The following is a 43,185-nucleotide window of genomic DNA, read 5'->3' as shown; positions in this document are numbered from 1 at the left end:
CTCTCAACGAGCCGTTATCTTTTTAAATAAACATCAATTTATTGGTTCTGAATGCATTGGCTACAGGTACAGCAGCTATCATCGACTTACCACGTAAATAAATCTTTCACCCAACCACCAGCACCCGGTTCACAACGGGCTTTAAGTTGCCCCTTATTATCCCAGACAGGCAGTGATTGCTCGCCTTGGCAATCAAAACCCAAAGTTCCATTAGGTTGACGGTGGAACTTAGCTGTCGAGATTTTACTCGGCCATGATAAGCGCAATGGCTCTGGTTGACGCGACTTAAGGTAATGACTATACATTCGAAGTGCACCCGATGAACCCGTTAGGTTCACTGGTTTATTATCGTCTCGTCCAACCCATATAGTTACCACTTCACGACCATCGGCACCAACATACCAGCTATCACGGTTTTTATCAGTTGTCCCCGTTTTACCAGCCAAGGCCGCCCAACCAAACTGTGGCTGGAGAAAACGAGCGGTGCCCTGACTAACCACATTCTTCATTCCATAGGTGGTTAACCATGCCGCTTGCTGCGGAACAGCCTGCCTCGCTTTAGGGTAATTTTGGTAAAGTAAAATACCTTGCTGATCCACCACTGAGCGTAATGCGGTTAATTCAGCTTTACGACCACCACTGGTAATACTTTGGAACATCTGAGTGACTTCAAATGGCGTTAGCGTAAACGAACCCAATAAGATCGACGGTAATTTCGGAATTTCATTACGATCTACGCCCAGTTGCTCCATGGTCTTGATCACATCGTTCAAACCAACAGCCATACCAAGGTTCACTGTTGGTACGTTTAACGACTTAGCGAGCGCGTAGTACAGCGGGACTTGCCCACGGAATTTACGATCATAGTTACGCGGCTTCCAATTGTTACCCTTGCTGCCTTTAAGCATGATCGGTTTGTCATCGATGGTGCTGGCTAAGGTATAACGTTCGGGCTGGCGCAGCGCCGCTAAATATACCGCGGGCTTCACTAATGAACCAATTTGACGACTGGCATCTAATGCGCGGTTAAACCCGGCATACCCTGGACGACTACCGCCAATCATGGCACGAACTTCACCGCTGACACGATCCACTGCCACCATCGCAGTTTCTACCTCTACCCCCGCCTTTTTGTTCAGTTGTGGCACCATAGTGCTCACCATTTTTTCCGCTTCTTGTTGCGATAATGGATCTAAAGTACTGAAAACGCGCAAGCCCACACCTGGCGTAAACTTATCGCCAACTTTATCTTTCAGTTCTCGCTGCAGCTGCTGGAAGTATGCAGGCTGACGCGTGGAGATCCGAGCCTTAGACTGCAAGTCTAATGGGCGCGATGCTGCTAGCTCATATTGCTTGCCGTTTAAAATGCCGTTATCCATCATCAAACGCAGCACCAAATCACGGCGTTGACGCGCACGTTCCGGATTACGCCATGGATTGTAATAAGACGGGCCTTTCACTAAACCGACTAACAAGGCTTGCTGATCAATTCTGAGCTCTTGCAACGGTCGGCCAAAATACAAACGCGCACCAAGGGCAAAACCATGGACTTCTTTGCCACCATTCTGACCGAGGTAAATTTCATTCAAGTACGCCTCTAAGATCCGATCTTTGTTGTAACGATAATCTAAGATCAAAGCGATATAGGCTTCGCGCAGCTTACGCCACAAGGTTTTCTCTTGAGATAGAAAGAGGTTCTTCGCTAACTGCTGGGTTAGCGTACTGCCACCTTGTACGGTGCGTCCTGCTTTTATATTGGCAAATAATGCTCGTACAATTGCCAACGGTGAAACACCGTCATGTTGATAAAAATCACGATCTTCGGTCACCAACAAGGCATCTACTAACACTTCAGGGAATTGCTCTCGTGGCAAAAACATCCGCTGCTCACGCCCTGTCGCACCAATCATACCCAGCATTTTAGGTTCAATGCGCACATAGCCCAATTGGCGCTTTGAACCCACTTCATGGATGCTTTGCAATTGGTTTCCATCAAACGTCAGCATCACATGACGCTTGCCTTCAAGCCCATTATCAAACTCAAACGGACGACGGATCACCTCGATACGAGTGGACGATGATGAGTATTCACCAACCCGTTGCGGCGAGCGCACTTTGTGATACTGCAATAAATCCAGCTCACGGCGTACTTCGTCAATTGTGACGGTTTGACCGGGTTCAAGGTTAAGTACCCTGCCATACACGACCGCTGGTAAATTCCATAGCTGACCATCAAATTTATTTTTCACCACGGTATCGAGATAGATCCCGACCATCAGCACCACGGCAAACACCACAATCGTCAGCTTAACGCCAAAGCCAAGCAGCTTGCGCCACCAACTTGATGAAGCTTTTGTTTTTTTACGCGAGTTTTTTTTTCTAGGGCTGCGCTTACCCGTGGCAGTTTTTTTAGCCGGTGCTTTTTTAGGTGCTTTACCGTCAGATTTAGCTGGCGCTTTTCGCTTAGGGCCACTTCGTGGAGCTTGTGCTGCCTCACGAATAGATAACTTCATCATGTTCTTTCAACTTTGGTTTATGCCACGGGTTTAAATTCAGACGCGATTAATCATGATGCTCAAAAGAGCATTAACAGCACGCAGACCTTGTTGTGCGAGTGTTGTTCTCTATAGGTGTCGCTTTATTTTTTTTGTCGGCTCATGATTCGCGGGATCATCTGGCCAAGGATGTTTAGGGTATCGCCCTTTCATTTCTTTTTTCACTTCGTTATACGAACCTTGCCAGAAAGCCGCTAGATCTTGGGTGATCTGTAGCGGACGCTGGGCTGGTGATAACAGTTCAAGCACCACCGAAACCTTGCCATTAGCTAGCTGTGGTGAATGTTTCTCGCCAAACATTTCTTGCAGCTTAACGGCTAATACGGGCTGTTGCCCCACCAAGTAACGGATGGGGTAACGCGAGCCCGTCGGAACTTGATAATGCGTCGGTAGCGCCACGTCTAATGCTTGGGCTTTATCCCAACCTAATCGTGCCGTTAACGCTTGTGCGACATCCAGTTTCGCGAGTGCTTTTAACGTTTTCATTCCATTCATGTACGGCAGCAGCCACATTTCCGCGTCTGCTAATAAACTTTTTTCATCCATGGCTGGTAATGCTAATTCAGGTAACCATTGTGTTGCACAGCGAGCACGTACTAACAAACTGTCAGCCTTTGCGTTCCAATTTAAAACACTCAGCCCTTTTCGCATTACAGCATTCAGTAACGCTTCGCTGGCTTTAGCCGCGTCCGGTTCACCTTGCAGCTGACGCTTCAGTATCAACTTACCGCAGCACCAATGGGTTTCTGCGGTTAGACGCCCTTTTTTATCATCCCAATCAAGCCACTCGCGCTCATAGAATAGATGAGGCAGTAACGAATGTAAGTGATCACTGTCAGCGGATACGGCTGAAAATATACGGCTATCACCTTGACGGGTTTTGATAACATCAACAACCACCAACACATCACTATCTGCCAATGGTTCATCAGGTGACAGCATTGCCCCTTGCCCATTCGATAATTGATAGCGACCATCCCCATTGCGAGATAAAGCAATACGGTCAGGAAACCCAGCCGCCAGTAAAGGCGCCAGCCAATCACGTTCAAGCTGCCACCGAGCCACTTTTTTATTATCTAATTTACTGTAATGCTGTTGGGCACGTTGCAAATACTGAGCGGTACGCGCCAACTTACCACTTTCCAGCAAACTTAATTGAAAGTGTAAATCGGGGTTTTGATTACCACGTGGTGGCTCTTCTAACACCGCCACTAACATTGCAGCGGTTATCATCGCGGCTGGACCATGCTGTTTAGCAAATGCCAAGATTGCCGCATGGCGAGGGTCAGCGCCGAGTTGCTGGATCTGCACGCCTCGCTCTGTGACTTGTAAACGCTCATCAAACGCGCCTAATTGCTGTAACAACCGCTGAGATTGGTGCAAGTTAATCGAGGGAGGAACATCGAGCCAATGTAAATCAGCGGCGTCTTGGCATCCCCATTGCGCTAACTCCATCGCTAATGCGGTTAAATCTGCACGTAATATTTCAGGCTGCGGGGTCGCAGGTTGACGAGATAGCAACTCTTCGCTGTATAAACGCAAGCACACACCCGGCTCTAATCGCCCCGCTCGTCCCGAGCGCTGCTCTGCGGATGATTGCGCGATGCGAACTTTCTCTAATCGGCTGATCCCTGTTTTGGGATCCCAATGAGCTATGCGCTCTAAGCCGGTATCCACCACCAAGCGTACGCCTTCAATGGTTAAACTGGTTTCGGCAATATTGGTGGCAAGTACAACTTTACGCTGTCCTGTTAGGGCAGGCTGAATGGCTTGTTGCTGCTGTTTAGGATTCAGTTGACCAAAGAGTGGGCAGATAACAGTATCCGCCGCCACAGCGGGTATGAGGCGCTCTGCTAAGCGTTTAATTTCACCTGCACCAGGTAAAAACACCAACATTGAACCCGTTTCTTGGTTCAGCAAGCGATGAATTTCACGCTCAACCCCTGCGAGCCAGTCACGATCATCGGCAATTGCATGGTAGCGATATTCAACCGGGAAACAGCGCCCTAGCGATTCGGTATAACTGGCTTGTGGCAATAATTGAGTCAGTGCCTGTTCATCCAGCGTGGCCGACATGACTAACAACTGTAAATCGTCACGTAACGCTTCTTGTACTTCCAGCGCTAATGCTAACGCCGTATCAGCATGAATACTGCGCTCATGAAACTCATCAAAGATCAGTAAACTAATACCAGCTAACTCAGGGTCTTGTTGCAACATACGGGTCATTACCCCTTCGGTTACAATTTCTAACCGTGTTGCTGCACTCACTTTGGTTTCGCCACGTACACGTAAACCAATTGTCTGCCCGACTTTTTCACCCAGCTGCTCCGCGAGGTAAGTCGCAATATTACGGGCCGCCAGCCGACGCGGCTCTAACATGACAATTTTGCCTGTGACTGCCGATGCTTGTAATAGTCTTAATGGCAAACGAGTCGACTTACCTGCACCCGGTGGCGCTTTGAGGATCAATTGTGAGTGCGTGGTCAACTGGCGAAGAAGATCGGGGATAACGGCATCAATAGGCAGCTGTGACAATGTAAAAACCTTGTGTCATGGTTGAATTACGGGGCATGAGCCATCATTGTATGGCACCTACTACAGAGATCAAATGCACGAATAAACCAAATACTGCTTTTTACGCTAGATTTTGATCACACTGAGATAATCAGGATTAAGCTGGCTAGCAAGCTAGAGGTAACCTTGGTGCCTTGACCTATAAAAATAAAAAACAGGAAGCTCAATGAAATTTGCTCAGCCATTACAATCTGCACTGCTCATCAAACGCTACAAACGCTTTTTAGCTGATATAAAGTTGCCTGATGGTGAAATTCGTACTATCCATTGTGCCAACACTGGCGCGATGACAGGTTGTGCAGAACCAGGCAGCACCGTCTGGTTTTCAACATCTGACAATCCGAAACGAAAATACCCCAATAGCTGGGAGCTCACCCAAACATTGGCTGGAGACTGGATCTGTGTAAACACCATTCAAGCGAATAAGTTAGCTGTTGAGGCAATAAACAAGGGCGCTATCACAGAATTACTTGGTTATTCATCACTCAAAACTGAAGTTAAGTATGGTAGCGAAAACAGCAGGATAGATATCCTCTTAGAGGATGACTCTAAACCAGCCTGCTATATTGAAGTAAAGAGCGTGACATTACTGGAAAATGGACAGGGTTATTTCCCAGATGCGGTGACTACTCGTGGGCAAAAGCACCTAAGAGAATTAATGGAAGTCGCACAGAGTGGGCAACGTGCCGTACTTTTTTTCGCTATTTTGCACTCGGGGATTGAAAATGTGGCTGCGGCACACCATATAGACCCGAACTATCACCAATTGATAAAAGAAGCAGAAAAGGCAGGCGTCGAAATTATCAGCTATAAGGCTAACTTGAGCCAGCATGATATCGAATTGCATACTTGTATAGAATTTAGTCATCCGTCGTGAAAAATGATGCTTTCTTCACAATGGTATAAAATTGAATATATGCAGCAATTGCCACCAATACACCTTTCTGCTATAGATACCGCCCAAAATTAACCAGTGACGGTTATTAGGTATATTAGGAGACGCTATATGCCAGAGAGCAACGTTAAAAAATCGCTAGGCATCCTGGCTATTGCTGGGGTTGAGCCATACCAGGAAAAAGCTGGTGAAGAATACATGGGTGAAGCGCAACTAAAGCACTTCACAGTCATTCTTGAGTCGTGGCGTAACCAGCTTCGTGAAGAAGTTGATCGTACTGTGAATCACATGCAGGACGAAGCAGCAAACTTCCCGGATCCTGTTGACCGTGCAGCTCAAGAAGAAGAGTTCAGTCTTGAGCTTCGTAACCGTGACCGCGAACGTAAACTGATCAAAAAGATCGAGAAAACGCTTCAACGTATCGAAGATGATGATTTTGGTTTCTGTGATTCTTGCGGCATCGAGATTGGCATCCGCCGTCTTGAAGCTCGCCCAACAGCTGATCTTTGTATCGACTGTAAGACATTGGCAGAAATCAAAGAAAAACAGATGGCTGGCTAATACTTACGTATTTCAACCACTGTGAAGAGGGAGCGTTAGCTCCCTCTTTCATTTATAACCATTCGAACATTCAATACCGCCCATATCGATCTGAATAAGTATGTGATTGATTTTCTTTGCTTATCCCTATGTGAGTAGGTGATTTTTAAGAAAATGATCAGATAGTTGTTCATTTAGGTATAACGACTTTGGTAACCCCAAGTAACGCATGATAAGTACAACACAAGGCTATGTAGGACGTTTTGCGCCCTCCCCGTCAGGACCTTTGCACTTTGGCTCTCTAATCGCAGCCCTTGGTAGCTATTTACAAGCAAAATCTCAACAAGGGAAATGGTTAGTTCGCATGGAGGATCTTGATCCCCCACGCGAAATGCCCGGTGCTGCTGATGATATCCTCCGTACTCTTGAAGCCTATGGCTTACATTGGGATGGCGATGTGATGTATCAAAGCCAACGCCATGATGCTTATCAAGCCCAGATTGATCAGTGGTTAAGCGAACAACACGCTTATTACTGCCAATGTACGCGTAAGCAAATCAAAGAAGCGGGTGGTTTTTATCCTGGCACATGCCGTGACTTGCACTTGTCAGCTCAAGGATGCGCAGTTCGCTTAAAAGTGAATGCGCCAATCACTGAGTTTGATGACTTATTACATGGTCGTATCGAGATCCCACTCTCGCTGGCGCAAGAAGACTTCATTATCCACCGTCGCGACGGGTTATTTGCTTATAACCTCGCGGTCGTGCTTGATGATATCGAACAAGGCGTTACCGAAGTGGTTCGAGGTGCCGATTTAATTGAACCGACAGGCCGACAAATTGGTCTTTATCGTCAATTAAATCAGCCGGAAGTACGCTACTTGCACTTACCATTGGCAGTCACCGAGAATGGCAATAAGCTATCGAAACAAAATCATGCGCCCGCCATTGATAAACAACAGCCCAAGCCAGCCTTATTGGCTGCAATGCGCTTCTTGGCGATGACACCACCCGAGGCACTCGGCCAAGCAAGCTTAGCTGAAATCCTCAATTGGGGTGTCCAGAACTGGCAACATAATACATTGCCAAAGTCGACCGCTATCACACTAGCATTCAAAAATGGCGTGCTGTGATATATGATATGCGGCTGTTTGTTGAATCCGATGCACGAAAATGGGGTGTATTATCTTTAATCGAGTCGCCAGCTTTTGCCGTAAGGTATTGAATATTGAGAACAGTACTCGCACTACCGAGGACCTAACCTTGCAAATTATTCCACGCCAAGAGCACGGTATTTCACGTCGAGACATCAGCGAAAATGCGCTGAAAGTACTATATCGCTTAAATAAGGCAGGCTTTGATGCTTATCTTGTTGGCGGTGGTGTACGTGATATTTTACTTGGCAAACAACCCAAAGATTTCGATATCGCGACCAATGCAACGCCTGAAGAGATCAAAGATCTGTTCCGTAACTGCCGCCTAATTGGCCGCCGTTTCCGTTTGGCGCATATTTTATTTGGCCGTGATGTTATCGAAGTCGCTACCTTCCGTGGTCACCACGAAGATGCAAAACCCGCCCCACAAGCAGGTAATAATAAGAAGCAACAACCCGTTTCTGCGCAAAATCAGGAAGGGATGTTACTACGCGATAATGTGTACGGTTCAATTGATGAAGATGCCGAGCGCCGTGACTTCACGGTCAATGCGCTTTACTACAACATTGATGATTACTCGATCAGCGATTACACCAACGGTGTACAAGATCTTGAAGACCGCATCATTCGCTTAATTGGCGATCCAGAAACGCGTTACCGTGAAGACCCAGTACGTATGTTACGTGCGGCACGCTTCGCTGCGAAATTGGATATGACCATTGAAGAGCGTACTGCGGCTCCGATTAAAGAGTTGTCGACACTATTACGTGATATTCCCGCGGCACGTCTGTTTGAAGAAAGCTTAAAGCTACTGCAATCAGGCCAAGGTTTTGCAACTTACGAGTTGCTGCGTGAATACAATCTATTCCAGCAGCTGTTTCCTATCCAAAGTGAACACTTCACTGAAGATAAAAACAGCGACACTGAAAAGATGATTGCATACATTTTGAAGGCAACTGACAAACGTATCGCTAAAGATATGCGCGTTAATCCAGCCTTCATGTACGCAGCTATGCTGTGGTACCCAATGACCACACGCGCAGAAGAGATTTCGATCACTAGCGGGTTATCGTACTACGATGCCTTCATGGTTGCTGCGAATGACATTCTGGATGAGCAGGTGAAAACCATCGCAATTCCACGTCGTCATACCACAACTGTGCGTGATATTTGGCAGCAACAACTGCGCTTTACCCGTCGCACGGGCAAGCGTGCATTCAAGGCAATGGAACATCCAAAATTCCGTGCTGCTTACGATTTCCTAGAAATGCGTAGCAACTTTGAAGGCGATGACGTTCGTGAATTGGCGCAGTGGTGGAATGACTTCCAACACGGTGACAACACCAACCGTAATAAGATGGTGCAACAAATTAACGATGGCAGCGGCAGCCGCCGTCCACGCCGTCGTAAACCGCAGCAACGTCGTCGTAAGCCACAAGCCAAACCGTCATGATTCGCGCGTATATTGCTGTTGGCAGCAATCTCAGTGAACCTGTTGCCCAAGCAAAAAGCGCGATTGAAATCTTAAAGCAGCAGCCTGATATTCAGGTTGTTGCTGCTTCATCGCTTTACAGCAGCACACCAATGGGGCCACAAAATCAGCCCGATTACATCAATGCTGTTGTTGCAATTGATACCACATTATCACCATTGTCCTTACTCGATCGCACGCAAGCTATCGAGTTAGAACATGGCCGAGTGCGTAAAGATGAACGTTGGGGTCCGCGAACACTGGATCTCGATATCATCTTGTACGGTGATCTAGAACATCACTGTGAACGGTTAACCGTTCCACACTATGGAATGAAAGTACGTGAATTCGTGCTTTATCCACTAGCTGAAATAGCCCCTGATTTGGTACTACCTGATCAATCAGCGTTGCAAACACTGCTGGCTGACGTAGACCGTAATGGTTTGTCCATCTGGACTGACTAACCCGCAGGGGAAGAGGGAGAGACAATGAAAAAGGTAACAATTAATGACCTGATGAAATGGAAGCAAGAAGGTCGTAAGTTTGCATCTGTCACCGCATACGATGCGAGTTTTGCTCAACTATTTGAGCAACAAGAAATGCCAGTCATGCTTGTCGGTGACTCGTTAGGCATGGTTTTACAAGGTAAACCCGATACGCTACCTGTCAGCGTTGCTGATATTGCTTACCACACGCGCTGTGTACGCGCTGGTAGCCCAAATGCTCTACTAATGGCTGATATGCCATTTATGAGTTATAGCACCCCAGAGCAAGCTTGCGAGAGCGCTGCTGAGTTGATGCGTGCTGGTGCGAACATGGTAAAATTAGAAGGCGGTGCTTGGCTTGCTGAAACCGTAACTAAATTGACCGAGCGCGCAGTTCCTGTTTGTGCCCACCTTGGCCTGACACCACAGTCGGTCAATATTTTTGGTGGTTATAAAGTACAAGGACGTGACTCCGACCACGCTGAGCAGATGGTAAAAGATGCTATTCTGCTGAAAAATGCAGGTGCTCAGATCATCTTACTTGAGTGTGTGCCAGCAAGTCTTGCCGAGCGCATCACGAAAGCAGTTGAAGTACCCGTTATTGGTATTGGTGCTGGCAACGCAACTGATGGTCAAATCTTGGTAATGCACGACATGTTCGGCATTTCCGCTAATTACATTCCGCGTTTTTCTAAGAACTATCTGACAGAAACCGGTGAAATGCGTGCAGCTGTAACTCGCTACATTGAAGAGGTTGCAGCAGGGACTTTCCCTGGTCCTGAGCATACTTTTGAGTAAGGAATAACAATGCAGACATTCGATGAGATTAGTCCAATTAGAGAACAAGTACGTACATGGCGTCGTGAAGGTCGTCGTATTGCGTTTGTTCCCACCATGGGCAATCTGCATGAAGGCCACCTGACTCTAGTTCGCAAAGCACGTGAACATGCTGATGTGGTTGTGGTAAGCATTTTTGTTAACCCTATGCAGTTTGATAAAGCAGACGACCTTAACAACTACCCACGCACCTTAGATGAGGATCTCGCTAAGCTGAATGGTGAAGGGGTTGATCTGGTTTTCACACCAACACCGGATGTTATTTACCCACAAGGCCTGGATCGCCAAACGTCTGTGGATGTACCTGGATTATCACAAATGCTCGAGGGCGCACTACGCCCAGGTCACTTCCGTGGCGTATCAACCGTAGTGACCAAGCTCTTTAACATAGTACAGCCTGACGTTGCCTGTTTTGGTGAAAAAGATTACCAACAACTAGCACTTATCCGTCAAATGGCAGAAGACATGGCAATGGACATCGAAGTCATTGGCGTACCAACCGTACGTGAAATGGATGGCCTTGCATTAAGTTCTCGTAATGGGTACTTAACCGTTGATGAACGTCAACGCGCTCCTGTACTGGCTCGTACCATGCGTTGGATCAGCAGCCAAATGCGTGGTGGCCGTACTGATTACTCTGAGTTAGTGGTTGATGCGAACGATCAACTTCGTGCCGCAGGCCTACAGCCAGATGAAAGCTACATCCGTGATGCAGCGACATTACAGCCCGTTGGCGACGAGACTAAGCAAGCTGTTATCCTGATGTCTGCACATCTGGGTAAAGCACGCTTGATCGACAACCAAGTGGTTGAGCTAACACCAGTTGCACCTGTTGCGGCACCAGAAGTAGCTGAGTAACACCTATCCTGAGTTTCGAGTTCTACTTATGTAAAACTCAAGCCAATAAAAAGCCCGCTTATCCTCCCCTTAACAAAAGGTGGATAAGCGGGCTTTTTTATTCAACTCTCGATAAATACAAGCTAGCCGTTAAGAACGTAAACCAATACCGCGAGAAATCAGATAGTAAGCAAAAGCGTATAAGCCTAAGATAAACGCCGCTAATACCGCAAATGATGTGCCTATCCCAACATCTGAAACCCCCAAGAAACCGTAACGGAAGGCGTTAACCATATAAACAATAGGGTTAAGTTTTGACACTCCTTGCCAGAACTCAGGCAACAAACTGATCGAGTAAAACACACCGCCTAAATACGTTAATGGCGTCAGAATAAACGTAGGAATAATACTGATATCATCGAAGGTGCGTGCATACACGGCATTGATCAAACCACCGAGCGAAAAAACAATCGAGGTCAGAAGCACAGTGGCGATGATCACCCAAAGGTGAGCAATTTGCAGATCAACAAAAAACAGTGAAACAATCGTCACGATAAAGCCAACACCGATCCCACGTAGTACACCACCGCCAACATACCCTGCAATGATGATGTAGTTAGGTACAGGAGCAACCAATAACTCTTCAATGTTATGCTGGAATTTAGCACTAAAGAACGATGAGGCAACATTAGAATACGAGTTAGTGATCACCGACATCATGATCAAACCCGGCACTATATATTCCATGTAACTAAAGCCATTCATTTCACCGATACGGCTGCCTATCAGACTACCAAAAATGATGAAATATAATGTCATTGTAATTGCGGGCGGTACCAAGGTTTGCACCCAAATACGGGCAAAGCGACTCACTTCTTTGCTAATCAAACTTTTAAAAGCGATCCAGTATTGGTGTCTCATGATTGCTTCCCTTGTTTTTCACTTTGTGCGACTAAGGTGACAAACAACTCTTCTAAACGGTTGGCCTTATTACGCATTGATAGAACATCAATACCTTGGGTTGTGAGTTGAGTAAAGATACTGTTGAGCCCCATTCCCTTTTGAATATCAATCTCTAAAGTATGGTTATCCGGCATACGCCACTTCACATCACCGAGTTCGGGCTTATTTCCATTCAAATTAACATCTAAAATGAAGGTCTCCACTTCGAGCTTACTCAGTAAGTCTTTCATACTGGTATTTTCGACTAACTCACCATGATTAATGATGCCGATATTACGACACAGCATTTCTGCTTCTTCGAGATAGTGAGTCGTGAGGATGATCGTTACCCCTTCTTCGTTGATCTTACGAAGAAATGCCCACATCGAGCGACGAAGTTCAATATCAACACCAGCTGTCGGCTCATCAAGAATCAACAGTTTAGGCTCGTGCACCAAAGCTCGGGCAATCATTAAGCGACGTTTCATACCACCAGAAAGGTTACGCGCACGCTCATGACGTTTTTCCCACAAATCGAGTTGAGTCAGGTACTTCTTAGTACGCTCTTTCGCTAAATCACGCTCAACACCGTAGTAACCCGCCTGATTTATGATGATCTGCTCAACCGTTTCAAACTGGTTAAAGTTGAACTCTTGCGGCACTAAACCGAGGTGATTTTTAGCTTCCACCACTTCACGATCTAAATCATAGCCAAAGACCTTTACGTCACCTGAAGTCTTATTCACCAATGAACTAATGATGCCTATCGTTGTCGATTTACCAGCACCATTGGGACCAAGCAAAGCAAAAAAATCGCCAGCTTCGACATTAAGGCTCATATTTTTCAATGCCTTAACGCCACCTTTGTAAGTTTTGTTTACATTTTTTATTTCTAAAGCGTTCATCTAATGCGCTCTTTGTGTTAAAAAATTACAACATTTGCTCGTCGCAGCAGCTGATAGAATTATAAATAAAAACTAACGGCTTTAGCTAACTACTCCGATTTGCTAACAGTCAAGTACGTGTATAGTAGGGAATGTATCAAAGAAGGCACAATCATGGCAGATATTAAGCAATTATTCGCAAACAACCTCTCTTGGTCTGAAAATATCAAGGATGAAACTCCCGAGTTCTTTACCCACTTAGCAAAATCACAACATCCAGAATACCTTTGGATTGGCTGCTCTGACAGCCGTGTTCCTGCCGAGCGACTTACTGGCCTCGATTCAGGTGAGTTATTCGTTCACCGTAATGTTGCCAACCAAGTGATTCATACTGACTTAAATTGTCTTTCTGTAGTGCAATACGCAGTCGACGTACTGAAAGTCCGCCATATCATTATATGTGGTCACTACGGTTGTGGTGGTGTTACAGCTGCGATTGAAAACCCACAATTAGGTTTAATCAACAACTGGCTACTGCATATTCGCGATCTGTATTTAAAGCACCGTTCTGATATTGGTGCGTTACCACGTGAAGAGCGTGACAACAAACTGTGCGAGATCAATGTGGCATCACAGGTGTATAACCTGGGTAACTCCACCATCATGCAACAAGCTTGGGAACGTGGTCAAAAAGTGAAAATTCACGGCTGGATCTACGGTATTAACAATGGTGTTTTACGTGATTTAGGCATGACATCCACTAGCCGCGAATCATTGGAAGTCAATTACCAAGCAGCAATGTCATCTATCCTTCCAAGTAGTGAAGTGTAAGATAATGACGATTCAAAGCCATTAAATACGGCTTTGAATAAAACAAGACAAACAAAAAAAGCGACCTATGGTCGCTTTTTTTCACTAGATATCAGGATTAACCTTCTAGTGGAACCACTTTACCAATGAAGGGTAAGTGGCGGTATTTTTGCGCGTAGTCGATGCCTACGCCAACAACAAACTCATCTGGAATCGTAAAACCAAACCAGTCAACGTTCACGTGTACTTCACGGCGCTCTGGCTTATCAAGCAAGGTACAAATACGGATTGAGTTTGGTTCACGAATAGATAGGATTTCGCAAACTTTACTTAGGGTATTACCTGTATCGATAATATCTTCAACCAGCAAAACATCTTTGCCTTTAATATCATCGTCTAAGTCTTTCAGGATGCGTACATCACGCGTACTTTCCATCGTATTGCCGTAACTAGAAGCAGTCATGAAATCAACTTCGTGCGGTAGATCGATAGCACGCGCTAAGTCAGCCATGAAAACAAATGAGCCACGTAGTAAACCGACCATGACTAAATCTTCTGACCCTTTATAGTGCTCGGTAATTTGCTTTCCTAGCTCTTTAACACGTGCCTGAACATCCTGCTCAGAAATCATTACTTCAACTGTATGCTTCATCTTTCTCTCCATCAGTACGACTGCAAGCTAAGCCGCCTGTAGGTAACCATCACAAAGGAATGCATTGTACCACTCCTTCGACGCAAACGTTATTTTATCAATAGTGTCAATTATACGACACACTTAGGCTAAAACTCGTTTGAACCCCTTAAGTTGCTCCTGTACAGTTATTGAACAAAAGAAATAAATAATCTTTATAAATACTTAGGCTAGGGATTTAAGCGAATATGGATACCATCACTAAAAAAACGCGTACACGTTTATCACCAGAAAAGCGCAAACAACAACTTCTTGACTATGCGCTAGACGTTTTCGCTCGACGTGGTATTGGCCGTGCGGGTCATGCCGATATCGCAGAAATGGCCAATGTTTCTGTCGCGACTGTTTTCAATTACTTTCCAACTCGCGAAGCACTGGTTGAAGAAGTCCTGTCGCAAGTCGAAAATCATTTTAACCTGCTGCTAAACCAGTGTCTCGGTGAGCCAGATAAAACCTTATCTGCACGTTTAACCTGTATCAGTCATAACTTAATCGATGCTGTGATCGACCAAAAAGATTGGATCAAAGTATGGTTTGAGTGGAGTACTTCCGTACGTGACGACATCTGGCCACATTTCATCACAGGTAATAAAAACAGCCTGAAACAAATCACTGAAATGTTTGCTGAAGCCATTGAGAGTGGTGAAATCACCGCAGATCGCGATCCTAAACAGCTTGGTGGCCTGCTTCATGGCATTTGTTACGTACTTTACCTTCATACCAACCTGCACCCAGATCAGGCGCAGATGCGTGAGCAAGCTGAGCAATATCTCGCTAATATTTACCACAAAGCATAAGCTGCTGAGTGACTTAGCTAAAATGCAAAAAGCCGATACTTAATCGTATCGGCTTTTCTTTACCGCATTATTGGCGCATCAACAGCCTGCGCAATATGATTCGCTGATCTCGCTATGCCGTCGCGGCAAACAAGACAGGCTCATGAGGCTCAACTCTTAACGATACCTTCTCACCCACTTGCAGTAATAAATTAGAATTCACCACCAAGCGATGACCTTGCAGATCAACGGTGTAGCGACAGCTGTCACCCATGAATTGCTGCTCGATGATCACACACTCTCCACTCTCATCAGGTTTAACCTTCAGGTTTTGCGGACGCAGTAACCATTCAACATTACTTTCATTGCAATAAGGGTGGCTGGCGGCTAAGGCAACTTCACCTAATGGCGTTGCCAGATGATCTTGTTGCACCTTGGCCGGTAAATATGAGCTGCTACCCAAGAATTCAGCGACAAAACGGCTACTTGGACGGTAATACAGCTCAGTCGATGTACCAAATTGCTCAATAACACCGTTGTTCATCACTGCCATACGATCTGCAAATGCAAAAGCTTCTTCTCGACTATGGGTAACAAAGATCGCAGTTACACCCTGCTTTTTGAAAATACGGCGAATGTCCTTGATCAGCCCATGGCGAACTTGGGTATCAATATTCGAAAACGGTTCATCCAATAAAATTAAATCCGGCTCACAGGCCAAAGCACGTGCAATTGCCACACGCTGTTGCTGACCACCCGATAACTGATGAGGGTAACGAGCATCAAGTCCAGTAAGGTGTACCAGCTCCAGCATGTCGTTGATTTTATTAACAACGCGGGTTTTATCCCAATCACGTAAACCAAAGGCTATATTTTCGGCTACCGTCAGGTGGGGAAATAAGGCGTAATCTTGGAAGATCATACCGATATTGCGCTTTTCTGGCGGTAGCCAAGTGGTCGTATCCGCTACGGTTCTACCTTGGATATGCATAGTGCCAGAGTCTAATGGTAATAGACCTGCAATGGCTTTAAGCAAGGTTGTTTTACCACAGCCACTCGCACCTAATAGACAAACAATCTCGTTCTGCTCTACCGGTAGAGAAAGGTTCTTCAATACCGCTTGGCCGTTATAACGGCATGTCAGGTCTTGGACAGATAATGCATAACTCATCAGTGCTTTTGCTCCAAAGAACGGTTAACCATCACCAGAGGGATCAAGCCAACAACAACCAATAAAATTGCAGGTAAAGCGGCTAATTCAAGCTGCTCATCAGAAGCAAAGTTAAATACATAAGTTGCTAAGGTTTCAAAATTAAACGGGCGTAATAGCAAGGCAGCGTTCAGTTCTTTCATTGACTCAATGAACACCAGCAAACCTGCAATCAAACAACCACGACGGATCAACGGCAAGTGTACTCGGCGTAGCATGGCTGTCGAGGCATAGCCCATGGTTTTCGATGCCATGTCCAACGACGGTGGGATCTTCGATAGACTACTTTCAATACTGCCGATTGCCACAGCGGCAAATCGCACCACAAAAGCAAATATAATCGCCACCATAGTGCCAGAGAAAATTAACCCCGGACGACCAAGCCCCCAATCACGAGCGAAATCATTCACCAAATGATCCGCAGACGTTAGCGGGATCATCACTCCAATAGCTAAAACTGTCCCTGGAACCGCATAGCCCAATGACGATAATCGCATTGGAATCGCCGTCTTTGAGCGACCGTCTAAGCGACAATAAAAGTTCACAACTAGTGCTAAACCCACCGCGATCACTGCAGCAACAATGGAAACAAACAAACTATTGATGCTGTATTGCTGAAACTCTGTGGTCCAACTTTCTGCAAAATAATGGAATGCATAATAGCCAAGTTGAAGGATCGGGAAGATAAACGCTAAGCTGACCAAGCCCCAACACCAGATCACAGCAAACCACTTTTTAGCACCGCTTAAGGTATAACGAACATCATCACCATGTTCAAATTGCTGCTGAAATAACTTTTGTTTTCGACGGCTAAAGCGCTCCGCACTGATCAATAAAAAGATCACCACCAGCATAATGGCTGAAATCTTAGCTGCCGCATTCAAGTTGGAATACCCCAGCCAAGTGTCATACACCGCCGTAGTTAAGGTATTCACCGCAAAATAACTCACGGTGCCAAAGTCACCCAAGGTTTCCATCGCGACCAACGACATACCGACCGCTATAGAAGGGCGCGCCAACGGCAGTGAAATACGACGAAAGCTTTCCCATGGCGAACAACGTAATAGGCGAGCTGACTGCAATAAGCTGACACTTTGCTCCATAAAAGCAGCACGTGCTAATAAGTAGATATAAGGGTAAAGCACAAGCGCAAGTACTAAACAGGCGCCGCCTAAACTGCGAATATCAGGAAACCAATAATCATGAACAGACTGCCAGCCAAAGGTATCACGGAGGAAAATTTGAATAGGACCCGCATAGTCAAACCAGTCGGTATAGATATAACCAACAATATAACCGGGCATGGCCAATGGCAGCACGAGCGACCACTGCAGTACTTTTTCACCTGGTATACGGCACATCGCCATGATCCAAGCCGAAGGAAGACCAAACAACAAAGCAAGCAATAACGTACCTACCACCAACCAGAAAGTATTGGCCGTATAAGTACCCATTACGGTATTCATCAGGTGAGCGAACACGTCATCGCTTTCACCCATAGCGGTCACGAAGATCGCCAAAATAGGCAAAACCAGCAGCAGGGAAAGCCCCCAACTACTGGTTCGCCAGAATATATATTTATCTTTCATTGCCAACTACTTAGCACATCTCAATCAGACAGTTTAATTAACTCACTTGGTTTAACGTATGATCCCTCATTCGTCTATGTAGCACGCTACCATAGCTGATTAGAAATAAACTTGGCGCAAAACAAAAAACGGGGCCTTACGCCCCATTTATTGAATTGCAATTACAGATCAAACTTCACTTCATCCAGTAGTTTAATCGCTGCATTGTGGTATTCAGCCACTTTCTCTAATGAAAGTGTATCCGCATCGAAGTCACCCCACGATGCCACTAGCTCAGAGCGCTTAACGCCCTCTTTTACTGGGTATTCGTAGTTTACTTCTGCGTACATTTGCTGCGCTTTGTCATCCGTTAGGAATTCCATCAGCTTCTGTGCGCTTTCTTTGTTTGGTGCGTACTTAGCCATTGCCATGCCACTCACGTTAACGTGGGTGCCACTCGCTTTTTGACCTGGGAAGTTGATGTATACCGCTTCAGCCCACGACTTTTGCTTTTCGTCGTTAACCATTTTACCTAAGTAGTAGCTGTTACCAATCGCGATATCACATAAGCCTTCTTTAACGGCTTTAACTTGCGCTCGGTCATTACCTTGTGGCTTACGCGCAAGGTTTGCTTTTAGGCCTTCTAGCCACTCTTTTGCTTCAGCTTCACCGTGATGAGCAATCATCGAAGACACCAAAGAAACGTTGTAAGGGTGCTTACCAGAACGGGTACAAATTTTTCCTTTCCACTCAGGATCAGCAAGATCTGCATAATCGAAATCAGCCGGTAAACGACCAACACGATCGCGTGATGAATACACATTACGAGCGCGCAGGGTTAAAGCAAACCACTCATCATCGTTATCACGGTATTGAGCAGGTACGTTACTTTCAATTACTTTGCTATCAACAGGTTGAACAAGATCTTTATTTACCAATTCAACAAGACGGCTAATATCTGTTGTTAAGATTACGTCTGCAGGGCTGTATTCACCTTCTTGCTGCAGCTTTTCTGATAAGCCTTTCTTTGCAAACTTAACGTTTACTTTAATGCCTGTTTCTTTAGTAAATTCGTTGAACATAGGCTCAACGAGGAAAGGTTGACGGTAAGAGTATACGTTTACTTCTTCAGCAGCAGTCGCTACCTGAGGTGCTGCCAAAGCACAGAAAATTGCCGAAGCTAACAGCTTTTTCATCTATTCATCCCTTTAACGCAAAGTAAAATGATAACAGTTATCAATGCGATTAATTATACTGCAACACTTAAGTAACACAACTCAGCAGAAACAATTAAACACAAAAAAAGCACCGCCAAGTTGGCAGTGCTTTTAAAAGGTGTGAACTGAATATATGTTATTAGTTTCTTAACTTACTTCACGCTAACAAACTCAGGGTATGCATCAACACCACAGTCATGAGTATCCATCCCTTCAAGCTCTTCTTCTTCGGTCACACGAATCCCCATGGTCGCTTTTAGCACAGCCCATACCGCTAAGCTCGCACCAAAGACCCAGCCAAAGATAACGACAGCACCTAATAGCTGCGCACCAAACGAGGCATCGGCATTACTAAATGGCACAACCATCAGGCCAAAGAAGCCACAGACACCGTGGACTGAAATAGCACCAACTGGATCATCAATCTTCACTTTGTCTAGGCCAATAATACTAAAGACAACCAATGCACCAGCCGCAACACCAATCGCTACCGCTGCAAGCGGTGATGGTGACAATGGATCTGCAGTAATCGCAACCAAGCCCGCTAATGCACCATTCAACACCATAGTTAAATCCGCTTTACCCCACGTTGTTTTACACACTGCTAGTGCTGCAATGGCACCAGCGGCGGCGGCGGCATTGGTATTTAAGAAGATTTGTCCCACTGCAGTTGCGTTTTCAAAATCAGAAACCATTAGTTGTGAGCCGCCATTAAAGCCAAACCAACCAAACCACAGAATAAAAGTCCCTAATGTTGCCAACGGCATATTTGAACCCGGAATCGGATAAATTTCACCATTTTTACCGTATTTACCTTTACGAGCTCCCAGCAAAAGCACTCCAGCTAAGGCCGCTGATGCGCCAGCCATATGCACAATACCTGAGCCTGCGAAGTCACTAAAACCGGCTTCTGATAAGAAACCTCCACCCCATGTCCAGTATCCTTCCATTGGATAAATAAAGGCCGTCAAAATGATTGAGAAAATGAGGAACGACCATAATTTCATACGCTCTGCTACTGCACCAGAAACAACTGACATCGCTGTTGCAACAAACACAACCTGGAAGAAGAAGTCGGATTCTAATGAGTGATCAGCACCTTCTGCTTGGCTACCAATCAGCATCCCGATAGAAGGTAACCAGCCTCCTTCACCGTTGTCGACATACATAATGTTGTAACCAACAACCAAGTAAGTCGTACAGGCGATGGCATATAAACAAATATTTTTGGTTAAAATTTCAGTGGTATTTTTAGAGCGCACCAAACCCGCTTCTAACATGGCAAACCCTGCTGCCATCCACATGACTAATGCCCCTGACATTAGAAAGAAAAAAGTATCGAGCGCATAACGCAACTCAGTTACTGTGGTTGATAATTCCATGGTTTATATCCCCTAATCACCGTTAACCTAACTATTTAAAGCGCTTCAGTGTCTGTTTCACCGGTACGAATACGCACCGCATGATTTAAGTCGTATACGAAAATTTTACCGTCACCGATTTTTCCGGTTTGCGCAGCATTCGCTATCGCCTCAACAATCGCATCTAAGTTTTCAGCCTGTGTGGCAATTTCAAGCTTAACCTTGGGTAAAAAATCCACTTGATACTCTGCGCCCCGGTATAATTCGGTGTGACCTTTCTGGCGCCCAAAACCTTTCACCTCAGAAACCGTCATCCCCTCAACACCTACATCGGCTAGCGCTTCACGGACATCGTCAAGTTTAAATGGCTTGATAATCGCATTAATTAGTTTCATTGCTTACTCCTTAAACATTGAATGCTGCTGCGTACAACGTTAGATAAACAATCAACGTGCCAACTTTTTTTACAGTTAACTTTCAAACACTTAACAAACCACCAGCCACAGACATAAAAAAAGCCGCACCAAAAAGGTGCGGCTTTTTCACTAAAACTATGCAGGTATCTCGATCTTACCTTAGTTGATCAAAAACGGGTCACAAACGCTCGCCATGCCTCTAATACCAGCGTGAAATCTTCAAATCCGCATAACGACATACTTTCCTCATCGTATAAGTGAAGATCTTCTTCGTATTCGTCATCATCTTCTGAAAACAAAAAGTTAGCCTGAATCAACGCTTCATGATCTTGCAGACTCAACGTTAGCTCATCGCCAATCAACCGCCATTCTTGGGTACTATTTTTCAATGCACCAATTTGCGCCAATACCGAATCCATTTTGGTAAAGTCTTTACCTACTTCTTCAATTAACCAGCGGCCAAGGGCTTCATGACCCATAGAAAATACCGCATGATAGCTACCATCTAAGGTATTTTTTTTAAATTCGTAATCCATAGCTATCCTCATCTTGAACCATGCGTACAATGTGGCTTCTGTATCGCCAATCAACGCCACTATTAGATTGGTACTGTCGTGAGCACATTTTCAGGAAATCAGACAAGAATGCAACTCAATGCCACCATTGCTCGTCAAATTGTTGAGCGCACCATGAAGATTATTCATTACTCAGTGAATGTCATGGACGAACAAGGCCGCATTATTGGTTCTGGCGATCGATCTCGCATCAATCAGCGTCATGAAGGGGCGATTCTGGCGATCAACGATAACCGTGTTGTAGAAATCAACCAAGCTACAGCAAACCAACTTAAAGGCGTAAAACCGGGGATCAACCTTCCTATCTTATTCCATGATCGGGTCATTGGCGTTATCGGTATTTCAGCGAAGCCTGAAGAGGTAAGAAATTACGGTGAGTTAGTCAAAATGACCGCTGAGCTTATTGTTGAACAAGCTGCGCTCATGGCACAAATTCAATGGGATAAACGTCATCGTGAAGAGTTAGTGTTGCAGTTGGTCAATGGCAGTAAACTCAATGAAAGTCAATTAACCGCCATGGCTGAACGTCTTAATTTGGACTTATCCCAACCGCGCATTGCCGCCATCGTTAAAGTCTTCCCTTCAAAAGGCCAGCAACTATCGCTTGAACATTTACAAAGAGTTGTTCATTTATTAGAGCACCCTGAACGCGATAACCTGGTCGGTATTGTCTCGGTGTCACTCAATGAGGTAGTGGTACTCAAACCCATCACTATCGATGGTGATGATTGGTCGAAAGAAGCCGAACTCCTGCGCGCCAAGAAATTAATGAGACGGGTCGCGCAAGACAACAGCTTTACCATCAAAATTGCACTAGGCGGCTACTTCCCCTCTCTGCAAGGGCTGGCAAAATCTTACCTCACCGCACAAGCAACACTCGATGCCGACATTGCTGATAATAATATCTTGTTTTACCAAGACTACATGCTGCCAGTGTTGCTCTCAGGATTGAAAAAAGATCCTTGGCGACACGAGCAATTGTGCGCTCCGTTGCAAAAATTAAAAAACTGTGACCCACGTGGTGTACTGCTAAAAACCTTAAAGACATTTTTTATCCAAAATTGTGATTTAGCTCAAACCTGCCAACAACTCCATATTCATCGCAATACGCTCAGATACCGAATGGAAAAAATAGAACAATTAACTTCATTAAATATCAATAACATACAAGACAAAACCCACCTTTACCTTGCAGTACTAAACAACCGCTAAAAAACCGTATTTTGTGCAGCTGCACAAGATACGAGGTTTTTACTGCTAGATAATTTGGTCACCTGCCCAAAGCTAATTACGATCAGACTGATTAGAGTAGCCGCCTACAAACCTCCCTCTATTTATTAAAATTTGCGATGGGTATGCACCCAATCGCCTCTGTACGGACGCATCGTTATGGTAGAAGTATCCACCCTTGGCGCACTCTCAGCACTGATTGTCGCGATCACACTTATTTTACGTAAAGTTCCGCCAGCTTACGGCATGATCATTGGTGCTCTTGTTGGTGGTATCGTCGGTGGTGTTTCCCTTACCGACACCGTTGGATTAATGATTGGTGGTGCTCAAGGCATCGTGACTGCTGTACTACGTATTTTAGCGGCGGGTGTGCTAGCGGGTGTGCTGATTGAGTCTGGCGCAGCTACCTCTATCGCTGAAACCATAGTTAAAAAAGTCGGTGAAACCCGTGCACTACTGGCATTGGCAGTCGCAACAATGATCCTAACCGCTGTTGGGGTCTTCGTAGATGTCGCCGTTATTACCGTCGCTCCTATTGCATTGGCCATTGCCCGTCGTGCTGATTTATCAAAAATGGCGATTCTACTGGCGATGGTCGGTGGTGGTAAAGCGGGTAACGTGATGTCACCGAATCCCAATGCTATTGCAGCTGCTGATGCTTTCAATGTGCCCCTAACATCTGTAATGGCTGCAGGTGTTATTCCTGGCCTGTGCGGCATGATCTTCGCTTACTTCATCGCGAAAAAACTGGTCAATAAAGGCAGCAAGGTACAAGAGCATGAAGTGGTCGCTGTTGACCATAGCCGCCTTCCTAAATTCGGTGCAGCAATTGTGGCACCACTGGTTGCGATTGCGCTACTGGCACTGCGTCCATTAGCTGGCATTAATGTCGACCCACTGATTGCCCTACCTCTTGGTGGCCTGATTGGCGCAGTAGTTATGGGACGCCTTCGTGATACTAACCACTTTGCAGTGTCAGGTTTAAACCGCATGGCACCTGTTGCTGTCATGCTACTGGGTACCGGTACTCTGGCAGGCATCATTGCGAACTCGGGCTTAAAATCTGGGTTAATCGATGTCTTAACGGCTTCAGGTCTTCCCTCTTACTTACTTGCACCTATCTCTGGTGCCATGATGTCACTCGCGACAGCCTCTACCACAGCAGGTACTGCCGTGGCAGCCAGTGTCTTTAGTCACACAATTTTAGAACTTGGTGTACCCGCACTTGCTGGGGCTGCAATGATCCATGCCGGTGCAACCGTTATGGACCACATGCCACATGGTAGTTTCTTCCATGCGACAGGCGGTGCAGTACACATGGATATTAAAGAACGTTTAAAACTGATTCCTTATGAATCAGCAGTGGGCTTGATGATAGCTGTTGTTTCAACACTCATCTTTGGTGTATTTGGTTTCTTCGTTTAAAGGCTTATAGATTATGAAAATTGTTATCGCACCCGACTCATACAAAGAAAGCCTATCGGCAATGGAAGTAGCAATCGCTGTTGAAGCTGGCTTCCGTCAAGTGTTACCTAACGCTGAGTACCATAAACTGCCAATGGCTGACGGTGGTGAAGGCACAGTGCAATCACTGGTTGATGCAACCCAGGGTTCAATTATTGAGTGCCGTGTAACTGGGCCTTTAGGCGAACAGGTCGATGCGTTTTACGGCCTAATGGGCGATGGCAAAACAGCAATAATCGAAATGGCAGCAGCATCAGGTTTGCACCTTGTACCCAATGAGCAACGCAACCCATTGCAAACAACCACTTACGGTACCGGTGAATTAATCATCGCGGCATTAGATCAAGGGGTTGAGCATATCATCGTGGGAATTGGTGGCAGCGCTACCAATGATGGCGGTATTGGTATGGCCCAAGCTCTGGGTGTTCAACTACTAGATGCTTCAGGCAAAGAAATTGGCTACGGCGGTGGTGCACTTGCTCGTCTCGCAACCATCAAGATGGATAACGTCGATCCTCGGTTAGCGAAGATCAACCTAGAAGTGGCTTGCGATGTGGATAACCCACTGTGTGGTCCTAAAGGTGCGTCACATATTTTTGGTCCACAAAAAGGGGCTAGCCCATCAATGGTTGAGCAATTAGATGCCAACCTTGCGCACTATGCCGAGCTCATCAAAACACAGCTGGGTAATGATGTAAAAGATACCGCGGGAGCAGGCGCTGCAGGCGGCCTTGGCGCTGCGTTAATTGGTTTATTCTCTGCAAGCCTTCGCCCTGGCATTGAAATTGTGATGGATGCGGTTGATCTAAAAGCACAACTCGCCGGTGCCGATTTAGTTATTACAGGTGAAGGTCGCATCGATAGCCAAACTGTTCATGGCAAGACACCGATTGGTGTTGCACGCTGCGCGAAAGCCTTCGGTATTCCAGTAGTGGGGATTGCGGGCTGCCTATCTAACGATTGTCATGTGGTGCATGAACACGGTATTGATGCCGTATTTAGCGTTGTACCTCGTTCTGTTTCACTAGAAGAGGCTTTACGCGATGCCGCTGTCAACGTGGAACTAACATCAGCGAACGTGGCGCGCGTATTAAAACTAGGGCTACTGAACAAATAATTGAAGTAAATTGTATAACGTAAAAAAGTAAACCAACACTGACGTGTGAAAGAGAGACAGAGAAGACAAAGATCTTCCAATGTAAAAAAGCCCTCAGTATGAGGGCTTTGCTTTATCTAGTAACGCTTAACTGGCTAACTACACCGCCGTCTGTACGATAACGTCATCGGCTTTCTTGGTGTAATGATCCATACGATGGAAGTTAAGGTAGCGGTATGTATCGGCTGCTGTCGCATCGATTTGCTTCGCATACGCTAAGTATTCTTCCATGGTTGGTATACGGCCAATAATCGCACCTACCGCCGCCAGTTCAGCTGATGACAAGTAAACATTCGCCCCAGTACCTAAACGGTTAGGGAAGTTACGCGTCGATGTTGAGATAACAGTCGCTTTGTCAGCAACACGCGCTTGGTTACCCATACACAATGAACAACCAGGGGTTTCAATACGCACCCCTGCACGGCCAAAGATACCGTAGTAACCTTCTTCGGTAAGCTGATCTTTATCCATCTTGGTTGGCGGAGCAATCCACAAACGCGTATCTAGTTGACCACCAAACTTCTCAAGTAACTTACCGGCTGCACGGAAGTGACCAATGTTAGTCATACACGAACCAATGAAGACTTCATCAATTTCGGTACCTTGCACATCAGACAGTAGACGCGCATCATCAGGATCGTTTGGCGCACAAAGGATCGGTTGAGTGATCTCGGCTAAATCGATTTCAATGACATGTGCGTACTCTGCATCTTTATCGGCTTCCATCAGCTCAGGGTTTGCAATCCAAGCTTCCATTGCTGAAACTCGACGCTCGATAGTACGGCGATCACCATAACCTTCGGCGATCATCCACTTAAGCATGACAACGTTAGAACTTAAATATTCCGTGATCGATTCAGGTGACAGCTTAACAGTACAACCCGCAGCACTTCGCTCTGCTGAGGCGTCAGACAATTCGAAAGCTTGCTCAACAGTTAAGTGCTCAACACCTTCGATTTCTAATACGCGGCCAGAGAATTCATTGATCTTGCCGGCTTTCTCTACCGTTAATAGGCCTTCCTGGATTGCATAATAAGGAATGGCATGAACCAGATCACGCAGAGTGATCCCTTCTTGCATCTCGCCTTTAAATCGCACCAAGATGGACTCTGGCATATCCAACGGCATAACACCCGTTGCAGCAGCAAATGCCACCAAACCGGACCCAGCAGGGAACGAAATACCTAATGGGAAACGTGTATGCGAGTCACCGCCAGTACCGACAGTATCAGGCAGTAACATACGGTTAAGCCATGAGTGGATAACGCCATCACCCGGACGTAGCGATACCCCACCACGATTCATAATAAAATCAGGCAAAGTGTGGTGAGTATTCACATCAATCGGTTTCGGGTATGCCGAGGTATGACAGAAAGATTGCATTGTCAGCTCAGCAGAGAAGCCTAGACAGGCCAAATCTTTCAGTTCATCACGCGTCATAGGGCCAGTGGTATCTTGCGATCCCACCGTGGTCATTTTTGGTTCACAGTAAGTGCCAGGGCGAACGCCTTCAACACCGCATGCTTTACCCACCATTTTTTGAGCAAGGCTATAGCCTTTGCCGGTATCAGCCACAGCGACAGGGCGGCGGAAAACGTCAGACGATGGTAGGCCCAGCGCTTGGCGAGCACGATCCGTTAAGCCGCGACCAATGATCAATGGGATTCGACCACCAGCACGGACTTCATCAACCAAGACATCAGTTTTCAGAGTAAATGTAGAAATAATGTCTTCGCTGCCATGTAAACGCACTTCACCTTTGAATGGGTAAACATCAATGACATCACCCATGTTCAGTGCAGTAACATCGACTTCAATAGGCAGTGCACCTGCATCTTCCATGGTATTGAAGAAGATAGGGGCAATTTTGCCACCGAGTACATAGCCACCGGCACGTTTGTTTGGCACATTCGGGATATCATCACCCATGAACCAAAGTACCGAGTTAGTGGCTGATTTACGCGATGATCCTGTTCCTACAACATCACCAACGTAAACCAGTTGGTGACCTTTTTGTTGGAGTGCTTCAATTTGCTTGATCGGGCCAATTGCGCCGTGCTGATCAGGTTCAATTCCTTCGCGCTCATTTTTAAGCATCGCAAGGGCGTGAAGTGGAATATCTGGACGAGACCACGCATCTGGAGCTGGAGAAAGATCATCAGTGTTGGTTTCACCCGTCACTTTAAAGACGGTCAATGTGATTTTTTCTGCCAATTCTGGCTTAGATAAAAACCACTCGGCATCGGCCCAAGACTGAAGAACTTGCTGTGCGATGACGTTACCCGCTTTTGCCTTTTCTTCCACATCGTAAAATGCATCGAACATCAGTAAGGTATGCGAAAGTGCTTTAGCTGCTATGGGTGCGAGTGCAGCATCGTCAAGCAATGCAATCAGGGGTTCAATATTATAACCACCTTGCATTGTGCCAAGCAGCTCAGCGGCTTTTTCAGCAGAAACAATAGGTGACGATGCTTCGCCTTGCGTTAAAGCAGCCAAAAAGCCCGCTTTGACATAAGCAGCTTCATCTACACCTGGGGGAATACGGTTTTCAAGTAGATCTAACAGAAAAGCTTCTTCACTCGCTGGTGGGCTTTTTAGTAACTCAACCAGAGCGGCAACTTGTTCAGCATCGAGAGGCTTAGGAACAACTCCTTCTGCAGCACGTTCTTCGACGTGTTTACGGTAGGCTTCAAGCACGACATATTCCTCTTATTTCGGTTCAACCTTCGCGGTTAAACATCCTTGGAAGTGATTGGCCCCCCTGTCAGAACATCGCATATAGATAAATCTTATCAGATTCAAATGCATCAAGAAGAGGCCAAAACCGTTTATTTACCATACCACTTTTAACGTAAATTTAAAATCAACCAATCTTTTACAACATTCACACTTCTATATATTAATAACAACGCATAACTTTAGAAGGAACCGCCAAATTGCACATAAAATGAAGAGTAATTACGCTCTGTTTTACCATAAGCGAAAATTAACGGCCCTGCAGGCGTACTAATTCCCGTAAAAATACTGCCAGCAAAATAGGTCGGTATTTCCGATAACGATAATTTCGTGCTGTTGTACACCCCACCCCATTCTGCCGAGCCACCGATGTAGACAGGCGATTTAAATAAACCAAAGTCATTATCCATAATGCGATAACGATAGATGGCAGCTGTAAATATTTTGTTCTTTGCCGCAATAATGCCTTTCGGTGCCCCTGATAAATTCAAAAAACCCCCTAATTCTTTCGGGTCTAAAGGGAATTGCGAGTCAGAGTCAATTCTTCCATATTCACCTTTGCCCACAAAAGTATGGCGATCAATGGTATAAGCACCTTTCCAGACTAAATCAATACTGGTCGATACATCTTTAGAAGATCCGTTACCGTCAAATTCCAAATCATCACGAGACACTGCGAGTTCTAACATTAGCAAGTTACCCTGTGTTGGCATCGCGATATCATCAAGGGTGTCATAATTAAATCGTGTATAGCCCTGTAAGCTTTGGCGCTTTTGTCGGCCTGATTCTGGGAAGTTTACAAATTCTGTTGTACCTGAAATATAACGATAACCTAAGTTCAACTCCTGCCATAACTGCGGTTGCCAGCCAACCGATGCATCTAAGGTCAACCTGTTATAGTTTACGGGATCAATAAAGCGCTCATCGGGTAACTCAGGACTAATAAAGCTCAGTGGCACATTACGGCGCTCTACACTGTACTCAGCCCCCAATAAGCCAAACCACTCTTGTTCATCGACGAAAGGGAGATACAGCTCGGTACTCGCTCGCTTATCCGAGCCAAATTCAAGCTCCGTTCGCCACTCAGCACCCGATTCACTCAGCCCTGTGACATTGAACCCAATCCCTAATGAATACTTAGTGACGTTATCAAAATCATCTTCGAGGGCGAATCGTAAATCGATATAGTTAGGGCCCCAGCTTTTTTCCCGTACATCGACTTGCACAACATTCTGTCCCCCTTCTTGGACCAAGTGATAATCAATACGCTCAAACCGATCCAGCGCATAGAGGCTGCTGATACCGGCTTCCAACTGTTCGGTATTAAGCTCTTGCCCTTCTTGCAAATTAAGGCGATTAAGAAGCACTTGATCGGAATAGTAGCTGTCATTAACGAGTTCAATTCTATCGACATGCACATCATCCACTCGTTCTAACTGACGGCGAAGACGTTGTTTTTTATCAATATACGTTTGAAAATCCCGGCTATTACCTAAAGATGCCAATTGTGGTGCTAACGCCATTGTTGCGTCATAACCATGCTGACTAGCCTCAGGCATTTTAGTGACATCTGTCGTTGAAATCCCGAGGACATCGGGCTTAATCAACACATCGCTGTCAGTCAGTAAACTCAACTGATGCTCAGTGTTTTTCCGGATCATAAAGTCAGTTAGCTGATCCATTACCGCAAAATAACTCTTTAATTCATCTCGTCCTTTAAAGTCGTTACTAATATCCACCACAATAACAATGTCGGCTCCCATGGCTTTCACCACAGAAACGGGCAGGTTATTGGTGATACCACCATCAACCAATAACTGCTCACCTAACTCTAATGGCGGCAAAATCGCGGGGATCGACATACTCGCCTGCATAGCCCTGACTAAATCGCCACTTTTCAGTTCGACCGATGTTAAATTTTCAATATCGGTTGCCATCGCTCGAAAAGGGATTGGCAGCAAATCGAAGCTTTCTTTAGCGGCAATATTCCCTGATGTTTCACGCAGTATCTTTGCCATATTTTGGCCTTGAACAAAGCCTTTCGGCACTTTCAGCTGCCAAAAATCAAACCCAACATCTGTGCCAATTTGAAAACGGTCTTCTTTCTGCTTATCACGTACTCGTCGATCACTTCGCTCGACTCGATCTTTGTAGCCATTGTTCCAGTCAACGGTCTCAAGGAAAGATTCAATTTCATTCGCGCTCATACCTGTCGCATATAGCCCACCGACATAGGCTCCCATGCTGGTACCTGCAATATAATCAACAGGAATATGCATCTCTTCAAGCGCGCGCAAAACACCGATATGAGCAGCACCTTTAGCCCCGCCGCCACCAAGAACAACACCTATTTTTAGACGTTCTTGCGCCAATACAGCGGGGGAATGAATAAAACTGCAAAATAACGCAAATAAAACTAAAGAAATCCTCTTTAGCGGCAGATAACAACTGGGCTGTAGAGCCTGAATAGCAGCGGGGAAAAGTCTCGTTATCATCTTCGTGTTCTACTCTTCTACTAATTCCTATAAAAGAAACAGCTAAGCCTTATGAAATTCAATAGTTTAACCATAAAACAAAAGCTAATCTTTGCGATGGTACTCGCCGTACTGGCTTCTACTGCCTTAGTGGGGTTTATTAGTCAAAATCAAGCTCGCACTGTTGTTGAAAACCGATTACTCAACTCCGAGTTACCAGCAACCTTAATGCAAATTCGTAATGCCATTGATAAAGAAGTCTCGCAGCTTCAATCAGCGGCTGAGCAAATAGCAACAAATCGCTTTATTCTTGAGTTTTATAATTCAGACCAAAGCAATGCTCAAGAACAAAATTTAATTCAGTTGCTCAATGACACCAAAAATCAGTATCAACTTTTCGATGCATCTGTAGCCAATCGTTCTACAGGCGATTACTGGAACCAAGATGGCTTTTTACGCCGCTTGAATCACCAGCAAGATGGCTGGTTCTATGGCTTTACATCTGGCAACCAAGCTCGCATGCTCAATGTCTTCCGTGAAGAGAATGGTGATGTCAAACTATTCATCAATTACCAGCAACTGAATGGTAAAGGAATGGCTGGCCTATCAAAGTCACTTGATGACATGGTTAGCCTTATCAACCGCTTCCAGCTAGAGCAAACAGGTTTTGTATACCTTGCTGATGTACAAGGTCAGGTTCGCCTGCATAAAGATACCAGCAAAATGGGTAAAACCAGTTTAGACCAGCTCTATGGTGCCAATGTATCGCGCAAAATCCTAAGCAAACACGATATTAATATCACTGAAACCGAGATTAATGGCACTGCCACTTTAGTCGCGACAAGCTACATTCCATCAATGGATTGGTATGTGGTTGCTGAACTGCCAAAACATGAAGCTTTCTCGGAGTTAGACAAAGCAACAACACAAATCATGCTTTGGACATTAGGTATCGCTGCTTTGTTCATTTTTGTTGCTATCGTTTTAGCCAGTTCAGTAACTCGCCCTATCGCCAACCTTGCCGCTGTATTTAAAGATCTTGGCGAAGGTGAAGGTGATTTACGTCACCGTATCGACATTGAAGGTAAAGACGAGATCGCGCAGCTATCTGCTGGCTTTAACAGTTTCATCAGCAAAATCCATAATTCGGTGCGTGAAGTAGCAGAAACGGGTAATTCATTGCGCAGTGCCGCTGAAGCTGTTGCTTCACAAGCTCAACTAACACTTGATAATAGCCACAGCCAACGCGACCGAACCATTCAAGTTGTTACCGCGATTAACGAAATGGGCGCAACGGTAAACGAGATTGCAGGTAATGCCGCACAAGCCGCAGATGCAGCTCAGAATGCTGAAAGCGAAACACAAAACGGCCAAGACGTCGTTGGTCAAGCCCGCAACAGCATTAACCAATTGTCGAATGATGTCGCACAAGTAAGTGATGTGATTGGTTCTCTGGCTAACAATACTCAAGCGATTGGCAGCATCCTAGATACCATTCGCGGCATTTCAGAGCAGACCAACTTGCTAGCACTTAATGCTGCAATTGAAGCGGCTCGAGCAGGAGAGCAAGGCCGTGGCTTTGCAGTCGTAGCCGATGAGGTTCGTAGCTTAGCAAGTCGCACCTCTGATTCTACCGACGAAATTCAGTCAATGATTAACCGTCTACAAGAAGAAGCCAGCAACGCTGTAAATGCCATGCAGCAAAGCCGTCAGCTAACGTCAGACGGTGTATCAGCTGCAGACGAAGCATCTGGTGCGCTCGTCTCTATTGCTGAACGTATTACACTGATTTCAGATATGAACACCCAAGTTGCTACCGCAACTGAAGAACAATCAACTGTGGTTAACGACATTAACTGCAACATTGAAGAAATTAATGAAACAACCCAACGTACAGCAGATACCGCAGCTGAACTGGCAGATTCAAGCCAAGAACTACGTGCACTATCTCAGCGCCTAGATTCTATGGTTGGAACCTTTAAATTGTAAGCGATAACGCGGTAACACAATACGTAAAGGGAAAGCTTCGGCTTTCCCTTTTTAGCCTCTGGCAAACCAAAAAAGCAATAAATTGCAACTAGACCAGTTCTATTAATTAACTCAGCAGAATATAACTCAGTCACGCAGGAAGCATCTCGTTCAACAAGGGTAAACGTCGGTACATGATGTATGGCAATTGCTCACTATCCTAATAACATACCAAATGAATATTAAGCAGTTAACCATCAAGCAAAAGTTAGCGTTTAGCTTTATTTTTGCTATTTTAATCTCGACCTCATTAGTGGGTTTTGTTAGCCAACGCCAAGCACATCAGGTGATTGAACAGCGATTGCTAAAATCCGAGCTTCCTGCAACCTTGATGCAATTTAATCGCAGCATAGATAAAGAAATCTCGATCTTATTAGCAGCAATACCAGCTGATTGATGCCTCTATCGCTAACCGCCATACCGGTACTTACTGGATGGATAGCTTCACTGAGTCTCGTCAACACCGTGAAAATGGTTGGTTTACTAAACTGGTTGCGAGTGGTCAGGAAAAATCATTGAGTGTGTACCGTGAAGTAAAACTGTTCCTCAACTACCAGCGCCCACACGGACGTAGCCTAGCGGGTTTATCAAAGTCGATGAACGGCATGGTGAGCTTCATCAACCAATTTACCCTTGAGCAAACAGGGTTTATCTACCTTGTTGATAATCAAGGTACGTTCCGCCTACATAAAAACACCCAAAAATTAGGCAAAGCCACACTTCAATCTGAATATTCTGCCAGCGCGAGTCAGCTGCTCCTCAATAAGACTGATTTTAACTTTGCGACTGTCGACCACGACGGAAAAGAAATTCTTATCGCCACCAGCTACATTCCCTCAATGGATTGGTTTGTGGTTGCTGAAGTACCACACCAAGAGATTTTCTCCGAACTCGATAAAGCCACCCAGCAGATCATGATATGGACATTAGTGATCGCAGCACTGTTTGCCCTTGTCGCACTTTGGCTGGCTAACTCAATTACTCGACCAATATCTAACCTTGCAGCCACCTTTAAAGACTTAGGAGAAGGTGAAGGCGATTTACGCCATCGAATTGACGTTGAAGGTAAAGACGAGATTGCTCAACTATCACAAGGCTTTAATGGCTTTATCAGTAAGATTCACCTTTCCGTACGCGAAGTCGCAGAAACAGGTAACGCATTGCGTAGTGCAGCAGAAGCTGTCGCTTCACAAGCACAACTGACACTCGACAATAGCCACAGCCAGCGTGACCGCACTATCCAAGTGGTGACTGCCATTAATCAAATGGGAGCAACCGTCAACGAAATTGCAGGCAATGCCGCACAAGCAGCTGATGCCGCTCAAAATGCCGAAAATGAAACTCAGAACGGTCAAACTGTGGTGGGTCAGGCGCGCAATACCATCAATCAATTATCTAATGACGTTGCACAAGTGAGCGATGTCATTGGTTCATTGGCTAACAACACCCAAGCCATCGGCAGCATCCTCGATACAATCCGTGGCATCTCTGAGCAAACCAACCTACTGGCGCTTAATGCGGCCATTGAAGCGGCACGTGCTGGCGAGCAAGGCCGTGGTTTTGCTGTAGTTGCCGATGAAGTGCGAAACTTAGCCAGCCGCACCTCAGATTCAACCAATGAAATTCAGTCGATGATTAATCGCCTACAAGAAGAAGCAAGCGATGCCGTTAGCGCGATGCAACAAAGTCGCCAGCTGACCTCTGACGGTGTGTCGGCTGCTGATGAGGCATCGGCAGCACTAGTATCCATTGCTGATCGCATTACACTGATTTCAGATATGAACACCCAAGTTGCAACCGCAACGGAAGAGCAATCAACCGTAGTTAACGACATTAACTGCAATATTGAAGAGATCAACGAAACCACCCAACGTACCGCCGATACTGCCGCGCAATTGGCAGATTCAAGCCAAGAGCTACGTGCTCTATCACAGCGCCTAGACAGCATGGTGGGCACCTTCAAGCTGTAGTATTAGCCTGAATACGACAATGCAAATAACAGGAGAGCTTCGGCTCTCCTTTTTATCATCTCGATTAATGGGCAACAACTCACTACGTATCACACCTTTGTAAGTAACAAAGACTGTCAATAGGCGAAAACGGTAAAATAACATTATGCTACGCGGTTAGTATTTTGTGACTCTCGCTAGATTTTAATGTGTCACAGAGGGGTAGTTTTACATCTCAATTTGATCAATAACTAAAAAACAAAACAATGAAACTCACTACAATTGCCGTCTCTTCCCTACTCGCCTGTGCTTTCGCATCAGGTTCAGCGTTTGCCGACCCTAAATTACCGGGTACCGAAGCAGGCTTTAGCTCAGTTCAAATCATGCAGCAGGGTGAACCTGCACAGCTTCATTGGGTATCAGTTGAAGATATCGCCAAAAGCCTTGAAGGCAAGCCGCCTATGGCCGTCGGCTTTGATATTGATGATACGGTTCTTTTTAGCTCACCAGGCTTTTACCGTGGTCAGCAACAATTCTCGCCGAATGGTTACAGCTACCTAAAATCTCAGCAATTTTGGGATAAAATGAACTGTGAATGGGAAAAATTCAGTCTACCTAAAGATGTGGGCCAGAAGCTGATCACCATGCACCAAAAACGCGGTGATAGCATTTTCTTCATCACTGGCCGTACGGGCTCTAAGTGTGAAATTTCAACTCAATACCTAAAAGATACCTTTGGCATTGAGAAAATGAATAAGGTGATCTTTGCAGGTTCAAGCAAAACCGAATACACCAAGACCAAGTACATTAAAGCCAACAACATTAAGATGTACTACGGCGATTCAGACGGTGATGTGATTTCAGCACGTAATGCAGGCGCTGAAGGGATCCGTATCATGCGTAACTCGGCTTCTAGCTACAAACCAGTACCGCAAAACGGCATCTATGGTGAGAAGATCGTTAAAGACTCACAGTACTAATATCTATCTAAGTAACTGAATATTTTTGCTGGTTAAAGCATATTTAGGACTAAGCATCAGATACAAAAAAAGCGCCCTCTTCATTAAAGGGGCGCTTTTTTCTTATTCAATAAACAGCGAGGTAATTACTTACGCTTTACTGCTTTTGCATTTGGAAGGTCAGTGATTGAGCCTTCAAATACTTCAGCCGCTAGACCGATTGATTCGTGTAGCGTTGGGTGCGCGTGGATTGTTAGTGCGATATCTTCTGCATCACAACCCATCTCGATCGCTAGACCGATTTCACCTAGTAGCTCACCACCGTTAGTACCAACGATAGCACCACCGATAACACGGTGCGTGTCTTTGTCGAAGATCATCTTCGTCATACCGTCAGCACAATCAGATGCGATTGCACGACCAGAAGCAGCCCAAGGGAAAGTCGCCACTTCGTAGTTTAGACCTTCAGCTTTCGCTTCTTTCTCAGTCTTACCAACCCACGCAACTTCTGGCTCAGTGTAGGCAATTGAAGGAATTACTTTAGGATCGAAGTAGTGCTTCTTACCAGAAATAACTTCAGCCGCTACGTGACCTTCATGCACACCTTTGTGAGCAAGCATTGGTTGACCAACGATATCACCGATAGCATGAATGTGCGGTACGTTAGTACGCATTTGCTTATCAACGTTGATGAAGCCACGCTCGTCAACTTCAAGGCCCGCTTTTTCAGCGTCAAGAAGTTTACCGTTTGGCACACGACCGATAGCAACAAGCACTGCATCGTAACGTACAGGCTCAGCAGGTGCTTTTTTGCCTTCCATTGAAACGTAGATACCATCTTCTTTCGCTTCAACAGCGGTTACTTTAGTCTCTAGCATCAGGTTGAATTTCTTCTTGATGCGTTTAGTGAAGACTTTGATGATGTCTTTATCTGCAGCAGGGATCACTTGATCAAACATTTCAACAACGTCGATCTGAGAACCCAGCGAGTGGTAAACCGTACCCATTTCTAGGCCGATGATACCGCCACCCATAACAAGTAGCTTCTCTGGTACTTCTTTCAGTTCAAGCGCGTCAGTTGAATCCCAGATACGTGGGTCTTCATGCGGAATGAACGGAAGCTCGATAGGACGAGAACCAGCAGCGATGATTGCGTTGTCGAAGTTTACAGTCGTTTGACCTTCTGCGCCTTCCACAACAATCGTATTAGGACCAGTAAATTTACCGTAACCGTTAACGATGTTAACTTTACGCATCTTAGCCATACCGCCAAGACCGCCAGTTAGTTGGGTAATTACTTTGTCTTTCCAAAGGCGGATTTTGTTGATATCAGTCTGAGGCTCACCGAAAACAACACCGTGTTCAGCCATTGCTTTAGCTTCTTCGATAACTTTCGCTACGTGAAGTAGAGCTTTAGATGGGATACAACCCACGTTCAGACATACACCACCTAGGGTGTTGAATTTTTCGATTAGGACTGTGTCCAGACCTAAATCTGCGCAGCGAAACGCAGCAGAGTAACCAGCAGGGCCTGAACCCAATACCACTACTTGAGCTTTAATTTCTTTACTCATCATGACCTCGTTGTAAGTCTTATATCCCTAACAGGCGATGTTCTTTTATGTTCTACTTTTACTTTCAGTTAGCCAACAAGTTTACAGAGGTGTTAACAAACTGAAAAGTAAATTGCCATAGCCTGTGAGCTGCACAACAATTCCATGCCTGTCATTTCAGGCATGGACGTTGCGATTGAAACCTTAAAGCACTAAACGGCGGATATCTGATAGACAGCCATTTAGGTAAGTAATGAAACGTGCACCTTCAGCACCATCGATCACACGGTGATCGTAAGATAGTGATAGAGGAAGCATTAGGCGAGGTTCGAAATCCTTGCCATTCCATACTGGTTTCATTTCAGACTTAGATACACCTAAGATACCCACTTCTGGTGCATTCACGATTGGCGTGAACGCAGTACCACCTAAGCCACCAAGGCTAGAGATAGTGAAACAGCCACCTTGCATATCAGATGCAGTTAGCTTGCCAGAACGTGCTTTCTTAGAAATAGCCATTAGCTCTTCAGAAAGCTCGTAAATACCTTTTTTGTTCACGTCTTTAAAGACAGGAACAACTAGGCCGTTTGGCGTATCAACAGCGATACCTACGTTCACGTATTTCTTAAGAATTAGGTTTTCACCGTCATCAGAAAGAGAAGAGTTAAACGCTGGGAATGCTTCTAGTGCTTTAGCAACCGCTTTCATGATGAACACAAGTGGTGTGATCTTCATGCCAGTATCTTTCTTCGCTTCGATTGCATTCTGCTCTTTACGGAATGCTTCTAACGCTGTGATATCTGCATTATCCCACTGTGTAACGTGCGGGATCATTACCCAGTTACGGTGCAGGTTAGCGCCAGAGATCTTCTTGATACGAGACAGTTTCTGAAGTTCAGTTTCACCAAACTTGCTGAAATCAACTTTTGGCCATGGTAGTAGACCAAGTGCAGAACCGTCGCCATTGCCTGCTGCAGCTGCACCAGACTCAAGACGCTTAAGTGCATCTTTAACGAAGTTTTGAACATCTTCTTTTTGGATGCGGTTCTTACGGCCAGTACCTTTAACTTTCGCAAGGTTTACACCGAATTCACGTGCAAGACGACGAACAACTGGAGACGCGTGTGTGTACTCGTTGTTTGCTTCGAACTCGCCCGTTGCTGCTGGTGCTGCCGCTGCTTTCGCAGGTGCCGCCGCAGGAGCTGGAGCTGCTGCCGGAGCAGATGCTGCTGCAACAGGAGCAGGTGCTGCGCCCGCAACTTCAAAGACCATGATTAGTGAGCCAGTAGACACTTTGTCGCCAGCTGCAATCTTGATTTCTTTAATTGTACCTGCGAACGGTGCTGGAACTTCCATAGAAGCTTTGTCACCTTCAACAGTGATAAGAGATTGCTCTTCTTCCACTGTATCGCCAACAGCAACCATGATTTCAGTAACTTCTACTTCATCACCGCCGATGTCTGGTACGTTAACTTCTTTTGCTGCAGATGCTGCTGGAGCTGCCGCGACTGGCGCTTCAACTGCTGCTGGAGCAACAGGTGCACCAGAGCCAGCAACTTCAAAGATCATTACTAGAGAACCAGTAGATACTTTGTCGCCCGCTGCAATTTTAATTTCTTTTAGAACACCAGCGAAAGGTGCCGGTACTTCCATTGATGCTTTATCGCCTTCAACCGTAAGAAGAGATTGCTCTTCTTCGATGCTGTCGCCGATAGCTACCATGATTTCAGTAACTTCTACTTCGTCGCCACCGATATCCGGTACGTGAACTTCTTTCAGTTCAGCTGCTGCCGCTACTGGAACTGCAACAGGTGCCGCCGCTTCAGCTACAGGAGCTGGTGCTGCTGCGCCTTCAGCTTCAAAGATCATGATAAGAGAGCCAGTAGAAACCGAGTCGCCTTCTGCGATTTTGATTTCTTTAACGATACCCGCCTGAGAGGCTGGTACTTCCATAGAAGCCTTGTCGCCTTCTACAGTGATCAGAGATTGCTCTTCTTCAACCTTGTCGCCAACGCTAACAAGAATCTCAGTTACTTCAACCTCATCCGCACCAATGTCAGGTACATTAATTTCGATTGCCATGTTTTATTGCCTCTTACGCGTATAGCGGGTTGATCTTGTCAGCGTCGATGTTGAATTTAGCAATTGCTTGTGCAACAACTGATTTTTCAATATCACCACGGTTAGCCAGTTCAGTCAGTGCAGCAACTACTACGTAGCCTGCGTTAACTTCGAAGTGACGACGTAGGTTCTCACGGCTGTCAGAACGACCGAAACCATCAGTACCAAGAACTTTGAAAGATTCAGACGGCATGAATGCACGTACTTGCTCTGCGTAGTTCTTCATGTAATCCGTCGCAGCGATTGCTGGCTCAGTACCCATCGCTGTTGTGATGTAAGGTACTTTCTTATCAGCTTCTGGGTGCAGCATGTTGTAACGCTCAGCATCTTGGCCGTCACGAGTAAGTTCATTGAATGAAGTTACAGAGTAAACGTCAGATGCAACACCGTAGTCGTCGCTTAGGATTTGAGCTGCTTTACGTACTTCATTCATGATAGTACCAGAGCTCATTAGCTGAACTTTGCGCTCTTTTACAGACTCAGTGCCTGCGTAAGATTCTAGCTTGTAGATACCCTTACGGATGCCTTCTTCAGCGCCTTCTGGCATTGCTGGCATTGCGTAGTTTTCGTTCATTACTGTTAGGTAGTAGTAAACGTTCTCTTGGTTCTCACCGTACATGCGACGGATACCGTCTTGCATGATAACCGCTAGCTCGTAAGCAAACGTTGGGTCGTAAGAGATACAGTTAGGCACTGTGTTCGCCATGATGTGTGAGTGGCCATCTTCGTGCTGAAGACCTTCACCATTTAGCGTAGTACGACCAGCAGTAGCACCCAATAGGAAGCCACGTGCTTGTTGGTCACCTGCTAGCCATGCCATGTCACCAACACGTTGGAAACCGAACATTGAGTAGTAGATGTAGAATGGGATCATTGGTAGATCGTTGGTGCTGTAAGATGTTGCAGCAGCAACCCAAGATGCCATTGAACCAAGTTCGTTGATACCTTCTTGCAGTACCTGACCTGAAGTCGCTTCTTTGTAGTAAGACACTACACCGCGATCTTCTGGCGTGTATTCTTGACCGTGTGGGTTATAAATACCAACCTGACGGAATAGACCTTCCATACCGAATGTACGTGCTTCATCACAAATGATAGGAACAATGTTCTTACCAATATTCTTATCTTTAAGAAGGATGTTTAGCGTACGAACGTAAGCCATAGTGGTAGAGATATCACGCTTCTGCTCGCCCAGTAGCGGAGCAAAGTCTTCTAGCTCAGGTACTTTGAATTCTTGCGTGAAGTTAGGTAAACGCTTAGGCGTGTAACCGTGTAGTGCGTTACGACGAGCGTGCAGGTAGTTGTACTCTGCAGAACCTTCTTCCAGTTTCAGGTATGGTAGCTCAGCTACTTTTTCATCTGAAAGGATGTCTTGTAGGCCTAGGCGATCGCGTAGATGAAGAACATGAGTCATGTCCATTTTCTTCACGCCGTGAGCGATGTTCTTACCTTCAGCGGCTTCACCCATACCGTAACCTTTAACCGTTTTAGCTAGGATTACAGTTGGCTTGCCGTCTGTTTCTTTTGCATTGTTGAACGCAGCAAACAGTTTAGAAGACTCGTGACCACCACGCTTAAGTGCGAAGATTTCGTCATCAGTCATGTCTGCAACTAGTGCAGCTGTTTCTGGGTACTTACCAAAGAAGTTCTCACGTACGTAAGCGCCATCTTTAGATTTGAATGTCTGGTAGTCACCATCGATAGTTTCATTCATTAGCTGAAGAAGCTTACCGGTAGTGTCTTTCGCTAGTAGCGCATCCCAGTTGTTACCCCAAACTACTTTAACCACATTCCAGCCAGCACCTTTAAATAGGCCTTCTAGCTCTTGAATGATCTTGCCGTTACCCATTACAGGGCCATCAAGACGTTGTAGGTTACAGTTGATTAGGAAACATAGGTTGTCTAGTTTCTCACGCGCAGCGAAAGAAATAGCACCACGTGATTCTGGTTCATCCATCTCACCATCGCCCAAGAACGCGTAAACACGTTGCGCAGAGGTATCTTTCAAGCCACGACCGTTAAGGTACTTAAGGAAACGTGCTTGGTAGATAGCAGAGATAGGGCCTAGACCCATAGATACCGTTGGGAACTGCCAGAATTCAGGCATTAGTTTAGGGTGCGGGTATGAAGGGATACCTTTACCATCAACTTCTTGGCGGAAGTTATCAAGCTGCTCTTCAGTTAGGCGGCCTTCAACAAATGCGCGAGAATAGATACCTGGAGAGATGTGGCCCTGGTAGTAAACTAAATCGCCACCATCTACTTCGTTTGGCGCACGGAAGAAGTGGTTGAAACATACTTCGTAGAATGCAGATGCAGACTGGTAAGAAGCCATGTGGCCACCTAGGTCTAAATCTTTCTTAGAAGCACGTAGTACGATCATGATTGCGTTCCAACGGATGATGGAACGAATACGACGCTCAAGTGTTGTGTCACCTGGGTAAGCAGGTTCTTGTGCTGCTGGGATCGTATTGATGTAGTTAGTAGTAATGCCCGTAGCCATATCTACACCGTCTAAACGTGCTTTATCTAGTACTTGCTCTAGCAGGTACTGTGCACGTTCTACACCTTCTTCACGAACGACTGATTCAAGAGCTTCTAGCCACTCTTGAGTTTCAAGTGCGTCAACGTCATTCTTCATGACTTCAGACATGCGATCTATCCTTTCGTTGATAATCTACAAAACTTAATACCAATCATCATAACTATCGACTCTAGTGAGATCAGATAGTTATGACGACTGATATATTGTCGCGACTGGTCAATACCCTTCGTTATAGTTATGAAGGCATTAATCCAGCCCATCCTTGCGTTGTTGAATCCGACGAAGAGAGCGTTCACGTCTGCTATCTTCACGCGATAAATCCAACAATGTTTCCTCGATGTAAGCCAAATGTGCGTGCGATGCTTCACGAGCCTTAATCGGCTCACCAGAAACAATCGCCTGCACAATATCAGCTCGATGTTTGCTCACCTTCATGACCACCTCTGGGCGGCGATTTAGGAGTTCAAAGTTTTGTAATACGTTTTGCTCTAGCATAGGGGCAAGGCTGCGGATGATATGAAGCAATACCACGTTATGTGCCGATTCAGTAACGGCAATCAGGTATTGCATAACCGCGGCAGCTTCTGCTGGTAAATCACCTTGCTGCTGAGCTTCTTGGATCCGTGTATGGCAGTCACGGATACGAGTAAAATCTTGTTCATTACCACGCAATGCGGCGTAGTAAGCAGCCAGTCCTTCCAGCGCATGGCGCGCTTCCAGTAAATCTAGCTGAGTTTCAGGGTGCGCCGCCAACAAATCTAACAGGGGTTCAGAAAAGCTCTGCCATAGTTTTTCTGTAACAAATGTGCCGCCACCTTGGCGGCGAGTCAGTAGATTTTTCGCTTCTAAGCGCTGGATTGCTTCGCGAACAGACGGGCGTGATACATCAAACTGCTTAGCTAATTCACGTTCAGGTGGCAATTGCTGCCCTGGGGATAAGGTACCCTCAAGGATCAATCGCTCTATTTCCTGCTCGATAGCATCAGAGAGCTTAGGTTGACGAATGCGTTTATAAGTCATTTTATCTTTATCGTTCTTATACTTAACCGCGTTTCAGGCCAGTCCGCTATGCGGGTAATTGGTATTACCAATTTACGAATTAGTTGAAAGTTTACAGAATTTTTTTTGGATGTCCACCAGCGACTTGACTGAAATCATAGAACAAAGGGG

The 43,185-nt window shown here is 45.6% G+C and carries 31 protein-coding genes and 1 pseudogene; 15 read left to right on the top strand and 17 right to left on the bottom strand.

The window, feature by feature from the left end; genetic code table 11:
• Positions 1-86 precede the first annotated feature (86 nt).
• Positions 87-2,516, bottom strand: coding sequence for a penicillin-binding protein 1B (mrcB, locus tag ASV53_RS05415; RefSeq protein WP_094956349.1), 2,430 nt, complete (start codon positions 2,514-2,516; stop codon positions 87-89).
• A gap of 108 nt (positions 2,517-2,624) precedes the next feature.
• A complete protein-coding gene (gene hrpB, locus ASV53_RS05410) occupies positions 2,625-5,093 on the bottom strand; it encodes an ATP-dependent helicase HrpB (RefSeq protein ID WP_094956348.1) in 2,469 nt (822 codons plus the stop codon).
• A 205-nt stretch (positions 5,094-5,298) separates the two neighbouring features.
• Between hrpB and sfsA the strand changes: the two genes are divergently transcribed.
• The 7 genes from sfsA (at position 5,299) to panC (ending at position 11,371) form a co-directional block, all read left to right on the top strand.
• Entirely contained in the window at positions 5,299-6,009 is a 711-nt protein-coding gene (gene sfsA, locus ASV53_RS05405; protein ID WP_062689717.1) for a DNA/RNA nuclease SfsA, read from the top strand.
• Positions 6,010-6,138: 129 nt separating this feature from the next.
• Entirely contained in the window at positions 6,139-6,588 is a 450-nt protein-coding gene (dksA, locus tag ASV53_RS05400) for an RNA polymerase-binding protein DksA (RefSeq protein ID WP_094956347.1), read from the top strand.
• Positions 6,589-6,796: 208 nt separating this feature from the next.
• Positions 6,797-7,699, top strand: coding sequence for a tRNA glutamyl-Q(34) synthetase GluQRS (gene gluQRS / locus ASV53_RS05395; protein ID WP_062689713.1), 903 nt, complete (start codon positions 6,797-6,799; stop codon positions 7,697-7,699).
• A gap of 40 nt (positions 7,700-7,739) precedes the next feature.
• On the top strand, positions 7,740-9,173 hold the full coding sequence (gene pcnB, locus ASV53_RS05390; protein ID WP_083540875.1) for a polynucleotide adenylyltransferase PcnB: 1,434 nt from the start codon (positions 7,740-7,742) through the stop codon (positions 9,171-9,173).
• The gene (folK, locus tag ASV53_RS05385; protein WP_062689711.1) at positions 9,170-9,655 is read left to right on the top strand and encodes a 2-amino-4-hydroxy-6-hydroxymethyldihydropteridine diphosphokinase; all 486 of its coding nucleotides are present in this window, start codon (positions 9,170-9,172) and stop codon (positions 9,653-9,655) included. The genes pcnB and folK overlap by 4 nt, the downstream gene beginning before the upstream one ends.
• Before the next feature lie 24 nt (positions 9,656-9,679).
• Entirely contained in the window at positions 9,680-10,474 is a 795-nt protein-coding gene (gene panB, locus ASV53_RS05380; protein ID WP_062689709.1) for a 3-methyl-2-oxobutanoate hydroxymethyltransferase, read from the top strand.
• A 9-nt stretch (positions 10,475-10,483) separates the two neighbouring features.
• Positions 10,484-11,371 carry a pantoate--beta-alanine ligase gene (panC, locus tag ASV53_RS05375; protein ID WP_094956346.1) on the top strand — a complete coding sequence of 296 codons (888 nt, stop codon included), beginning with the start codon at positions 10,484-10,486 and terminating at the stop codon, positions 11,369-11,371.
• A 129-nt stretch (positions 11,372-11,500) separates the two neighbouring features.
• Here the strand turns inward: panC and ASV53_RS05370 are convergent, their stop codons facing one another.
• Together ASV53_RS05370 and ASV53_RS05365 are read right to left on the bottom strand one after the other, a co-directional pair.
• Positions 11,501-12,271: an ABC transporter permease gene (locus tag ASV53_RS05370; protein WP_062689705.1), complete on the bottom strand. Its 771-nt coding sequence runs from the start codon at positions 12,269-12,271 to the stop codon at positions 11,501-11,503.
• The gene (locus ASV53_RS05365) at positions 12,268-13,197 is read right to left on the bottom strand and encodes an ABC transporter ATP-binding protein (RefSeq protein ID WP_094956345.1); all 930 of its coding nucleotides are present in this window, start codon (positions 13,195-13,197) and stop codon (positions 12,268-12,270) included. Before ASV53_RS05365 ends, ASV53_RS05370 begins: the two co-directional genes overlap by 4 nt.
• A 153-nt stretch (positions 13,198-13,350) precedes the next feature.
• Here ASV53_RS05365 and can point away from each other — a divergent pair, with 153 nt between their 5' ends.
• Positions 13,351-14,007: a carbonate dehydratase gene (gene can / locus ASV53_RS05360; protein ID WP_062689703.1), complete on the top strand. Its 657-nt coding sequence runs from the start codon at positions 13,351-13,353 to the stop codon at positions 14,005-14,007.
• A gap of 97 nt (positions 14,008-14,104) precedes the next feature.
• Here the strand turns inward: can and hpt are convergent, their stop codons facing one another.
• A complete protein-coding gene (gene hpt / locus ASV53_RS05355) occupies positions 14,105-14,638 on the bottom strand; it encodes a hypoxanthine phosphoribosyltransferase (RefSeq protein WP_062689701.1) in 534 nt (177 codons plus the stop codon).
• A 227-nt stretch (positions 14,639-14,865) separates the two neighbouring features.
• On the opposite strand from hpt, the gene ASV53_RS05350 reads away from it, so the two are divergent.
• Entirely contained in the window at positions 14,866-15,474 is a 609-nt protein-coding gene (locus tag ASV53_RS05350; protein ID WP_062689699.1) for a TetR/AcrR family transcriptional regulator, read from the top strand.
• 112 nt (positions 15,475-15,586) lie between these two features.
• On the opposite strand, the gene ASV53_RS05345 is transcribed toward ASV53_RS05350, so the two are convergent.
• The 6 genes from ASV53_RS05345 to ASV53_RS05320 form a co-directional block, all read right to left on the bottom strand.
• On the bottom strand, positions 15,587-16,624 hold the full coding sequence (locus tag ASV53_RS05345) for an ABC transporter ATP-binding protein (RefSeq protein ID WP_062689698.1): 1,038 nt from the start codon (positions 16,622-16,624) through the stop codon (positions 15,587-15,589).
• Complete coding sequence (locus ASV53_RS05340; protein WP_094956344.1) at positions 16,624-18,252, bottom strand: ABC transporter permease; 1,629 nt, start codon at positions 18,250-18,252, stop codon at positions 16,624-16,626. The genes ASV53_RS05345 and ASV53_RS05340 overlap by 1 nt, the downstream gene beginning before the upstream one ends.
• Positions 18,253-18,413: 161 nt before the next feature.
• Entirely contained in the window at positions 18,414-19,427 is a 1,014-nt protein-coding gene (locus tag ASV53_RS05335; protein ID WP_062689696.1) for a Fe(3+) ABC transporter substrate-binding protein, read from the bottom strand.
• 173 nt (positions 19,428-19,600) lie between these two features.
• A complete protein-coding gene (locus tag ASV53_RS05330; RefSeq protein ID WP_094956343.1) occupies positions 19,601-20,830 on the bottom strand; it encodes an ammonium transporter in 1,230 nt (409 codons plus the stop codon).
• A gap of 35 nt (positions 20,831-20,865) precedes the next feature.
• Positions 20,866-21,204 (bottom strand): P-II family nitrogen regulator, encoded by a 339-nt coding sequence (locus ASV53_RS05325; protein WP_062689692.1) that lies wholly within the window; start codon positions 21,202-21,204, stop codon positions 20,866-20,868.
• 188 nt (positions 21,205-21,392) lie between these two features.
• Positions 21,393-21,761, bottom strand: coding sequence for a YacL family protein (locus tag ASV53_RS05320; RefSeq protein ID WP_062689690.1), 369 nt, complete (start codon positions 21,759-21,761; stop codon positions 21,393-21,395).
• 108 nt (positions 21,762-21,869) lie between these two features.
• Between ASV53_RS05320 and ASV53_RS05315 the strand changes: the two genes are divergently transcribed.
• The 3 genes from ASV53_RS05315 to ASV53_RS05305 all read left to right on the top strand — a co-directional run bounded on the left by ASV53_RS05315 (position 21,870) and on the right by ASV53_RS05305 (position 25,611).
• Positions 21,870-23,012 (top strand): sugar diacid recognition domain-containing protein, encoded by a 1,143-nt coding sequence (locus ASV53_RS05315; protein ID WP_094956342.1) that lies wholly within the window; start codon positions 21,870-21,872, stop codon positions 23,010-23,012.
• Positions 23,013-23,189: 177 nt separating this feature from the next.
• Positions 23,190-24,455 (top strand): GntP family permease, encoded by a 1,266-nt coding sequence (locus ASV53_RS05310; RefSeq protein ID WP_062689689.1) that lies wholly within the window; start codon positions 23,190-23,192, stop codon positions 24,453-24,455.
• Positions 24,456-24,468: 13 nt separating this feature from the next.
• Entirely contained in the window at positions 24,469-25,611 is a 1,143-nt protein-coding gene (locus ASV53_RS05305; protein ID WP_094956341.1) for a glycerate kinase, read from the top strand.
• Between the two features lie 138 nt (positions 25,612-25,749).
• Here ASV53_RS05305 and acnB read toward each other — a convergent pair whose 3' ends face one another.
• Both acnB and ASV53_RS05295 read right to left on the bottom strand, forming a co-directional pair.
• Positions 25,750-28,347, bottom strand: a complete 2,598-nt coding sequence (gene acnB / locus ASV53_RS05300; RefSeq protein ID WP_094956340.1) for a bifunctional aconitate hydratase 2/2-methylisocitrate dehydratase — start codon at positions 28,345-28,347, stop codon at positions 25,750-25,752.
• Between the two features lie 221 nt (positions 28,348-28,568).
• On the bottom strand, positions 28,569-30,881 hold the full coding sequence (locus tag ASV53_RS05295; protein WP_094956339.1) for a patatin-like phospholipase family protein: 2,313 nt from the start codon (positions 30,879-30,881) through the stop codon (positions 28,569-28,571).
• A gap of 51 nt (positions 30,882-30,932) precedes the next feature.
• On the opposite strand from ASV53_RS05295, the gene ASV53_RS05290 reads away from it, so the two are divergent.
• The 3 genes and pseudogenes from ASV53_RS05290 to aphA all read left to right on the top strand — a co-directional run bounded on the left by ASV53_RS05290 (position 30,933) and on the right by aphA (position 35,817).
• Positions 30,933-32,849 carry a methyl-accepting chemotaxis protein gene (locus tag ASV53_RS05290; RefSeq protein ID WP_094956338.1) on the top strand — a complete coding sequence of 639 codons (1,917 nt, stop codon included), beginning with the start codon at positions 30,933-30,935 and terminating at the stop codon, positions 32,847-32,849.
• A 214-nt stretch (positions 32,850-33,063) separates the two neighbouring features.
• Positions 33,064-34,858 (top strand): annotated as a pseudogene (locus tag ASV53_RS05285) (methyl-accepting chemotaxis protein).
• 245 nt (positions 34,859-35,103) lie between these two features.
• Positions 35,104-35,817 (top strand): acid phosphatase AphA, encoded by a 714-nt coding sequence (gene aphA, locus ASV53_RS05280; protein ID WP_094956337.1) that lies wholly within the window; start codon positions 35,104-35,106, stop codon positions 35,815-35,817.
• A 125-nt stretch (positions 35,818-35,942) separates the two neighbouring features.
• On the opposite strand, the gene lpdA is transcribed toward aphA, so the two are convergent.
• The 4 genes from lpdA to pdhR all read right to left on the bottom strand — a co-directional run bounded on the left by lpdA (position 35,943) and on the right by pdhR (position 43,035).
• A complete protein-coding gene (lpdA, locus tag ASV53_RS05275; RefSeq protein WP_094956336.1) occupies positions 35,943-37,370 on the bottom strand; it encodes a dihydrolipoyl dehydrogenase in 1,428 nt (475 codons plus the stop codon).
• Positions 37,371-37,553: 183 nt separating this feature from the next.
• Positions 37,554-39,431: a pyruvate dehydrogenase complex dihydrolipoyllysine-residue acetyltransferase gene (gene aceF, locus ASV53_RS05270; RefSeq protein ID WP_094956335.1), complete on the bottom strand. Its 1,878-nt coding sequence runs from the start codon at positions 39,429-39,431 to the stop codon at positions 37,554-37,556.
• Positions 39,432-39,444: 13 nt separating this feature from the next.
• Positions 39,445-42,123, bottom strand: a complete 2,679-nt coding sequence (aceE, locus tag ASV53_RS05265; RefSeq protein ID WP_094956334.1) for a pyruvate dehydrogenase (acetyl-transferring), homodimeric type — start codon at positions 42,121-42,123, stop codon at positions 39,445-39,447.
• Positions 42,124-42,261: 138 nt separating this feature from the next.
• Positions 42,262-43,035, bottom strand: coding sequence for a pyruvate dehydrogenase complex transcriptional repressor PdhR (pdhR, locus tag ASV53_RS05260; RefSeq protein ID WP_094956333.1), 774 nt, complete (start codon positions 43,033-43,035; stop codon positions 42,262-42,264).
• Positions 43,036-43,185: the final 150 nt, after the last annotated feature.

It is taken from the genome of Photobacterium sanguinicancri, from assembly GCF_002265265.1.
Taxonomy (GTDB): Bacteria; Pseudomonadota; Gammaproteobacteria; order Enterobacterales; family Vibrionaceae; genus Photobacterium; species Photobacterium sanguinicancri.
The sequence above is the reverse complement of the archived record's forward strand: the minus strand, read 5'-3'. Positions and strand labels throughout refer to the sequence as shown.

Coding starts and splice junctions, on each gene's coding strand:
- mrcB (WP_094956349.1), bottom strand. CDS start 2,516: ATGATGAAGTTATCTATTCGTGAGGCAGCACAAGCTCCACGAAGTGGC.
- sfsA (WP_062689717.1), top strand. CDS start 5,299: ATGAAATTTGCTCAGCCATTACAATCTGCACTGCTCATCAAACGCTAC.
- dksA (WP_094956347.1), top strand. CDS start 6,139: ATGCCAGAGAGCAACGTTAAAAAATCGCTAGGCATCCTGGCTATTGCT.
- gluQRS (WP_062689713.1), top strand. CDS start 6,797: ATGATAAGTACAACACAAGGCTATGTAGGACGTTTTGCGCCCTCCCCG.
- pcnB (WP_083540875.1), top strand. CDS start 7,740: ATGGGGTGTATTATCTTTAATCGAGTCGCCAGCTTTTGCCGTAAGGTA.
- folK (WP_062689711.1), top strand. CDS start 9,170: ATGATTCGCGCGTATATTGCTGTTGGCAGCAATCTCAGTGAACCTGTT.
- panB (WP_062689709.1), top strand. CDS start 9,680: ATGAAAAAGGTAACAATTAATGACCTGATGAAATGGAAGCAAGAAGGT.
- panC (WP_094956346.1), top strand. CDS start 10,484: ATGCAGACATTCGATGAGATTAGTCCAATTAGAGAACAAGTACGTACA.
- ASV53_RS05370 (WP_062689705.1), bottom strand. CDS start 12,271: ATGAGACACCAATACTGGATCGCTTTTAAAAGTTTGATTAGCAAAGAA.
- ASV53_RS05365 (WP_094956345.1), bottom strand. CDS start 13,197: ATGAACGCTTTAGAAATAAAAAATGTAAACAAAACTTACAAAGGTGGC.
- can (WP_062689703.1), top strand. CDS start 13,351: ATGGCAGATATTAAGCAATTATTCGCAAACAACCTCTCTTGGTCTGAA.
- hpt (WP_062689701.1), bottom strand. CDS start 14,638: ATGAAGCATACAGTTGAAGTAATGATTTCTGAGCAGGATGTTCAGGCA.
- ASV53_RS05350 (WP_062689699.1), top strand. CDS start 14,866: ATGGATACCATCACTAAAAAAACGCGTACACGTTTATCACCAGAAAAG.
- ASV53_RS05345 (WP_062689698.1), bottom strand. CDS start 16,624: ATGAGTTATGCATTATCTGTCCAAGACCTGACATGCCGTTATAACGGC.
- ASV53_RS05340 (WP_094956344.1), bottom strand. CDS start 18,252: ATGAAAGATAAATATATATTCTGGCGAACCAGTAGTTGGGGGCTTTCC.
- ASV53_RS05335 (WP_062689696.1), bottom strand. CDS start 19,427: ATGAAAAAGCTGTTAGCTTCGGCAATTTTCTGTGCTTTGGCAGCACCT.
- ASV53_RS05330 (WP_094956343.1), bottom strand. CDS start 20,830: ATGGAATTATCAACCACAGTAACTGAGTTGCGTTATGCGCTCGATACT.
- ASV53_RS05325 (WP_062689692.1), bottom strand. CDS start 21,204: ATGAAACTAATTAATGCGATTATCAAGCCATTTAAACTTGACGATGTC.
- ASV53_RS05320 (WP_062689690.1), bottom strand. CDS start 21,761: ATGGATTACGAATTTAAAAAAAATACCTTAGATGGTAGCTATCATGCG.
- ASV53_RS05315 (WP_094956342.1), top strand. CDS start 21,870: ATGCAACTCAATGCCACCATTGCTCGTCAAATTGTTGAGCGCACCATG.
- ASV53_RS05310 (WP_062689689.1), top strand. CDS start 23,190: ATGGTAGAAGTATCCACCCTTGGCGCACTCTCAGCACTGATTGTCGCG.
- ASV53_RS05305 (WP_094956341.1), top strand. CDS start 24,469: ATGAAAATTGTTATCGCACCCGACTCATACAAAGAAAGCCTATCGGCA.
- ASV53_RS05295 (WP_094956339.1), bottom strand. CDS start 30,881: ATGATAACGAGACTTTTCCCCGCTGCTATTCAGGCTCTACAGCCCAGT.
- ASV53_RS05290 (WP_094956338.1), top strand. CDS start 30,933: ATGAAATTCAATAGTTTAACCATAAAACAAAAGCTAATCTTTGCGATG.
- aphA (WP_094956337.1), top strand. CDS start 35,104: ATGAAACTCACTACAATTGCCGTCTCTTCCCTACTCGCCTGTGCTTTC.
- lpdA (WP_094956336.1), bottom strand. CDS start 37,370: ATGAGTAAAGAAATTAAAGCTCAAGTAGTGGTATTGGGTTCAGGCCCT.
- aceF (WP_094956335.1), bottom strand. CDS start 39,431: ATGGCAATCGAAATTAATGTACCTGACATTGGTGCGGATGAGGTTGAA.
- aceE (WP_094956334.1), bottom strand. CDS start 42,123: ATGTCTGAAGTCATGAAGAATGACGTTGACGCACTTGAAACTCAAGAG.
- pdhR (WP_094956333.1), bottom strand. CDS start 43,035: ATGACTTATAAACGCATTCGTCAACCTAAGCTCTCTGATGCTATCGAG.